Consider the following 57,671-nt stretch of genomic DNA (forward strand, 5'->3'; position numbering starts at 1 on the left):
ATCCGTGAGTTCGCCGAAACCGGCGTGGATTACATCTCCGTTGGCGCGCTGACCAAGCACGTTCGCGCCCTCGATCTCTCAATGCGCTTCAAATAACGCACGCTCCCCTCTCTGCCCGGAGAGGGGAATTTCAGCCTCGCTCGCAAATCCATTGTCCTTCTCTGCAACACGGAATGAATTCTCTGAAGCTCCTTTCTCGTTCTCTTTTTTGCCCCTCGTTTCTGCCCTGTCCCGCTGACAAAGTAGCGCCACTTTGCATAAGGAGCAGATATGGACAGACAACAAGGATTCACACTCATTGAGCTGATGGTGGTCATTGGCATCATTGCGATTCTGAGCGCCATCGGCGTTCCCGCCTATCAGAACTACCTGCGTAAAGCAGCCCTCACCGATATGCTGCAAACTTTCGTTCCCTATCGCACTGCCATTGAGCTTTGCGCGCTCGATCGCGGCGGCGTGGAGAGCTGCGATGCCGGCAGTAACGGTATTCCCTCTCCTGCCACGACGCGTTACGTTTCAGAAATGAGCGTGGCGAAAGGGATCGTGACCTTAACAGGCCAGGAGAGCCTGAACGGGCTGACGGTAACCATGACGCCGCAGTGGAGCAACGGCAACGGTATGACGGGCTGGACGCGTGACTGCAATATCAGTGCTGACAGCGCGCTTAAGCAGGCCTGCGAAGACGTCTTCCGCTTCGACACTAACTAAGGAGCGGATAATGAACACCGATCAACTCGTGGCGCTTTGTCTTCGCCACCATGCCCTGCTGCTCACCAGCGACAGCGACATGATTAGCATCGCCGTCGTGGGAACCCCCGCGCCTGAACTGATGGAGGCCCTGCGCTTCGCGACCCAGAAGCGGATTGATATCGAATGCTGGAGCGCTGAACGCATGGAAAAGCACCGGCAGTTAACCGCGCAATCGCATCTGCCCGTCGTTTCGCAACCCCACTCCGCGGTGGACATCCTCAACCATACGCTGCAGCAGGCAGTAAACCAGCGCGCGTCTGACATCCATATCGAACCAATGGAGCACGCGTGCCAGATCCGCTTACGTATCGACGGGGTACTTTATCCGCAGCCTCCCCTTTCCGCCGCGCTGGCGACGATGCTCAGCGCCCGGTTAAAAGTGCTGGGTAATCTGGATATTGCGGAACGACGCTTGCCGCAGGACGGTCAGTTTACGATTGAGCTGACAAACGAGCCGGTCTCGTTTCGTATCGCCACGCTTCCCTGCAACGGCGGTGAGAAAATTGTGCTGCGTTTGCTACATCAGGTTCAGCAGGCGCTGGAACCGAACGCGCTTGGCATGAGCGCTAAACAGCTGGCCTGTTTTAATGAGGTACTCCACCAGCCTCAGGGGCTAATTCTGGTCACCGGCCCGACGGGCAGCGGCAAAACCGTAACGCTTTACAGCGCGCTGCAGGCGCGTAACACCCCTGACGTCAACATCTGCAGCGTGGAGGATCCCATCGAGATCCCGCTTGCGGGGTTAAATCAGACGCAGGTTAACCCCCGCGCGGGCTTAACATTCCAGAGCGTACTGAGAGCGCTGCTCCGTCAGGATCCGGACATCATTATGGTCGGGGAAATTCGCGATGGTGAAACGGCAGAAATTGCCATCAAAGCCGCGCAGACCGGGCATCTGGTATTGTCGACGCTGCACACCAACTCGACGACGGAAACCCTCATTCGTCTGGAGCAGATGGGCATGGCGCGCTGGATGATCTCTTCCGCGCTCTCGATGGTAATTGCCCAGCGGCTGGTTCGGCGCCTTTGCCCGCACTGCCGACATAAAACAGGGGAGCATACGGACCTGCCGCGCTCGGTTTGGCCGCGGCAACTTCCTCGCTGGCAACCTGCAGGCTGCGATCGTTGTTATCACGGTTTTTACGGGCGCGTGGCCATTTTTGAAGTACTTGCGATCGATAATCCCCTGCGCCAGGCTATTGCCAGCGGGGCAGGCACCGAGGTGATTGAAGCCAGCGCCCGACAGGCTGGACTCATCTCGCTGTTTGAACACGGCTGCATGGCCGTTGAACAAGGGATGACCACGCTTGAAGAGTTAGTGCGTGTTCTGGGTATGCCCGATGGCTGCTAATCAACTCTGGCGCTGGCGAGCACTCTCCGCTGAAGGAGAACCCCGAAACGGGGTACTCTGGGCCACCGACCGCAACGCAGCCTTCACCAGGCTGATGCGTAACGACCTCCATCCTCTGGCCCTGACCCGATGCGCTCAAAGGCACCGCTGGCGTCCACATCACTGCTACGAGATGTTTCGTCAGCTCGCAACGCTCCTGCAGGCCGGGCTGACGCTCGCGCATAGTCTGCAAATGCTGGCAGACCAACATCCAGTAGAACCGTGGCGGGGGCTACTGCAAAACGTTGCCGATGAACTCAGTGAAGGCTGTCCTTTTTCTGAGGCGCTCAAACGGTGGCCAGCGGTCTTTAGCCCACTGCATATCTCAATGGTGAAAATCGGAGAGCTAACGGGGAAGCTTGAAGCGTGCTGCCGAGAGCTTGCAGAACAGCAAAAAGCGCAGCAGCAGCTCAGCGCGAAGGTGAAAAAAGCGCTGCGCTACCCGGCGATCGTCCTGACGCTGGCCGTGCTCGTCGTGCTGGCAATGGTCACCCTGGTTTTGCCCGAATTTGCCGCGATCTACAAAACCTTTAATACCCCGCTTCCGGCGCTGACGCGAATTGTTATGGGGATAGCCGCGTTTATGCAGTCATATGCCCTTGCGCTGTTCGCGATGCTGCTTGTTCCCGTAACCGCAGCCTGGCCTCTGCGACACCATCCTCGCTGGCAGCGTATTCTGCTGAGTTTCCCCGTAATGGGCGCGCTGGCGAGAGGGCAAAAACTGGGGCAGATCTTCACCGTGTTGTCGCTCACGCAGCAGGCGGGCATTGCATTCTTACAGGGGCTTGAAAGTGCAGAAGAGACTGTTGAAAGCCGGTACTGGCAGGGAATACTCCGCAGCATACGCGAGAACATTGAAAAAGGTCTCCCCGTCTGGTCGTCCTTTCAGAAGGCGGCAATGTTTACCCCGCTCTGTATTCAGCTTTTACGAACCGGCGAGATGTCAGGTTCGCTGGACGTCATGCTGGCAAACCTTGCTCGCCATCACACGGAACAGACCTTTCAACGGGCAGACAACCTGGCGGCGCTTCTGGAGCCACTGCTCCTGGTTGTTACGGGGGTTATCATCGGCACGCTGGTGGTGGCAATGTATCTGCCGATTTTCCATCTGGGTGATGCGATGAGCGCGGGGTAGTGCAGTAGCGCTGGCGCACGAGCATGCGCCAGCGAAAGCCATTACAGGCTATTGAAAACGCGGTTTTCCTGCTCCTGAACGCGAATAAACGTTGTGCGTTTCGTCAGCTCTTTCAGGCGGGATGCACCCACGTAGGTACAGGCTGAACGCAGGCCGCCCAGGATGTCGCGCGCGGTGTTTTCAACCGGGCCGCGCAGAGGCAGCTTCACGGTTTTGCCTTCTGCCGCACGGTATTTTGCCACGCCACCGACGTGGCGGGTCATCGCGGATTCAGAGCTCATACCGTAGAACAGCATGAATTTCTCGCCGTTCTCTTCCACCACGGTGCCGCCGCTCTCTTCGTGGCCTGCCAGCATACCGCCGAGCATCACGAAGTCCGCGCCGCCGCCAAAGGCCTTTGCGACATCGCCCGGCATGGTGCAACCGCCGTCGCTAATGATCTGGCCGCCCAGGCCGTGCGCCGCGTCGGCACATTCAATGACCGCGGAAAGCTGCGGATAACCAACTCCGGTCTTCACGCGCGTGGTGCATACGGAGCCCGGGCCAATGCCTACTTTCACGATGTCGGCACCAGAAAGGATCAGCTCTTCACACATTTCACCGGTCACCACGTTGCCCGCAATGATAGTTTTGGTCGGCCAGGCTTCGCGCGCCTTGCTGACGAACTGCACGAAGTGCTCGGAGTAACCGTTCGCCACATCAATACAAACGAAGCTAAGCGCCGGGTTAGCATTCAGGATCTGTTTGGTTTTCTCGAAATCGGCGTCGGAAGTACCGGTGGAAACCATCACGTGCTTCACCACGTCAGCAGAGGCGGACGCAACAAACGCATTCCACTCTTCAGGAGTGTAGTGCTTGTGGACTGCAGTAAGAATATCGAACTGAGCCAGCGCCGTTGCCATCTCAAAGGTACCGACTGTATCCATGTTGGCAGCAATGATTGGCACGCCAGACCAGGTCTGACCGGAGTGTTTAAAGGTGAATTGACGTTCGAGTTCAACGTCTGAGCGACTTTTCAGTGTAGAGCGTTTAGGGCGGATAAGAACGTCTTTGAAACCTAACTTCAGATCTTCTTCGATACGCATGTGCGGATTCCTGGGGTTAGAGGCAAATATGTTAAAAGCACAACTCCAGTGACGCTATCATACGCACTAATACCTGCTCCGCAAGACTGCGAAATTCTCTTTTTTTACGCTACAATCCTATAAATTTACCTGGTAAAAAGCCGGTAAAGAGAATCAAACAATTACTGTCGCACGTTTGTTTTTTAAGCAACTGATTTCCATAATGAATAATTCCCAGGATTTGATTTAATGGGGTATATCGTCGCAGTAACCGGCGGCATCGGTAGTGGCAAAAGTACCGTTGCGGACGCGTTTTCTCGTCTCGGCATCGCGATTATTGATGCTGATATTATTGCCCGTCAGGTGGTAGAGCCCAATACACCCGCGCTAAAGGCCATCGCCGACCATTTCGGTCAGGCAATCATCAATGCCGATGGCACACTGAACCGCCGTCAGCTTCGCGAATATATTTTTTCCGATTCTGCGGAAAAAGCCTGGCTTAATGCCCTGCTCCACCCCATTATCCACCAGGAAACTCAGCGTCAGATAGTCGCAGCCCGCTCGCCCTATGTCCTGTGGGTGGTTCCGCTCCTGGTAGAAAATCAGCTGCATAAGAAAGCCAATCGGGTATTGGTGATTGATGTCACACCCGAGACGCAAATCCAGCGAACCATGACGCGCGACCACGTCTCGCGTGAACATGCTGAACAAATTCTTGCCGCTCAGGCCACTCGCGCTCAGCGCCTTGCCGTTGCGGATGATGTTATTGATAATAACGGCGCACCAGATGCCATTGCATCGGATGTTGCCCGCCTGCACGAGCAGTATCTAACCTTCGCCGCGCAGGCCGTTGCACAGGAAAAACCATAATGTCAACTCACATCCTTTTTGAGCACCCGCTCAATGAAAAAATGCGTACCTGGCTGCGCATTGAATTTCTCATCCAACAGCTTTCACAACATCTGCCTGTTAACGATCATGCCACGGCGTTGCACTTCTTTCGCAACGTAGGCGATCTGCTGGATGTGATTGAACGTGGCGATGTCCGCACGGAGCTGTTGAAAGAGCTGGAGCGCCAGCAGCGTAAATTACAGGCCTGGGCCGAAGTACCGGGCGTGGATCAAAGTCGAATTGACGCCTTACGCCAGCAGTTGAAAAACAGCAGCACGACGCTGATGGCCGCGCCGCGCGTTGGGCAATATTTACGAGAAGACCGTTTGATAGCGCTGGTGCGCCAGCGCCTGAGCATACCGGGCGGTTGCTGTAGCTTTGATCTGCCAACGCTGCATATGTGGCTGCATATGCCGCAGGAACAGCGCGATCGCCAGGTAAACAGCTGGCTGGGTAGCCTGGAGCCGATGAATCAGACGCTATCGCTGATCCTCGATCTTGTGCGTAACTCTGCCCCGTTCCGCAAGCAAACCAGTCTCAACGGTTTTTATCAGGACAATGGCGACGACGCCGATCTTCTGCGTCTAAATTTGTCGCTTGGCGAGCAGCTTTATCCACAAATTTCCGGGCATAAAAGCCGTTTCGCGATCCGCTTTATGCCGCTGGACAGTGAAAATGGCACCGTGCCGGAACGCCTCGATTTTGAACTGGCCTGTTGTTAAGGAGTGCCAATGTCTGACGTCACCACCGTAAACTGCCCAACCTGTGGGAAAACTGTCGTCTGGGGAGAAGTGAGTCCGTTTCGCCCGTTCTGCTGCAAGCGCTGTCAGCTCATTGATCTGGGCGAATGGGCGGCGGAAGAGAAACGAATTCCGAGCGAAGGCGACCTCTCGGATAGCGATGACTGGAGCGAAAGCCAGCAGTAACGTTCAAAGCCTGCTGGCGATTCGTTCGGCAGGCCTACATGTTTGTCGCTAAGCGGCGGATCACAGGCTCATTGGCTGGCGGGAATTTGTCGGCATCACTGACCTGAAGTTCCACCCAGTTACCCGGCTGTCCCTCTTTTCCCCAGGGTTCACCTTCCCAGCTTTCCACCAGCCAGAACCACAGCGTGATGTGCCTGTCGGGAAACTGATACTCCAGCTTATCGAACAGCGTGGCGCCAAGCGGGGTAATCCCCACCTCTTCCTGCAGCTCACGCACCAGCGCCTCTTCCGGTGTTTCTCCTGATTCGATTTTCCCGCCAGGAAACTCCCACTTGTTCGCCATATGGGCGTCAGCAGCGCGCTGGGTGATGAAGATTTGATTTTGCGGGTTGCGAATAATCCCGACGGCAATTTGCAGTATTTTCATAGCGTCACTTCCATAAAAAAGGCGCAGATATCTGCGCCTTTTCAGTTAGTTATGTTCTTAGCTCAGGCGGCCGTGGCACGCCTTGTATTTTTTACCGGAACCACACGGGCACGGATCGTTACGACCGACTTTACGATCGCCGGTCTGCGCGGCGATCGCTGCTGCGGCTTCGCTTTCGTCAGTCTGGTGGCTCAGCTGCTGCATCTGCGCCAGACGCTCAGCTTCTTCACGACGCTGCTGCTCCATCGCTTCCACTTCTTCCGGCATGCGCACCTGAACCTTGCTCAGGGTGCTGATCACTTCGTACTTCAGTGACTCCAGCATAGAGGCAAACATGGAGAAGGATTCACGCTTGTACTCCTGCTTCGGATCTTTCTGCGCATAGCCGCGCAGGTGGATACCCTGACGCAGGTAGTCCATCGCCGCCAGGTGCTCTTTCCACAGGGAGTCCAGCGTCTGCAGCATCACGCCTTTTTCGAAGTGACGCATCATCTCAGCGCCAACCACTTCTTCCTTACGCTTATAAACCTCCAGCGCGGTTTCAAAGATACGTTCGCGCAGGGTCTCTTCATGCAGCTCAGGCTCTTTATCCAGCCACTCTTTGATTGGCAGATCGAGATCGAAGTCGTTTTTCAGACGTTCCTGCAGGCCTTCAACGTCCCACATCTCTTCCAGAGACTGCGGTGGAATATGCGCGTCGATGGTGGCTTTGAACACATCTTCGCGGATGCTGTTGATGGTTTCGCTCACGTCGGACACGTCCAGCAGTTCGTTACGCTGGGTGTAGATCGCGCGACGCTGATCGTTGGCCACGTCATCATATTCCAGCAGCTGCTTACGAATATCGAAGTTGCGGCTTTCCACTTTACGCTGGGCGTTAGCGATCGCTTTAGTCACCCATGGGTGCTCAATGGCTTCACCAGGCTTCATGCCCAGCTTACGCATCATGCCGGACACGCGGTCGGAGGCGAAAATACGCATCAGCGCATCTTCCATAGACAGGTAGAAGCGGGAAGAACCGGCATCACCCTGACGGCCCGCACGGCCACGCAGCTGGTTGTCGATACGACGAGATTCGTGACGCTCGGTACCGATGATGTGCAGACCACCGGATGCCAGCACCGCGTCGTGACGCACCTGCCAGTCGGCTTTGATCTGCTCGATCTGCTCTGGCGTTGGGTTTTCCAGCTCTGCGACTTCAGCCTGCCAGCTACCGCCGAGCATAATATCGGTACCACGACCCGCCATGTTGGTGGCGATGGTCACGGCTGCCGGATAGCCCGCCTGAGCAACAATGTCCGCTTCTTTAGCGTGGAACTTGGCGTTCAGAACGTTGTGCTTGATGCCTGCTTTGGTCAGCTCATTGGAAACCACCTCGGATTTCTCGATGGAGATGGTCCCCACCAGAACCGGCTGACCATTGGCAGTACGGTCGCGAATATCTTCGATGATCGCCTGAATTTTTTCCGCTTCGGTCATGTACACCAGGTCCGGCATATCCTTACGGATCATCGGACGGTTGGTTGGCACAACCACGGTATCCAGCTTGTAGATGGAGCTGAATTCAAACGCTTCGGTATCTGCGGTACCGGTCATCCCCGCCAGCTTCTCATACAGACGGAAGTAGTTCTGGAAGGTGATTGAGGCCAGCGTCTGGTTTTCGTTCTGGATATCCACGCCTTCTTTCGCTTCCACCGCCTGGTGCAGGCCATCGGACCAGCGACGCCCCTGCATGGTACGGCCGGTGTGTTCATCGACAATGATGACTTCACCGTCTTTCACGATGTAGTCAACGTCGCGGGTGAACAGCGCGTGGGCGCGCAGCGCGGCGGTCACGTGGTGCATCAGCATGATGTTGCTCGGAGAGTACAGAGACTCACCTTCTTCCATAATGCCTTCAGCCACCAGCAGCTCTTCGATTTTCACCAGACCGCGTTCGGTCAGGTTCACCTGGCGCGCTTTTTCATCTACGGAGAAGTGGCCTTCCCCCTGGAAGGTATCGGAGTCTTCTTTCTCCTGACGCAGCAGGTGTGGAATGATTTTGTCGACTTTACGGTACATGTCAGAGCTGTCTTCGGCCGGGCCGGAGATGATCAGCGGGGTACGCGCTTCATCGATCAGAATGGAGTCAACCTCATCCACCAGCGCATAGTGCAGCTTACGCTGGACGCGCTCTTCCGGGCTGAACGCCATGTTGTCGCGCAGGTAGTCGAAGCCGTATTCGTTGTTGGTGCCGTAGGTGATGTCCGCGTTGTAGGCTTCGCGCTTGGCGGGTGCCGGCAGTCCGGACATGTTGATGCCGACGGTCATGCCGAGGAATTCGAACAGCGGACGGTTGTTTTCGGCATCACGCTGGGCCAGATAGTCGTTGACGGTAACGACGTGAACACCCTTACCGGTCAGGGCATTCAGGTAAGCCGGCAGCGTTGCGGTCAGGGTTTTACCTTCACCGGTACGCATTTCCGCGATGCAGCGTTCGTTAAGCACCATACCGCCCAGCAATTGAACGTCGAAGTGACGCATGCCGAACACACGTTTACTCGCTTCACGCACAACGGCGAAAGCTTCCGGGATCAGGCTCTCTAAGGTTTCGCCTTTTTCCAGACGCGCGCGGAACTCCGCGGTTTTCGCCTTCAGCTCATCATCAGAGAGCTTCTCCATCGCCGGTTCCATACCGTTGATGATGTTTACAGCTTTGCGCATACGGCGCAGGGTACGATCGTTACGACTACCAAAAACTTTGGTTAATAATTTGATTAGCATAATAAATTCTCAAACGCCCCAGACGGGCAGATAAATTAAGGTATTGAAAAAAGTTAATTTAGCTGAGGCGTTGAGGCCCGGCACGGATGCCGTGAACCTGGCTAATCCATGTCGAAACGGAGAATGATACAGGAGGAACAAACCAGGTTTGCGCCGTCTGACTCACGGTCACGGGCGGCTGGTTATCCTGCGTCAGAAGCGCATTAAGCGTATCGAGCAGGGCAAGATGCTGAGCCTGAACCGGCAGCGACTCTTCAGCAACAGGCATCGTCTGCGGCGCCATCGCGAACGACAGATGACGAATAACCGTGCGGATGGCGTGCTGCTGCCAGTAATCAACGGAGAAATTAGGACGACGGCTGGCTTCAAGCCACGCGAGATTAGTAAAGTTAACCCGCGTCGAGAGATCGTGTTTAGTTGTCGTGGAACGTGCTGGCGTCGCCGCTTCCGCACTGTTGCTGAGCGCAGGCAAGCCGAAACTTGCCGCGACCATCCCTAATAAGAGATGCGGCCAGAAGTAACGTCTGCCAAATTGTCGCCAGCGCGTCAGTATTCCGCTCACTTGCTCCACCACATTCGCCCGCCAGTGCAGGCTGAGTTCAATTATTCTTTTTTAGCGCCCAGATATTACCACTAAAGCCAATACGCAGCAGCAGGAATGACACCTTGCAGCAGGTAAAAACGGTCAATAATGCAGCGAACACACCGTTATTCGGCACCCGACAATGGCCAGGGAGTAGAGGGGCAAATCAAAGAAGGGCAGAAATAAAAACGACTGGCTTCCCTGGTCGGAGAGAGTACCAGGTGAACCAGTCGCTTTTCTTACGAAACGGCGTTAACCGTTACGCCAGGACCATAGTCGGTGCTTTGAACGCCAGCGGCAGTTCCGCTTCGTCTTCAAAGGTCACATATTCCCAGGCTTCCTGTTTTGCCAGGACGGCCTGCAACAATTTGTTGTTCAGTGCATGACCGGATTTGAACGCGGTAAATGCACCAATGATGTTGTGACCACACATGAACAGGTCGCCGATCGCATCCAGCATTTTGTGACGAACGAATTCATCTTCAAAACGCAGGCCGTCTTCGTTCAGTACGCGATAATCGTCAACAACGATGGCACAATCGAAGCTGCCGCCCAGGCACAGGCCGCGGGACTGCAGATATTCGATATCACGCATGAAGCCAAACGTACGTGCGCGGCTGATCTGGCGCATAAACGCATCAGCAGAGAAGTTCATCGCGTAGCGCTGAGTGCTGGAGTCAATCGCCGGATGGTTAAAGTCGATGGTAAAGTCCAACGAGAAACCATTGTACGGTTTGAATTCAGCCCACTTGTCGCCATCTTCGACGCGAACGGTCTCTTTGATGCGAACAAATTTCTTCGCACAGTTCAGTTCTTCGATGCCGGCATCCAGCAACAGATAAACGAACGGCGCAGCACTACCATCCATAATCGGGATTTCTGGCGCATCGACTTCAACAATAATGTTGTCGATACCCAGACCCGCCAGGGCGGCGTTCAGGTGCTCTACGGTAGAAATCCGCACGTCATGCTCGTTCACCAGACAAGTACAGAGCATTGTATCACGCACAGATTTGGCATCGGCCGGAAAATCTACCGGTGGATTCAAGTCGGTGCGACGATAGATGACCCCGGTATTGGCCGGCGCAGGGCGTAACGTCAGTGTGACTTTCTTGCCGGTATGTAAACCGACACCCGTCGCCTGAACGATACGTTTAAGTGTCCTTTGTTTGATCATCGTATAATCTCGCCAAATTAACTATCCAACCGAGAGTGTATATCACTAACGGTGGGCCAGTTTAGCACAAAGAGCGCAAATCCCCAAATTCCAGCCAATTCTTAGTCAGCTTGCTTACGCAGGAACGCCGGGATGTCCAGATAATCTGGCTCTTTTGCCGTTTGCGGCGTTGGGTCGTTTACCACTTTCGCAGCCGGTTTTTGCTCCTGAGTCAGAGGAGACATACCGTGCTGCTGGTAACGATCCATTACCGGTTGCTGAGTCTGCTTGTTGGTCACGAGGGTGATCTCAGGACGCTTGTCCATACCGATACCGGTCGCAACAACGGTAACACGCAGCTCGTCATTCATTTCCGGGTCAAGGGAAGTACCGATTACCACGGTCGCGTTGTCAGAGGCGAACGCGCGGATGGTATTACCCACGGTTTCGAACTCATCCAGACGCAGGTCAAAGCCAGCGGTAATGTTGACCAGCACGCCGCGCGCACCGGACAGATCGATATCTTCCAGCAGTGGAGAAGAGATAGCCATTTCAGCCGCTTCTTCCGCACGGTCTTCGCCGCTCGCCACGCCAGAGCCCATCATCGCGTAGCCCATTTCGGACATCACGGTGCGAACGTCTGCAAAGTCAACGTTCATCAGGCCAGGACGGGTAATCAGTTCTGCGATACCCTGGACCGCGCCTTTCAGCACGTCGTTTGCTGCGCCGAAGGCGTCCAGCAGGGAGATACCACGACCCAGAACTTTCAGCAGCTTGTCGTTCGGGATGGTGATCAGCGAGTCCACATGCTTGGACAGTTCGGTGATACCCTGCTCCGCGAAGGCCATACGCTTCTTGCCTTCAAAATTGAAAGGCTTGGTCACGACAGCAACGGTCAGGATACCTAAATCTTTAGCTACTTCAGCGACAACAGGTGCTGCACCGGTACCGGTACCGCCGCCCATGCCTGCTGCGATGAAGACCATGTCCGCACCTTCCAGTGCAGCACGCAGGGCTTCACGATCTTCTTCAGCCGCGTTGCGACCGACTTCCGGGTTAGCCCCAGCGCCCAGCCCTTTAGTGATGCCACCGCCGATCTGGATAGTCTGGCCAACTGCCGTTTTACGCAGTGCCTGCGCATCGGTGTTAACTGCGAAGAATTCAACACCTTCAATGCGTTCACGCACCATATGCTCTACGGCGTTACCGCCGCCGCCACCGACGCCGATGACTTTAATCACCGCGTCGTTGGTCAGTTCCATAGGTTCAAACATAATTTCTCTCTCCGTTGTGCCTGTCGCCCGAGACCGCTAATTCTCTCCGGTCTCTTTAAAAAATTAAAACTCTTTTCGCAGCCAGTTGTTCAGTCGTTTGACCCACGACCCCACTGAGACGCGTTTTTCCACTTCTGCTTCACCACTGAGATGAGATTCCTTCCCGTAGTGAAGCAGGCCCACAGCCGTTGAATAGTACGGCTCCTGAGCATAATCCGTTAAACCGGTAATATTCAGCGGCGCACCAATACGCACCTGCGTATGGAACACGCGCTGAGCGCAGGCCGCAAGACCTTCAATTTGCGCTGCACCGCCGGTTAATACAATCCCCGCCGCAAGATGATGCTTAACACCCTGCTGACGAAGCTGTTCCTGAAGCTGTAAAATCTCTTCGTTGACCAGATTGAGCAGCTCGGTATAGCGCGGCTCAATTACCTCTGCCAACGTCTGGCGCTGCAGGCTACGCGGCGGACGTCCGCCCACGCTCGGCACCTCAACGCTCTCATCTTTACCAACGATAGACCCCAGCGCACAGCCGTGGCGTACTTTAATCGCTTCTGCATCGCTCGGTGGCGTACCAAAAGCGTAAGCAATATCGCTGGTCACAACGTTCCCTGCGTAAGGGATCACTTTGGTGTGGCGCAGCGCACCGCCGGTATACACGGCCATGTCCATTGTACCACCACCGATATCCACCACACAGACACCCAGTTCACGTTCGTCTTCGGTCAGCACGGAATAACTTGCCGCCAGACCGGCGAAAATAAGTTGGTCAACTTTCAGGCCACAACGTTCAACGGCTTTTACGATGTTCTTCGCCATATCGTTGTGACATGTGATCAGGTGCACTTTTGCCTGCATACGCACGCCAGACAGACCAACCGGGTTCTTGATCCCTTCCTGGTAGTCAATCGCATATTCCTGCGGGATCACGTGCAGCACGCGATGCTCATCGCGAACGCGCACGGACTTCGCCGTATGCACAACGTTTTCAACGTCTTCCTGCGTCACTTCTTCTTCGGAAATCGGCACCATACCGATTTCGTTCTGGCAGCTAATGTGCTTACCAGAAAGGGCCAGATAGACAGAAGAAATCTGGCAATCTGCCATCAATTCAGCCTGATCGATGGCGCGCTGTACGCATTTCACCACCGACTCAAGGTCGTTTACCCCACCTTTATCCATACCACGGGACGGGCAACTGCCCACGCCAATGATATTGACCATACCGTCGGGCAGAACTTCCCCTACTAAAGCGGCAACCTTCGCGGTGCCAATCTCCAGTCCAACTACCAGTTTTCTGTCCGTCGCCTTGATCATTGTTGTTCTGCCTGTACCTGTGCCTGATTCTGTTGCTGATTAGGTTCCTCGACCGGAGCCGGCTCCCAACCGACTGCTGCGCCTGAGTCATAGCGCAAATCAACGTAGCTTATCCGTTTGCCGTCCGCCTGCGCCTGCTGTTGTAAAACCGGGTAAAGTTCTACAAAACGCGCAAGACGTTTCATTGTGTCGCCGCGTCCCAGGTTGAGCTTAATGCCGTTCGTCAACGTCAGCTGCCAGGAGCGGCGCGCCGTCATCGCAGCATCTTTTAACGTAAACCTGTCCTTCGCCAGCACCTGCCCCATTTCACGAAAACCCTGCAATACTTCGTTTTCGCTGCCTTCAGGGCCATACAACATCGGTAAATTTTGCTTGTTGACACGATCGCTCGGGACGCTGAAGGAATTTCCATCTACGTCAACCATGTGCTGATCATTCCAACGCGCAATGGGCACATATTCAACCAGATGAATCTTCAATTCATCAGGCCATTGTTTTCTGACACTCGCCTGTTTTATCCATGGCAGACGTTCAATCTGGCTCTGGATAATATTGACGTCCTGCGTCATAAAGGTGCCGGGCGATCCCAGCGCCAGAATAGACTGGCGAATATCATCGTTACGCGTGTAGTGACGCTCGCCGGTCACCACCAGCTTTGACAGCGGCAACCGCTGTGCGTCTTCCATCCAGCCCAGCACCATCCAGCCGCTGATAAACACGGTGCACAGCACCCCGAGCAGGAAAATTATCCCTGCAAGACGCGTTCCATTACTCCGGCGTGAAGAAGTGTATTCTTCTTCGTCATCGCGGTTGCGCGTGTTCAATGCAGCCTGAGACATATCAGCCCGCCTGGTCCAGAATACGTACGACTAACTGCGAGAAGCTCATTCCCGCCTGACGCGCCGCCATCGGCACAAGGCTGTGGCTGGTCATTCCCGGTGAGGTATTGGCTTCCAGCAGATAAAACTGCCCGTCATTGTCCTGCATCACATCAATGCGTCCCCAGCCGCTGCAGCCCAAAACATTCCAGGCTTTAAGCACCAGGGACTGTAATTCGGCTTCGCGCTCTGCTTCAAGACCACAAGGGCAGAAATATTGCGTCTCATCAGAGAGATACTTCGCCTCATAATCATAGAAGACTCCGGCGGGTTGGATGCGAATTGACGGTAAAATTTCTTCGCCAAGCATCGCGACGGTAAATTCCGGCCCGCTGAGCCATTTTTCAATCAGAACTTCTTCATCGTGTTGAAATGCCAGCGCTAAAGCAGATGTTAAATCTTCAGCTTTATCGACCTTTGACATCCCGACGCTCGACCCTTCCCTGCTCGGCTTTACAATAACCGGTAAGCCCAGTGCCGCAATGCGTGTATTAACGCTGTCCGACAGGCCCAATTCAAATTCGCCGCGCGTCAGCGCCACCCACGGCGCAACGGGTAAACCCGCTCCCTGCCAGAGTAACTTACTGCGCAGTTTATCCATAGATATGGCGGATGCCATCACGCCGCTGCCGGTGTAAGGCAGGCCGATCAGCTCCAGAAGCCCTTGCAGGGTTCCGTCTTCACCGCCACGACCATGTAACGCGATAAAGACCTTATCGAAGCCCATCGCTTTTAATTGCGTCACGTCGACCTCTTTTGGATCGACAATATGTGCGTTTACGCCGCCTTCACGCAGACCCGCCAGCACGGCAGCGCCGGAATTCAGAGAAACCTCGCGCTCGGCGGAGTTGCCGCCAGAGAGGACTGCAATCTTATCAGCCATGATGCTCATCCTCCTGGGTTTGCGGCTTCAGTTTGATTTCAGCTAAGGTACGGGCGATCTTGCCGATATTTCCCGCACCCTGAATCAGGATGAGATCGTTACCGGTCAGGACCGGTGCCAGAATCTCCGCCACCTGTGCCGGGTCAGAAACCAGAATAGGGTCAACTTTACCGCGCCCGCGGATGGTACGACACAGGGAACGGCTGTCTGCGCCTGGAATTGGCGTTTCGCCGGCGGCGTAAACATCCAGCATCAGCAGGGTATCCACCTGTGACAGCACGCTGGCGAAATCGTCATACAGATCGCGGGTACGCGTGAAGCGGTGCGGCTGGAAGATCATCACCAGATTCTTCTCCGGCCAGCCCGCGCGTGCGGCTTTAATGGTCGCGTCCACTTCCGTCGGATGGTGACCGTAGTCGTCCACCAGCATCGCGGTACCTGGCTTACCATTCACCGCATCCAGCGGGAACTCGCCGAGGAAGTCGAAGCGACGCCCCGTCCCCTGGAAGCTTTCCAGCGCGCGCAGGATCGCCTCATCATCAATGCCTTCTTCCGTCGCAACAGCCACTGCCGCTGCGGCGTTAAGTGCGTTATGGCGCCCTGGCGCATTCAGCGTGACGTGCAGTAGCTCTTTGTCCTGACGCGCCAGAGTGAAATGCCCCTGCGCACCAATCTGTTTGTACTCTTCCACGCGGACGTCAGCGTCTTCGCTGAAGCCGTAGGTGGTGATTTGACGACCGACGCGCGGCAGCAGCTCGCGGATCACCGGGTCGTCCACGCACATCACCGCGCGACCATAAAACGGCAGGTTGTGCAGGAAGTTGATGAAGGTCTGCTTTAAGTTTTCGAAGTCGCCCTGGTAGGTATCCATATGGTCAGCTTCGATATTGGTGACAATCGCCACCATCGGCTGCAGGTGCAGGAACGACGCGTCGCTCTCATCCGCTTCCGCAATCAGATAACGGCTGTGGCCCAGACGCGCATGGACGCCTGCGGCTTTCACCAGACCGCCATTGACAAACGTCGGATCGAGACCCGCTTCCGCATAAATGCTGGAAACCATCGCCGTGGTCGTGGTTTTACCGTGGGTACCGGCAATTGCAATGCCATGACGGAACCGCATCAGTTCCGCCAGCATTTCTGCGCGGCGGATCACTGGAATGCGCGCTTCGTGCGCGGCAACGATTTCCGGATTGTCAGAGGAGATGGCGCTCGATACCACCACCACGCTTGCATCGCGCACGTTTTCCGGGCGATGGTTGAAATAGATAGTCGCCCCAAGCGACGCAAGCTGCTGCGTGACAGGGTTTGGCGCCAGGTCGGACCCGCTGATCTGATAACCTTCGTTAGCTAACACTTCGGCAATACCGCCCATGCCGGCACCACCGATGCCAACAAAGTGAATGTGCCGGACGCGACGCATCTCGGGCACGATTGAACGCAGTTTTGCCAGTTGTTGTGTATTCATTCTCTAAACGCCATCGACTACTTAAAATTCGTGCAGCGCAACACGCGCTGCGAGGGTTAAGCCTGGGCTGCCAGACTCACTTCTTTTGCCACCCGTTCTGTCGCATCCGGGATAGCGGCAGCGCGCGCGCGCTGCGCCATCTCCAGCAGTGCGTCTCTGTTCCAGCCCGCCAGGGTGGTGGCGACCGCATCGGCGGTAAAGTGTGGCTGCTCAAAAATTTTCGCCGCGCCGGCTTTCTCAAGCGGCAGCGCGTTCCAGTACTGCTGTCGGTCTTTGTGCTGGAACGGCACGAACAGCGCTGGCAAGCCGGCGGCGGCGATTTCGCTCACCGTCAGCGCGCCAGAGCGGCAGACCACGACATCGGCCCAGGCATAGGCTGCGGCCATATCGTCAATAAATTCCGTCACTTTATGCTGCGGCTGGCCTTCATCAGCGTACGCCTGCTCAACGGTCTGCTGAGCGCCTTTACCGCTTTGGTGCCAGATAGTCACGGCATCACCCAGCTTTGCCGCCACCTGCGGCATTGTCTGATTCAGAATGCGCGCACCCTGAGAACCACCAACGACCAAAACACGAACCGGGCCTTCACGTCCCGCCAGGCGGGCATCCGGTAGAGGCAGCGCCAGCACGTCGACGCGCACCGGGTTACCCACCACGTCCGCTTTCGGAAACGCACCGGGAAACGCCTGCATCACTTTGGTGGCGATTTTCGCCAGCCACTTGTTGGTCAGACCGGCAATACCGTTCTGCTCGTGCAGAACAACGGGAATGCCTAACGACCACGCGGCCAGCCCGCCGGGACCAGAAACATAGCCGCCCATACCCAGCACCACATCGGGCTTAAAGCGCTTCATGATGGTGCGCGCCTGACGCCAGGCGTTAAAAATACGCACCGGCGCCAGCAGCATGGCCTTGAGGCCTTTGCCTCGCAGGCCGGAAATACGAATAAAGTCGATCTCAATACCGTGCTTCGGTACCAGGTCGGCTTCCATGCGGTCTGCGGTTCCCAGCCAGCGTACCTGCCAGCCCTGCTCCATTAAATGGTGCGCAACCGCCAGCCCCGGGAACACGTGTCCACCGGTACCGCCTGCCATCACCATTAACCGCTTCGGTTGATTCATCGTGAACCTCGTGTAAACGCCTGGGCTTTCTCCAGACGCGTCTCATAATCTATGCGTAACAAAAACATAATGGCCGTCGACATGATCAACAGGCTCGAACCACCATAGCTGATCAGCGGCAACGTCAGACCTTTGGTCGGCAGCATACCCGCTGCGGCCCCGACGTTAACCAGCGCCTGGAAGCTAAACCAGATACCAATTGAGCAGGCTAAGAAGCCTGAGAAGCGGTGATCAATCTCCAGCGCTTTTCGGCCAATCGACATGGCGCGGAAAGCGACGAAGAATACCATTAAAAGCGCTAATACCACACCGATATAACCCAGTTCTTCCCCAATAATGGAGAAGATAAAGTCGGTGTGCGCCTCCGGTAAATACTCCAGTTTCTGCACCGAGTTGCCCAGGCCTTGCCCCCAGACTTCACCGCGGCCAAACGCCATCAGCGACTGCGTCAGCTGGTAACCGCTACCGAACGGATCTTCCCACGGGTTCCAGAACGAGGTCACGCGGCGGATACGGTAAGGCTCGGCGAGGATCAGCAGCACCACCGCTGAAATCCCCATCCCGATGATGGCGATGAACTGCCACAGCTTGGCCCCTGCCAGGAACAGCATCGCCAGCGTGGTGACAAACAGTACGACAACGGTCCCGAGGTCAGGCTGCGCCAGCAGCAGGATCGCCAGCACCAGAATGACGCCCATCGGCTTTAAGAAGCCGCGAAGGTTGTTACGCACCTCATCGACTTTTCGCACCAGGTAGTTTGCCAGGTAGCAGAATAACGAAAGCTTGGTGAACTCCGCAGGCTGAATACGCAGCGGGCCGAAGGCGATCCAGCGTGATGCCCCGTTAACGGAGCTCCCGACAACCAGCACGATCAGCAGCATGATAATGGAGGCGATCAGCATCGCGGTACTGTGGCGCTGCCAGAACGCCATCGGCAGACGAAGCGTTACCAGCGCCAGGCAGAACGCCAGAATGATGTACAGCCCGTCACGCTTGGCGAACAGGAAGGGATCGTTCGCCAGACGCTGTCCAACGGGCATAGAGGCTGAGGTCACCATGATAAATCCGATCGCCGCCAGCCCCAGCGTCAGCCAGAACAGGGTGCGGTCGTACATAATCAGGCTATCGGAATCTTTATCCCGTGAAGCCATCACCCAGCCTTTCAGCGCCGCAAACAGCCACACCAGAATTCCAAATCCTGGCAGGCGCGGCATTTTCAGGCGAGGGAGAGATAAACGCATCAGCCTAACTCCTTCGCAAGGCGGGTAAAGACATCGCCACGCTGTTCGAAATTCTTAAACTGATCGAGGCTGGCGCACGCCGGGGAGAGTAGAACCATGTCGCCAGGCTGCACGCGCGGGGCAATCAGGCGCATCGCCTGTTCCATCGTTTCAGTTTGCTCAGCAACTTCCGGGCGTAGTTCGGCCAGCTCGCTACCGTCACGGCCAAAGCAGTACAGGCGGATGTTATCGCCGGTGAGGTACTGTTTCAGGGAGGAGAAATCAGCGGATTTGCCGTCGCCACCCAACAGAAGATGCAGGGTGCCGTCAACGTGCAGACCGTTCAGCGCGGCCTCCGTGCTTCCCACGTTGGTCGCTTTGGAGTCGTTAATCCAGCGAACGCCGTTATGCTCCAGCGCCAGCTGGAAACGGTGTGCCAGGCCGGAAAACGTGGTCAACGCTTTCAGGCTGGAAGAGCGCGGCAGCCCTACGGCATCTGCCAGCGCCAGCGCCGCCAGGGCATTGGTGTAGTTGTGCTGGCCGGAAAGCTTCATCTCCCTCACGTTCAGCACTTTTTCACCTTTCACGCGCAGCCAGGTTTCGCCCAGCTGGCGGTTCAGATGATAATCACCCATGGTGATACCAAAGCTGATGCAGCGCTCGTCCGCGCCGCGCACCGGCATGGTCAGCGCGTCGTCGGCGTTAACCACGCAAACTTTGGCATTTTCGTAAACACGCAGCTTGGCCGCGCGATACTGTTGCAGACCAAATGGATATCGATCCATATGATCTTCCGTCACGTTGAGGATCGTTGCCGCCGCCGCATGCAGACTGGAGGTGGTTTCAAGCTGGAAGCTGGAAAGTTCCAGAACGTACAGCTCGCAGCCTTTGTCCAGCAGCATCAGCGCGGGCAGACCGATATTGCCGCCTACTCCTACGTTCATGCCTGCGGCTTTCGCCATTTCACCCACCAGGGTAGTGACGGTGCTTTTGCCGTTAGAACCGGTGATCGCGATAACCGGCGCCTGCGCTTCGCGGCAGAACAGCTCGATATCGCCGACAATCTCAACGCCCGCATCCGCAGCTGCGCTCAGTGAAGGGTGCGCCAGCGCCATACCCGGGCTGGCGACAATCAGATCGGCTGCCAGCAGCCAGTCATCATTCAGACCACCAAGGTGACGTTCAACCTGTTCCGGCAGTTTGTCCAGACCCGGCGGAGAGACACGCGTATCCATCACACGCGGCGTCACGCCGCGCGCAAGGAAAAAGTCCACGCAGGAGAGGCCAGTGAGGCCTAACCCGATGATAACGACTTTTTTACCCTGGTAATCTGCCATGATTAACGTACCTTCAGCGTTGCCAGGCCAATCAGCACCAGCATCAGCGAAATAATCCAGAAGCGCACAATCACGCGCGGCTCCGGCCAGCCTTTCAGTTCATAGTGGTGGTGGATCGGCGCCATACGGAAGATGCGCTGACCGCGCAGCTTGAAGGAGCCGACCTGCAAAATCACCGACAGGGTTTCAACCACAAACACGCCGCCCATGATCACCAGCAGGAACTCCTGACGCAGCAGCACGGCGATAATGCCGAGCGCACCGCCCAAAGCCAGAGAACCGACGTCACCCATAAAGACCTGCGCCGGATAAGTGTTGAACCAGAGGAAGCCCAGCCCCGCGCCGACTATCGCCGTACAGACGATCACCAGCTCACCCGCGTGACGCAGATAAGGGATGTGCAGGTAGTTCGCAAAGTTCATGTTACCGGTCGCCCACGCCACCAGCGCAAAACCAGCAGCCACGAAGACGGTTGGCATAATCGCCAGACCATCCAGGCCATCGGTCAGGTTAACGGCGTTACCGGTACCAACAATTACAAAGTAGGCCAGCAGGATGTAGAACAGCCCCAACTGCGGCATCACGTCTTTAAAGAACGGCACCACCAGTTCGGTGGCGGGCGTATCTTTTCCTGCCAGATACAGCGCGAAGGCAACGCCCAGCGCAATCACTGACATCCAGAAATACTTCCAGCGGGCAATCAGGCCCTTCGTGTCTTTGCGGACGACTTTACGGTAATCATCCACAAACCCGATAATGCCGTAGCCCACCAGTACGGTCAGCACGCACCAGACGTACGGGTTAGACGGATAGGCCCACAGCAGTACGGAAACGACGATCGCGGTCAGGATCATGATCCCGCCCATCGTCGGCGTACCGCGCTTGCTGAAGTGCGACTCCGGACCGTCGTTACGTACGACCTGGCCGAAAGAGAGTTTTTGCAGACGGGCAATCATGCGCGGGCCCATCCACAACGAGATGAACAGCGCAGTCAGCAGGCTGACGATGGCGCGAAACGTCAGATATGAAAAGACGTTAAAGCCTGAATAATATTTGACCAAATGTTCGGCCAGCCAAACTAACATGTCCCGTTCTCCTGTAATGCGTGCACAACCTCTTCCATGGCGGCACTACGTGAACCTTTCACTAACACTGTCACAATTTGTTTTTCTGTAATTAATGCCTTAAGGCGCTCAATCAACGCGGCTTTGTCGGCAAAATGTTCGCCAACGCCGCTGGCATGGCTAATCGCCTGGCTCAGTTTTCCTGCGCTCAGCACGCAGTCCAGTCCCGCCGCTTTCGCCGCTTCACCCACCTGGGTATGACAGGCTTCGCTTTCATCGCCCAGCTCCGCCATGTCGCCAACCACCATGACGCGGTAGCCCGGCATTTCAGATAGCACCTGCACCGCCGCCGTCATTGAGCCGACGTTCGCGTTGTAGGAGTCATCCAGCAGTAATTTGTTTTCTGCAAGCGGGATCGGGTACAGGCGTCCCGGCACGGCTTTCAAATTCGCCAGCCCGGTTTTAATCGCCTCGTGTGACGCTCCCACCGCCGTCGACAAGGCCGCTGCCGCCAGCGCATTGGCGATGTTATGGCGTCCCGGCAGCGGTAACAGCACGTCTACGTCACCCGTTGGGGTAGCAAGCGTGAATTCCGTACCGTGCGACGTCACATGGATATTGGTCGCGGTAAAGTCACTGTTGGCCGCGTTCGGCGAGAAGCGCCAGGTTTTACGCGAGCCAATGATGCTCTGCCAGTTCAGCCAGTCGTTGTTGTCGGCATTGAGAATGGCAATGCCGTCAGCAGGCAGACCGGTGTAGATTTCGCCTTTCGCTTTCGCCACGCCTTCCAGCGAGCCAAAGCCTTCCAGATGCGCTGCTGCAAGGTTATTCACCAGCGCCGCTTCCGGGCGAGTCAGGCTCACGGTCCAGGCGATTTCGCCCTGGTGGTTTGCCCCTAACTCGATCACCGCAAACTCATGCTCTTTGGTCAGGCGAAGTAATGTCATCGGCACGCCGATGTCATTATTGAGGTTGCCTGCGGTATAAAGCGTATTACCGCACTGGCTGAGGATGGCCGCCGTCATCTCTTTCACTGACGTTTTGCCCGATGACCCGGTCAGCGCGACAACGCGAGCAGGCACCTGCTGACGAACCCAGGCGGCCAGTTCACCGAACGCGAGACGCGTATCGCTCACCACTATCTGCGGTAAATCGATATCCAGCCTGCGGCTGACCAGCAGCGCGCCAGCCCCGTTTTCTTTGGCCTGTCCGGCAAAATCATGCGCGTCAAAACGTTCGCCTTTCAGCGCTACAAAAAGACAGCCCGCGGTCACTTTACGGGTGTCGGTGGTGACCGCGTCAATAGTCAGATCCTGGCCCAGCAGCTCGCCGTGCAGTACCGCAGCGGCCTGGCTTAAGGTGATGCTAATCATGCGACGACTCCCAGCAGACGCGCTGCCGTTACGCGGTCGGAGTAGTCCAGACGACGATTGCCAACAATCTGATAGTCTTCATGACCTTTACCGGCCAGCAGAACGACATCATTTTCTTTTGCCTGCATGATGGTGTTTGTCACGGCTTCCGCGCGGCCTTCCACCACACGGGCGCGACCGGCGTCCAGCATACCCGCCAGAATGTCGTTGATGATGGCGCGCGGCTCTTCGGTACGCGGATTGTCATCGGTGACCACAGGAATGTCCGCGAACTGCTCCGCAATGGCACCCATCAGGGGACGTTTACCTTTGTCGCGATCGCCACCGCAGCCGAAGACGCACCAGAGTTTACCGGTGCAGTGCAGGCGTGCCGCTTCCAGCGCTTTTTCCAGCGCATCCGGCGTGTGGGCATAATCGACAACCACGGTCGGTTTGCCCGGCGCGCTAAACACTTCCATACGGCCGCAAACCGGCTGGAGACGCGCTGACGTTTTCAGCAGTTCCGCCATCGGATAACCCAGCGCCAGCAGCGTTGCCAGCGCCAGCAGCAGGTTGCTGACGTTGAACGCCCCCATCAGGCGGCTTTCAATTTCACCTTCACCCCGGGAAGAGGCAAAGCGGATCGTCGCGCCACTGTCGTGATAGTTAACGTCAACGGCCTTCAGCCAGCGGCCGTGGCAGTTCGGATTGATATGGTCTTCCATCGACACCGCTACCGCGTCTGGCAGCTTCGCAAGCCAGCGGCGGCCCACTTCGTCGTCGGCGTTGATAATGGCCTGGCCGTAATGGTGAGTAGAGAACAGCAGCCATTTGGCGGCTTCGTAGTGTTCCATATCACCATGATAATCAAGGTGATCGCGGCTCAGGTTGGTGAACACTGAAGCAGCAAACTTCAGTGCCGCGACGCGGTGCTGTACCAGGCCGTGCGAAGAAACTTCCATCGCGGCAAAGGTTGCCCCTTGCCCTGCCAGACCGGCAAGCACGTGCTGTACATCAACCGCAGAACCGGTGGTGTTTTCCGTCGGGCTCACTTTGCCCAGCAGGCCGTTACCCACGGTCCCCATCACCGCGCCGGTTTCACCCAGCAGCTGAGCCCACTGCGCCATCAGCTGCGTGGTGGTGGTTTTTCCGTTCGTGCCCGTCACGCCAACCAGACGCAGTTGGTCGGAAGGTTCGTGATAAAAACGTCCCGCCAGTGCAGAGAGACGCTCATTCAACTGGCTGAGATAGATAACCGGCACCCCGTGCATTTCACGGATCTCACCGTCGGTTGCCTCGTCTTTAGCCTCAGCAATAATGGCAGCCACACCTTGCGCAATCGCCTGCGGGATATAACGACGCCCGTCCGCCTGATGACCAACCACCGCCACAAAAAGATCGCCAGAAGCAGCAACGCGGCTGTCCAGTACCATCTCTCGCAGTGCTCGCTCCGGTGCATTTGGCACCCACGGAGCGAGAAGGTCGCGCAAATTACGATCTGCCACCTGTACCCTCGCCTTGATTAATTACAAATTCACTTTTTTCGCCCGTCGCCAGCGCATCTGGTTCAACGTTCATGGTGCGTAACACGCCGCCCATGATGGCGCCAAACACAGGCGCGGAAACGGCGCCGCCGTAGTATTTACCCGCCTGTGGATCGTTAATCACGACCACCAGCGCAAAACGCGGATTGCTTGCAGGCGCAACGCCTGCGGTATAGGCAATGTATTTGTTGATGTAGCGGCCGTCTGGCCCCACCTTTTTCGCCGTACCGGTTTTAATGGCGATGCGATAACCTTTGATGGCCGCCTTCACGCCGCCGCCGCCCGGCAGCGCCACGCTTTCCATCATGTGCACAACGGTACGAACGATGGATTCCGGGAAGATACGCTCGCCCGGAACCGGTGGATCAACTTTGGTGATGGACAGCGGGCGATAGACGCCGTAGCTGCCAATCGTTGCGTAGACTCGCGCTAACTGTAACGGGGTTACCATTAGCCCGTAGCCGAAAGAGAAGGTGGCCCTCTCTATGTCAGACCACCGTTGTTTTTGAGGATATAAGCCACTGCGTTCTCCGACCAACCCCAAATTGGTCGCCTTTCCAAGTCCAAAACGTGAGTAAGTCTCTACTAACGCTGAGGACGGCATCGCTAACGCCAGCTTTGAAACACCGACGTTACTCGACTTCTGTAACACCCCGGTCAGGGTCAATTCGCTGTAGCGCGCCACGTCTTTAATCTCGTGGCCGTTAATACGGTAAGGGATCGTGTTCAGGACCGTGTTTTCATTGACGATACCGCGCTGAAGCGCCGTCATCACCACCATCGGTTTCACCGTGGAGCCGGGTTCGAACACGTCGGTAATCGCCCGGTTACGCATCGCATCTTTTGCGGTGCCGGTAAAGTTGTTCGGGTTGTAGGAAGGACTGTTGGCCATGGCCAGCACTTCTCCGGTGCTGACATCCACCAGCACGGCGCTGCCGGATTCTGCCTTGTTAAACGCCACGGCGTTGTTCAGCTCGCGGTAGACCAGCGCCTGCAGGCGCTCGTCGATACTCAGAGCCAGGTTGTGCGCCGCCTGGCTGTCCGTAGAGGAGATATCTTCAATGACGCGCCCGTAGCGGTCCTTACGCACAATTCGCTCGCCAGGCTGGCCGGTGAGCCACTTATCGAAGCTTTTTTCAACGCCTTCAATCCCCTGGCTGTCGACGTTGGTGAAGCCGATGAGGTGAGCGGTTACTTCGCCGGACGGATAGTAACGACGGGATTCTTCGCGCAGATGAATGCCCGGCAGCTTCAGTTTTCGAATGTAGTCCGCCATGTCAGGGTTAACCTGGCGCGCCAGATAGATAAAACGCCCTTTCGGGTTCGCGTTGACGCGGGAGGCTAGCTGATCCAGCGGCATTTTGAGCGCATCTGAAAGCGCTTTCCAGCGGTTATCAAGCGTGATGCCACCGGCGTCGTGCAGCTCTTTCGGGTCGGCCCAAATCGCTTTCACCGGCACGCTCACCGCCAGCGGGCGACCTGAACGGTCAGTGATCATTCCGCGAGAAGTCGACACTTCCTGAACGCGAAGGGAGCGCATATCTCCCTGGCGTACCAGCATGTCAGGGGCGATGATTTGCAACCACGCCACGCGTCCCAGCAGGAAACCCAGCGCCAGTAAAATGCAGCCGCAAAGCAACGCAAAACGCCAACTGATGAAGTTGGCCTGTTCTTCCTGACGTTTTGGTTTAAGCGTTTTTGCCGCTGCTTTCATGCGTCGCGTGTTCCCTTATTTTTGTACTACGATATTTTCCTGGGAAGGATCAACATGCTGCAGTTGCAGCTTTTCCGTTGCGATCCGTTCAACTCGGCTGTGATCGCCGAGCGCGTTTTCTTCAAGGATCAGATTTCGCCATTCAATATCCAGCGCATCGCGTTCCAGCACCAGCTGCTCGCGTTGCGCAGTCAATAAACGTGTATGGTGAGCTGTGGTCACCACCGTAACTGCCGTAACAATGATGCAAATGAACAGGCAGAGTGGCAGTTTCCCGAATCGCAAAAGATCGTCGCCGATCACGCCAGGCAAGGCATGGCGCTCGTTGCTTCCTAACGATCCCTTAACTTTGCTTAGGGTTTCTGTCACTCTGCCGATCATGCGTTCGTCCTCTCTGCAACTCGCAGCACTGAACTACGGGCACGTGGATTCTCTGCCACCTCTTCTTCGCCCGGCATCAACTTGCCTAATGCTCGCAACTGACGGCCCCCCAGCTTCCTGAGTTGTTCTTCCGTCATCGGCAGCCCCGCTGGAACCTGAGGACCGCGGCTCTGTTCACGCATGAAGCGTTTTACAATGCGGTCTTCCAGCGAATGGAAGCTGATGATGGATAACCGCCCACCCGGGGCCAGCACGTCGAGCGAGCTTTTTAGCGCCAGCTCTATTTCCTCCAGTTCACTGTTTACCCAGATGCGAACCGCCTGGAAGGTACGGGTCGCGGGATGTTTGTGCTTATCCTTCACCGGCGTCGCCGCCGCGATCACTTCGGCCAGCTCTTTGGTGCGGGTCATTGGCTCAACGCGGTTGCGCTCAACGATGGCGCGCGCAATGCGCTTGCCAAAACGTTCTTCGCCGAAGGTTTTGATCACCCAGGCAATATCTGCTTCGTCAGCGGTCTGCAGCCATTCGGCGGCAGACTGGCCGCGCGTCGGGTCCATACGCATGTCCAGCGGACCGTCGCGCATAAAGGAGAAGCCGCGTTCTGCATCATCAAGCTGGGGTGAAGATACGCCAAGATCGAGAAGAATCCCGTCGATCTTGCCCGTGAGACCGCGCTCGGCCACGTAATCCGCGAGCGCAGAAAAAGGTCCATGCACGATGGAAAAGCGTGGGTCATTGATGGTCTGTGCCACGGCAATCGCCTGCGGATCGCGATCGATTGCCAGCAGTCGCCCTTCCTCTCCAAGCTGGGAGAGGATCAAACGCGAGTGACCACCGCGACCAAACGTGCCATCAATGTAGATGCCATCCGGACGAATATTCAGGCCGTTCACGGCCTCGTCCAGTAACACCGTTTTATGTTTATAATTTTCCATCATATTTATAGAGACAAGTCCTGCAGCCGTTCCGATAAAGTTGCGGAATCAGACTGCTCAGCGTCGATATCTTCCTTGACCTGTTGATACCAGGTCGTTTCGTCCCACAGTTCAAACTTGTTGAACTGCCCGACCAGCATCACTTCTTTGGTCAGACCGGCATGTTGCCGCAGCACGGGCGCAATCAGTAATCGCCCGGCGCTATCCATCTGACACTCACTGGCATGTCCCAATAACAGCCGCTGCACGCGGCGCTCTTGCGGGTTCATGCTCGACAGTCGCGACAGCTTTTGCTCAATGATTTCCCATTCAGGTAAGGGGTAAAGCAACAGGCAGGGGGAGTTGATGTCAATGGTGCAAACCATTTGACCCGAAGCATTCTCAATCAGCTGGTCGCGGTATCGGGTTGGGACCGATAAACGCCCTTTGCTGTCGAGATTGACTAACGTAGCTCCACGGAACATGCCAGTCTCACCCCTCCTCACCACTTTAACCCACAAATTCCCACCTAAAGGAGTTTACGGAGCGAGGGAAAAGCTTGTCAAGCCAGGACTCTCCCTGTAGAGACCCGAAAGCCCTCTATTTACAGAGATAAACAGTCCTGGTTAATAACTGCACAACTGGCGAGGCAAATTAACGTTATGAATATTTGTAAGAAAAAAACCGAATATGCACACTAGCGTTAAGGCTCACTCAATATCATCGCAGATAAATATAAAGTGTCAGTTTGCGACGCGGGCAGCATTTTATGACAGATTGTCAGGGGATAACAGCGCCAGATTCACTCAATCGGTCGGTGGAAGCGGCGGTTGCGTTGCTGGCCTGTCGAGGGGAAGGAAAAACGTCTGAATATTCATCGACCGAAGAGGGTTTGTAACAAAGTAATACAAAGAGAGGCTTTTAAAAATCGCTTCATGATTCTTTAAGGACCATTTTAAACGGCAAAATGAATTAAGAAAAATAGTAGATTAGGATCTCCCAAGAATTATCCTAATTTCACTGCGGGAATTAACTCGGCGAATTATTCCAGTAAAAAGGGGCGGTTTTTCGCCGCCCCGTCATTTCATTTATGGCGACTCAAAATTCCGCGATGATAGAGATTACGTTTGATACGCGTCAGACCCGGCTTCGGTTTGCGCGGCTCATCCAGGCTCGCCAGAACAATCTCCAGGACGCGTTCCGCTACATCTCGGTGACGCTGGGCCACCGCCAGCACCGGGCACTGAAGGAAATCGAGAAGCTCGTTATCCCCAAACGTGGCGATCGCCAGGTCAGAGGGAAGCTTGCCTTCACGACGCAAGGTGACATCCATTACCCCCTGCAGAAGGGCAAATGACGTGGTGAACAGCGCCTGGGGCATCGGGTGCGTCTCCAGCCATTTTTCGAACAGCTGCGCAGCGGCTTCGCGTTCATAGCTGTTGGCATAGAGATAGTGGACTTCACGCGGATCGTCTTTCCAGGCGGTTCTGAACCCTTGCTCACGCAGGAAGCTTACGGAAAGCTCGGGCAGCGCGCCAAGATACAGCACCGTTTCAGCGGGGAAGGTTCTCAACTCAGCGGCCAGCATTTCCGCGTCATCCTGATCGGCACCCACTACGCTTGTGAAATGCTCACGATCGAGCGCGCGGTCCAGCGCCACGATGGGGAACGGATCGTTCGCCCAGCGCTGGTAAAACGGATGCTCCGGCGGTAAGGAGGTCGAGACGATGATGGCATCGACCTGACGCTGGAGCAGATGTTCAATGCAGCGCATCTCGTTATCGGGCTGGTCTTCAGAACAGGCTATCAGCAGCTGGTAACCGCGCTGGCGGGCCTGACGTTCGAGATAGTTGGCGATACGGGTATAGCTGGTGTTTTCCAGATCCGGGATCACCAGACCAATAGAGCGGGTGCGCCCGGCACGCAGACCGGCAGCGACAGCATTCGGATGGTAGTTATGCTCACGAACCACCGCCATAACTTTTTCAACGGTCTTATCGCTGACGCGGTACTGCTTTGCTTTGCCGTTAATCACATAGCTGGCCGTTGTTCGTGACACGCCGGCTAGCCGGGCGATTTCATCCAGTTTCACAATTGCCCCTTAAAAAAAGAAAAGAGTCCATGGCCCTGTCAAGGTTATGGTTAAATCTTTTAACATCTAAACGCAGAAAAGCCTTCGCGGCAACCGCTTTTATCTGCGTTGTCGGCTGATTACGCAAAAAAAAGCCCGGCTTTGGTGACCGGGCTGAAAGAGGCGAACCTTTTTAACAACTACCGCATGATTTTCTCGCCGCGTGACAGACCAACGATCCCCGATCTTGCCACCTCAACAATTTTTGCTACATCCCGCACGGATGCCAGGAAAGCGTCCAGCTTGTCACTGGTTCCGACCAGTTGAACCGTATAAAGAGAAGGCGTGACGTCGATGATCTGCCCGCGGAAGATATCCGCATTGCGTTTGACCTCTTCGCGCCCGTAACCGCTGGCCTGTATTTTTACCAGCATGACCTCACGCTCAACGTAAGCGCCCTGCCCTAGCTCGCTTACGCGCAGCACATCGACCAGCTTATGCAGCTGTTTCTCGATCTGCTCAATTACCTTGGCATCGCCAACGGTCTGAATCGTCATACGCGACAGCGTCGGATCGTCCGTTGGCGCCACGGTCAGGCTTTCAATGTTATAGCCACGCTGCGCAAAAAGCCCAATGACGCGCGACAGTGCGCCAGACTCGTTTTCCAGTAATACCGATAATATCCGGCGCATATCAGGTTCTCTCCGTTTTGCTTAACCACATCTCGTCCATACCGCCGCCGCGAATATGCATCGGATAAACGTGCTCGGTTCCATCAACGATGACATCCATAAAGACGAGGCGGTTGTTTTTAACGTGCTCAAGCGCTTCGGCGAGCTTCGTTTCCAGTTCAGCCGGATCGGTCACCCGCATCCCTATATGACCGTAAGCTTCAGCAAGACGAACAAAATCCGGCAGCGATTTCATATATGACTGAGAGTGGCGGCCCGAGTAGATCATATCCTGCCACTGCTTCACCATACCGAGATAGCCGTTATTAAGGTTGAGCACCAGTACCGGCAGCTCATATTGCAGCGCGGTGGAAAGTTCCTGAATGTTCATCTGAATACTGCCGTCTCCGGTCACGCAGACGACGGTTTCATTTGGCAGCGCCAGCTTCACGCCCAGCGCGGCAGGCAGGCCAAAGCCCATCGTGCCTAAACCTCCCGAGTTGATCCAGTGACGCGGTTTATCAAACGGATAATAGAGGGCGGCAAACATTTGATGCTGGCCCACGTCAGAGGTCACATACGCGTCGCCTTTCGTCAGTCGCCATACCGTTTCGATGACCGCCTGCGGCTTAATATGCTCGCTTTGGGTGTCATATTTCAGACACTGCCGCGCGCGCCATTGCTCAATTTGCTGCCACCAGTCACGGATTTCATCTAGCGGTTGCGCTGTGTTTTCCAGCGCCAGCAGATCCAGCATTTGTTCAAGGACCTGTCGCGCGTCGCCGACGATAGGTACATCAGCCGACACCGTTTTTGAAATTGACGTCGGATCGATATCAATGTGCAGCACGGTGGCGTTCGGGCAATACTTCGCCAGGTTGTTGGTCGTACGATCGTCAAAACGCACGCCGACGGCAAAGATGACGTCAGAATGATGCATCGTCATGTTGGCTTCATAGGTACCGTGCATACCCAACATGCCGAGCGCCTGACGGTGGGTGGCGGGAAACGCTCCGAGTCCCATCAGCGATGACGCAACAGGAAGATTGAGCTTTTCAACCAGTTCACGAAGCTGTGCCTCACTCGCTGAATTGACGGCCCCGCCACCGACATAGACCACCGGTTTTTTAGCGGCCAGCAGCGTTTGCAGCGCGCGTTTGATCTGACCTTTGTGGCCCTGCGTTGTTGGGTTGTAAGAGCGCATGCTCACCGATTCCGGCCAGACATAAGGCAGCTTGTTTGCCGGGTTCAGGATATCTTTAGGGAGATCGACCACCACCGGCCCCGGGCGCCCGCTTGCCGCCAGCCAGAACGCCTTCTTCAGAATGCCAGGAATGTCTTCGGTTTGCTTGACCAGGAAGCTGTGCTTCACGACGGGACGCGAAATCCCGACCATGTCGCACTCCTGAAACGCATCATAGCCAATCAGTGATGTCGCGACCTGTCCGGAAAGGATCACCAGTGGAATAGAGTCCATGTACGCGGTCGCAATGCCGGTAATGGCGTTTGTCGCACCGGGCCCCGACGTGACCAGGACCACGCCCACTTCACCCGTCGCACGCGCCAGGCCATCGGCCATATGTACCGCCGCCTGCTCATGGCGTACCAGCACATGGTCAATACCCCCTACCGTATGCAGTGCGTCATAAATATCGAGGACCGCGCCGCCAGGATAGCCGAACACTTGCTTTACGCCCTGATCGATCAGCGACCGGACGACCATTTCCGCGCCAGACAACATCTCCATGCTTTGCCTCCAGGCATTTTGTTATAGACGGACCGCCGAATTCATTTCCGCACCGTCTTGCGATCGGGATGAACCCGTCTTCTATTTTGCAGAGTGATACTTACCTTAACCGCTCGTTATGAGGCAGGCAATTCGCAAACCAGGAGAGAGAAGAGGCCGTGAAAGCAGAAAAAACAGACATTGTCAGAGGATATGGTTAATTCATCTGAAATTAGGGGATGAGATGATAAATCATCGCTGAAAAGCGCGGCGATGTAGAAAATCATCTATTTTTACGGGCCTGGCAGGCGCCAGATAAAATACGCAACAGAACAAAATATTAATAAAAGAAACAAAACCAGGATAAATCACATGCAAAGATGCAATTTATCCTGACTCGATTACCGACGGCAGATGCTAATAAGTAGCTCTTCCATCCACTGATGTCCTTTATCCCGTCCAGCAGCTTCATGCCAGGAGAGATAGCAGGTGCGGCTATTTAGCTTGAGCGGCAGAGGCAAAATTTGCAGATTTAACGCGCCAGAGAACTCTTCTGCCAGCCAGCGTGGGGCAATTGCCACCAGCTGCGTCTGGGAAACGACGTTTAACACGCTGACCATGGCCATCCCCTGATAAGCCACGCTCGCCTGTTTCTCCGCAGTGTCGTACCAGGGCAGGCTAAAGGAGGCATATCTGTCGAGCGCAACAACGGCATGCTGTTCGCTATAAACGTCACTTTCTCGTAACGGCGCATTCAGTCGTGGATGTTTTTTGCTGGCAACCAGCACCATTTCATCTTTAAACAGCGGTACACAGGAAAATTCAGGACGGCGGAATTCTTCATAACCCAGGACGAATTCGATTTCCTGGTAACGTAACTGGTGTTCGGTGTTTTGATTTAAGGACGATTTAAAGACGAGATTAATATTAGGTGCGATCTCTTCAACTTTATTATAAATAATTGACGTCAGATAATTATCTAATGGACTGCAGACGCAGAGATGGAATACTCGCTCACTGCTTAAGGGTTCAAAGCCAGAGCCCGGCAGCTCATTTTGCACCAGCTGCAGCGCCTGGCGGATGGAGCCGAAAAGCTGGAAAGCCCGCGCTGTAGGCTGGATGCCTCTTCCATAACGAACAAACAATTCGTCGTTGAACATAACCTTAAGCCTGGCAACGGCATTACTTACGGCAGGCTGTGACATCCCCAGGGCTTGTGCCGCACGCGTGATATTCTGCTCCTGCATGACAGCATCAAACACCGTCAGTAGATTAAGATCCACCGTGCGTAACTGTGGTTTAATTCCATCAGTAATCTGTGGTTGTTTAATATTATTTTCTGGCACTTCTGACTCCACTGTCACGCTACACTCCCTTCGCCAACGCACTGTAATAATTTCGAAAAATATGATTTACCATGCAGATACGACCAGCGAAAGAAAATTGTTTAAAAATCGGAATATATAAAGATTATCTAATAATGCTATAATACAAAACGGCACAAAGGATATGCTTAACTTTAGTGTTTGAATGAAACCATAAACCAAATCAATATACAATAACCATCCAGTTAAGGATGACTTAAGTATAATTAAACTGTTATCGACATTGAGCAGAATTAAGTTAACAATCTGTTATCAATGATTCTATTTGAAGGGAGAAAAAGTTCTCTCAAAAAAGATAACTCGATGATAGTAAAACGGTTTAAAGAGAAAGCATTTGTGAGGACTGCGTCACCTGAAAAATACCCGTTATGTTTATTCGTTTCTGCAAATGTTTTTTAAGTCCAAAAATAGACAATTAGTTAAGTTAAAAATCAAAAACCCAGCACAATAAGCTAAACAACACACCCTCTCTGTTTAGCCTTCTGGGGCCGTTTTTACCATCAGGGGTTGACATGCACAGCGGTATCCAGTACCACTAAAAGCATATTGAATTTAACGGAGCACGATTCATGACACGCACCATTCGTTTCATCGGTCTACTACTACTAAACGCATCCACTGTGCGCGGTAGACTGGCGGGCGAAATTCAGCGTTGAATCGTCACCAGTAAGACTAAAAACCCGCGCCACTGCGCGGGTTTTTTTATGCTCGTAGCAAGGCGCCCTAAGACTGACAAGGACCTAACCCATGAGCCAGCAAGTCATTATTTTCGATACTACTTTACGTGACGGTGAACAGGCATTACAGGCAAGCCTGAGTGTAAAAGAAAAACTGCAGATTGCGCTGGCTCTCGAGCGTATGGGCGTCGACGTGATGGAGGTCGGTTTCCCCGTCTCCTCTCCGGGTGATTTTGAATCCGTACAGACTATCGCCCGCACCATTAAAAACAGCCGCGTGTGCGGTCTGGCGCGCTGCGTAGAGAAAGACATCGACGTTGCGGCTGAGTCGCTGAAGGTGGCCGAAGCCTTCCGTATTCATACCTTTATTGCAACCTCACCAATGCACATCGCAACCAAGTTGCGCAGCACGCTGGATGAGGTCATTGAACGCGCGGTATACATGGTTAAGCGCGCACGCAACTACACCGATGACGTTGAATTCTCCTGTGAAGATGCGGGCCGTACGCCGATTGAAGACCTGGCGCGCGTAGTCGAAGCCGCCATCAACGCGGGCGCTAAAACCATCAACATCCCGGACACCGTCGGCTATACCATGCCGTTTGAGTTCTCCAACATCATTACCGGCCTGTATGAGCGCGTACCTAACATTGATAAAGCAATCATCTCAGTACATACCCATGATGATTTGGGCCTGGCCGTAGGCAATGCCATCGCTGCGGTGCACGCCGGTGCACGTCAGGTAGAAGGTGCAATGAACGGTATCGGTGAACGCGCGGGCAACTGTTCACTGGAAGAAGTGATCATGGCGATCAAGGTGCGCAAAGACATCATGAACGTGCACACCCGCATCAATCACAATGAAATCTGGCGCACCAGTCAGACCGTCAGCCAGATTTGCAACATGCCGATCCCGGCTAACAAGGCGATTGTTGGAACCGGCGCTTTCGCCCACTCCTCCGGTATTCACCAGGACGGCGTGCTGAAAAACCGTGAAAACTACGAAATCATGACTCCGGAATCCATCGGCCTGAACCAGGTTCAGCTGAACCTGACCTCCCGTTCCGGTCGTGCGGCAGTGAAACACCGGATGGAAGAGATGGGCTATCAGGACAGCGATTACAACATGGATCAGCTGTACGACGCGTTCCTGAAGCTGGCCGACAAGAAAGGCCAGGTATTCGATTACGACCTGGAAGCGCTGGCCTTCATCAACAAGCAGCAGGAAGAGCCAGAGCACTTCCGTCTGGACTACTTCAACGTGCAGTCCGGCTCCAGCGACATCGCTACCGCCTCGGTCAAGCTGGCCTGCGGTGATGAAATCAAAGCGGAAGCCGCCAACGGTAACGGCCCTGTGGATGCCATCTATCAGGCGATCAACCGCGTTACCGAGTACGACGTAGAGCTGGTGAAATACGACCTGACGGCGAAAGGGCACGGTAAAGACGCGCTGGGTCAGGTGGATATCGTCGTCAACTATAATGGCCGCCGTTTCCACGGTGTGGGCCTGGCGACGGATATTGTCGAATCCTCCGCGAAAGCGATGGTGCACGTCCTGAACAACATCTGGCGCGCCGCTGAAGTCGAAAAAGAGTTGCAACGCAAAGCTCAGAATAAAGAGAACAACAAGGAAACCGTGTAATGTCGAAGAACTACCATATTGCTGTGTTGCCGGGTGACGGTATTGGTCCGGAAGTGATGGCACAGGCGCTGAAAGTACTGGAAGCCGTTCGCTCGCGTTTTGCGATGAAAATTACCACCAGCCACTACGACGTGGGCGGTATTGCGATTGATAACCACGGAACGCCATTGCCGAAAGCCACCGTTGAAGGCTGCGAAAATGCCGATGCCGTGCTGTTTGGCTCCGTCGGTGGCCCAAAATGGGAACACCTGCCGCCGGCAGAGCAGCCAGAGCGCGGCGCGCTCCTGCCGCTGCGTAAACATTTTAAGCTGTTCAGTAACCTGCGTCCGGCTAAGCTGTATCAGGGGCTGGAAGAGTTTTGTCCGCTGCGCGCGGATATCGCGGCCAACGGTTTCGACATCCTGTGCGTGCGTGAGCTGACGGGCGGGATCTACTTCGGTCAGCCAAAAGGTCGCGAAGGCAGCGGTCAGCATGAGAAAGCGTTTGATACCGAGGTGTACCACCGTTTCGAAATTGAACGTATCGCCCATATCGCCTTTGAATCTGCACGCAAGCGCCGCCATAAGGTGACCTCCATTGATAAAGCGAACGTGCTGCAGTCGTCCATTTTGTGGCGCGAGATCGTCAGTGAAGTCGCTAAGCAGTACCCGGACGTTGAGCTGTCGCATATGTACATCGACAACGCGACCATGCAGCTGATTAAGGATCCGTCCCAGTTTGACGTGCTGCTCTGCTCCAACCTGTTCGGCGATATTTTGTCTGACGAGTGCGCGATGATCACCGGCTCTATGGGCATGCTGCCATCCGCCAGCCTGAATGAAGAAAGCTTTGGCCTGTACGAACCGGCGGGCGGTTCCGCGCCGGATATCGCAGGCAAGAACATTGCGAACCCGATTGCGCAGATCCTCTCTCTGGCTCTGCTGCTGCGCTACAGCCTCGATGCAGGCGACGCAGCAACCGCAATTGAAAACGCCATTAATCGGGCGTTAGAAGAAGGCGTCCGTACCGGTGACTTAGCGCGCGGCACGGCAGCAGTCAGTACTGATGAAATGGGCGACATCATTGCCCGCTATGTCGCTGAAGGGGTGTAATCATGGCCAAGACGTTATATGAAAAATTGTTTGATGCGCACGTTGTCTACGAGGCGCCAAACGAAACCCCGCTGCTGTACATTGACCGCCACCTGGTGCACGAAGTGACCTCTCCACAGGCCTTCGACGGCCTGCGCGCGCACAAGCGTCCGGTGCGCCAGCCGGGTAAAACCTTTGCCACGATGGATCACAACGTCTCCACCCAGACCAAAGACATTAATGCTTCCGGCGAGATGGCGCGCATCCAGATGCAGGAGCTGATCAAGAACTGCAACGAATTTGGCGTGGAGCTGTACGATCTGAACCACCCGTATCAGGGCATCGTCCACGTGATGGGACCTGAGCAGGGTATTACGCTGCCGGGCATGACCATCGTCTGCGGCGACTCCCATACCGCGACCCACGGCGCGTTTGGCGCGCTGGCGTTCGGCATCGGCACATCGGAGGTTGAGCACGTTCTGGCGACGCAGACTCTGAAACAGGGCCGCGCCAAAACCATGAAGATTGAGGTGAAGGGCAAAGCCGCGCCGGGTATCACCGCGAAAGATATCGTGCTGGCGATTATCGGCAAAACCGGCAGCGCAGGCGGTACCGGTCACGTGGTGGAATTCTGCGGTGAAGCCATTCAGGCGCTGAGCATGGAAGGTCGCATGACCCTGTGCAACATGGCGATTGAGATGGGTGCTAAAGCAGGCCTGGTCGCACCGGACGAAACCACCTTCAACTATGTGAAAGGCCGTCTGCACGCGCCGAAAGGTCAGGATTTTGACGACGCGGTCGCGTACTGGAAAACCCTGAAAACTGACGACGGTGCCACCTTTGATACCGTTGTCACGCTGCAGGCGGAAGAGATTGCGCCGCAAGTCACCTGGGGTACCAATCCTGGCCAGGTCATCTCCGTCAACGACAGCATTCCTGACCCGGCTTCCTTCGCCGATCCGGTCGAACGCGCCAGCGCGGAAAAAGCGCTGGCCTATATGGGGCTGAAACCCGGCGTACCGCTGACCGACGTGAACATTGATAAGGTGTTCATCGGCTCCTGCACCAACTCCCGTATCGAGGATTTACGCGCGGCGGCAGAGATTGCCAAAGGTCGCAAAGTGGCGCCGGGCGTGCAGGCGCTGGTGGTTCCAGGCTCCGGTCCGGTGAAAGCCCAGGCGGAAGCGGAAGGACTGGATAAGATCTTTATCGAAGCAGGCTTCGAATGGCGTCTGCCGGGCTGCTCAATGTGTCTGGCGATGAACAACGACCGTCTGAATCCGGGCGAGCGCTGCGCCTCCACCAGCAACCGTAATTTTGAAGGCCGTCAGGGCCGGGGTGGACGCACCCACCTGGTCAGCCCGGCAATGGCCGCCGCTGCGGCAGTCACCGGCCATTTCGCCGATATTCGCAGCCTGAAATAAGGAGACAATCATGGCAGAGAAATTTACCCAACATACGGGCCGTGTTGTCCCGCTGGACGCCGCTAACGTCGATACGGACGCGATCATTCCGAAGCAGTTTTTGCAGAAAGTGACCCGCACCGGTTTTGGCGCACACCTGTTCAACGACTGGCGTTTTCTGGACGATAAAGGCGAAGTGCCCAACCCGGAGTTCGTCCTGAACTTTCCGGAATACAAAGGCGCGTCGATTCTGCTGGCGCGGGAAAACTTTGGCTGCGGATCGTCGCGTGAACACGCGCCCTGGGCGCTGACCGACTACGGCTTTAAGGTGGTTATCGCCCCGAGCTTCGCGGATATCTTCTACGGCAACAGCTTCAACAACCAGTTGCTGCCGGTGACGCTGAGCGACGAGCAGGTCGATGAACTGTTCGCGCTGGTTAAGGCAAATCCGGGGATGGCGTTTGAGGTGGATCTGGAAGCGGAAGTGGTGAAAGCCGGGGATAAGACCTACAGCTTCAGCATTGATGCCTTCCGTCGCCACTGCATGTTGAACGGTCTGGACAGCATTGGCCTGACGCTCCAGCACGAGGACGCCATCTCAGCGTACGAGAAAAAACAGCCTGCGTTTATGGGCTAAAGGCAATGGCCCGCAGGGCGCGGGCCATTGATAAGGGTGCGTTGAGGCTCAACCACTCTGGAGAGGCGGGGACACTTCCCCCGCCAATACCGCTAACGTTTCGCTTCGTAAGCCAACACTGCCGCCAGCTCTGTTTTCTCCTGTCTGAAGTGCAACTCACACAGCGAATCACGCACCATCCAGGTGAAGATCAATAGCGTCGTACAGATCAGAAACAAACCTAACAGCAGAGTACGTTTTGGCATTCCAGCCTCCTTATTGCTTTTCGGCAATGAAGAGACTAACCTCGCAATGATCGTTGTGAAGTTTGTCTCCCCATCAGTTTTTTGATGTGGGACTCTCCACTGTTTGCCTCTTGCGAAAGCCTGAGGCAAACAGCCTCAAGCACCCGTCACGCACTCTATGCGCCTTCTCTGTATCTGTCAGAAAATCGTTTCATTTCGTGAAGCCGCCTTCCAGAATCAAACATCCTTGACCCGGCAGGTCAGCCCAAGCGTTACCACCGAAATCGCCGCAATCATCCAGTAAACCGAGGCATGACCATAACTTTGCGCCAGCGCGCCCTGAATCACTCCCGCCAGAATAACGCCCGTCGAAATACTGTTGGTAAAAAGCGTAGTCGCAGAGCCGGCGCGGCCGGGCATGAGATCCTGGAACCAGAGCATGCCGATCCCGGCAACGATGCCAATAAACACGGCATTAAACAGCTGCAGCGCCAGCAACGCTTCACGCGAATGGAAAAGGAGCAGCCCCGCGTAGAACAGCACCCCAGCCGCCACGGCAACGATCATCATTCGACGCTTTCCGAAGCGCTTAACGTAATACCCCGCCAGAATCATCGCCGGAATTTCCAACCCGGCGGCGGTCCCCATTAAGATCCCCGCAAGCTTGTCCGGTAGGCCTAGATCGCTGCTGATCCACAGCGGCATATCAATAATGTATATGGTGTTGCAGGTCCACATCAGCGTGGAGGCGATAAACAGCATCCGCACGTTTTTATCCTGCCAGCCGCTCACCTGAGTGATGGGCTTATCCGTCGTCTGCTCAACCCGGGCGACAGACGGCAGCGCAAAGGCAATCAGAGCCAGGCTGATAATAAAAATGCCTGCCGCGATAGAAAACATGACCGTAAAGCCATAGTTCAGCGCCAACATGAAGGCCAGCGGCGGGCCGATGACCCACGCCAGCGAGAGCTGTGCGCGCATCACCGAGCTGAACATCACTACCTCTCGCGCCGAGCTGTCGGCGTATTCACGGGCCAGCGCGAAGAGCTGCGGCATGGCGGTGTTCGCCAGAGAGGCCAGCAGCACGCCGCAGGTGATGAGCGTCAGGTAATGACGGTTAAAGGCAAAAAGCAGCGCGTTGCCCACGGCCATGGCGCAGCAAAAGAGGATCAGCCTGCGGCGATCGCCCTGGCTGTCGGATCGTTTCGCCAGCCCCAGGCTAACGAGGATCCCGGCAATCGCGTTAACGGTATAAAACAGGCCCACCCAAAACGGCTGCGCCCCCACCTCGCGGCTGAGAAACAGGCTCAGCGTCGGTGCCTGTAGCGCACCGGCCACGCCCATCATGAAGGCCACCAGCATAAAAGCAGCGTACACGCCATTCAGGCGGCGCCCCATCGTCATCAACCACAGCATGCGCAAGTCCTTGTGAAAGCGAATCGAAATTGGGTGAAAGAATAAACGAAAAAAGCCAGCAAAAACATTTTGCTGGCGGGTGATAAACACCAATACTCAGTCACACATGATCGAGGCGAGTTAGCGAGAAGAGGTCGGTTTCGTAACGTCCCACTGCATCAGATCTTCCAGGATTCTCAGCCGCTGCTCTGCGCACTGGCGGGCCAGCCAGGACACTCCCTTTGTCGCTGAAAAATAGTGCTGATAAAACTGACGTGCGGTAGACCTCTTCATAATTTACCTCCTCACTTCATCAGGAAGCATTATTGGCTTAATATAGGGATTAATAAATTGCTGATTTTTTGTCAGGAGTTCCTCTTTTATGCCATCCGGTCGACTGCAACAACAATTCATTCGCCTGTGGCAGTGCTGCGAGGGTCAATCGCAGGAGACCACGCTTAACGAGCTGGCAGAACTCCTCAACTGCTCACGCCGCCATATGCGCACGTTACTCAACACTATGCAGCAGCAGGGCTGGCTAAGCTGGGAGGCCGAGGCGGGACGCGGCAAGCGCTCACGCTTGACCTTCCTGTATACCGGCCTGGCGCTGCAGCAGCAGCGGGCGGAGGATCTGCTGGAGCAGGACCGCATCGATCAGCTGGTCCAGCTGGTGGGTGACAAGGCCGCCGTGCGCCAGATGCTAGTCTCACACCTGGGACGCAGCTTTCGTCAGGGACGCCACATTCTGCGGGTGCTTTACTACCGCCCAATGAAAAATCTGCTGCCCGGCACGGCATTACGACGTTCTGAAACCCACATGGCCCGGCAGATATTCAGCGGTCTGACGAAAATAAATGAGGAAAACGGGGAACTGGAAGCGGATATCGCGCACCACTGGCAGCAGCTTTCCCCCCTGCACTGGCGTTTCTTTTTACGCCCGGGCATTCACTTCCACCATGGCCGCGAGCTGGAGATGCGTGACGTCATCGCTTCTTTAGAGCGCGCCCGCACGCTGCCGCTCTATTCGCATATCACGCGGATCCACTCCCCAACGGCCTGGACGCTGGATATTGAGCTGTCCCAGCCGGACAGATGGCTTCCGTGGCTGCTGGGCTACGTGCCCTCGATGATCCTGCCTGCCGAGTGGCGATCCCTGAACAATTTTTCCAGCCAGCCGATCGGTACAGGCCCCTACTCCGTTACGCGCAATAACAGCAATCAGTTGAAGATCCGCGCCTTTGATGACTATTTTGGCTATCGGGCGCTGATCGACGAAGTGAACGTCTGGGTGTTACCGGACCTCAACGAAGAACTGAGCGCAGGCCTCACCCTGGAGGGGCCCACAACCAGCGAAAAGGCGTTCGAGAGTCGCCTGGAGGAGGGCTGCTACTATCTTCTTTTTGACAGCCGCAGCCACCGCGGAGCAAACCACGATGTCCGCAAGTGGATCAGCCATATTCTGGCCCCGGCTAACCTGATTTATCACGCTGAAGAGCAATACCAGACCTGGTGGTTTCCGGCCTATGGCCTGCTTCCGCGCTGGCATCATGCACAGCCGGTCCGTAGCGAGAAACCTGCCGGGCTGGAGACCATCACCCTCAGCTACTATCGCGATCACATTGAGCATCGGTTTATCGCAAGGATCATGAGTAAGCTGCTGGCAACCGAGGGCGTGACGCTGGCGATACAGGAAGTGGACTATGATGAGTGGCACCGCGGGGATGTGGTCAGCGATATCTGGCTCAACAGCGCCAACTTTACGCTGCCGCTGGATTTCTCGCTATTTTCACACCTGTATGAAGTGCCTCTCATTCAGCACTGCATCAGCCGGGACTGGCAGCAGGACGCCGCGAAGTGGCGGGCAGGAGAGATGGATCTGGCCGCGTGGTGCCAGGAGCTCCTGGCCGGGCAGACCATCGTACCGTTGATCCACCACTGGCTACTGATCCAGGGACAGCGCAGCATGCGCGGCCTGCGGATGAATACCCTGGGCTGGTTTGATTTTAAATCCGCCTGGTTTGCGCCGCCGGAGCCATAACGCTTTCGTAATATTCACCAAATCATTACAATAGCGCCGTTCTCAACGGGGTGCTGCATCACAGATGTGCGCTGAGATAATACCCGTCGAACCTGATCCGGATAACGCCGGCGAAGGGATTTGAGGCTGTTTCTCAAAATCCTTTGCCACTCAACCCTGAGGTGCAAAGTGTTAAAAAACGTTCTTCCTCTGCTGGCGCTGGTTGCGCTGCCTGTTTTTGCTAAGCCTGTTCTGACGGTCTATACCTACGACTCCTTCTCCGCCGACTGGGGCCCCGGCCCGGTGGTTAAAAAAGCCTTTGAAGCCGACTGCAACTGCGAGCTGAAGTTCGTGGCGCTGGAAGATGGCGTGTCGCTGCTTAACCGCCTGCGCATGGAAGGCAAAAACAGCAAGGCCGACGTGGTGCTCGGGCTGGATAACAACCTGCTGGAAGCCGCCACGCAAACCAGACTGTTTGCCAAAAGCGGCGTAGCGGCAGATACCGTCAACGTGCCGGGCGGCTGGAAAAACGACACCTTCGTTCCCTTCGATTACGGCTACTTTGCGTTCGTCTACGATAAAAACAAGCTGAAGAACCCGCCGAAGAGCCTGAAAGAGCTGGTCGAAAGCGACCAGAAATGGCGCGTGATATACGAAGATCCGCGCACCAGCACGCCGGGCCTGGGGCTGCTGCTGTGGATGCAGAAAGTCTACGGCGACAAAACGCCGGAGGCCTGGCAAAAGCTGGCTGCGAAAACCGTTACGGTCACTAAAGGCTGGAGCGAAGCCTACGGCCTGTTCCTGAAAGGCGAAAGCGATCTGGTGCTGAGCTACACCACCTCTCCGGCCTATCATATTATTGCCGAGAAGAAAGACAACTACGCCGCCGCGAACTTTGCCGAAGGGCATTATCTCCAGGTGGAAGTGGCGGCGCGGACCGCTGCCAGTAAGCAGCCGGAACTGGCCGAAAAATTCCTGAAATTTATGGTCTCCCCGGCATTCCAGAACGCCATTCCGACGGGCAACTGGATGTACCCGGTTACCGACGCGGCGCTGCCGGCAGGCTTTGAGCAGCTGAACAAACCGCAGACCGCGCTGGAATTTACGCCGCAGCAGGTTGCCGCTCAGCGTGCCGCATGGATAAGCGAATGGCAACGCGCCGTCAGCCGCTGATCCCCGGCTGGTTAGTTCCCGGACTGATTGCCGCCATACTGATGGTGGTCGTCAGTCTGGGAGCGTTTCTGGCGCTGTGGTTTAACGCGCCAGAGAGCGATCTGCTCGCGCTCTGGCACGATAGCTATCTCTGGCACGTTATCCGTTTCTCCTTCTGGCAGGCGTTTCTCTCCGCGCTGCTGTCAGTCATCCCGGCCATTTTTCTTGCGCGTGCCCTCTATCGCAGACGTTTCCCCGGCAGGCTGGCCCTGCTGCGCCTGTGCGCCATGACGCTGATCCTGCCCGTGCTGGTGGCCGTTTTTGGCATTCTGAGCGTATACGGTCGCCAGGGCTGGCTGGCCTCGCTCTTCGCGTCTTTAGGCCTGGAATGGACCTTCTCTCCCTACGGGCTGAAGGGCATCCTGCTGGCACACATTTTCTTCAATATGCCGATGGCGACGCGCCTCTTTTTGCAGGCGCTGGAGAACATACCCGGCGAGCAGCGCCAGATTGCGGCCCAGCTCGGCATGCGCGGATGGTCATTCTTCCGCTTTGTCGAATGGCCGTGGCTGCGACGCCAGATTGCCCCGGTGGCCGCGCTGATCTTTATGCTCTGTTTCGCCAGCTTTGCGACCGTGCTTTCTCTCGGCGGCGGCCCGCAGGCCACCACCATTGAGCTGGCGATCTATCAGGCATTAAGCTACGACTACGATCCGGGCCGCGCCGCGTTGCTGGCGATCGTACAGATGGTGTGCTGCCTGGCGCTGGTGTTACTCAGCCAGCGGCTGAGCAAAGCGATCCCCGCAGGAAGCAATAACCTTTCCGGCTGGCGCGATCCGCAGGACAGCCTGCACAGCCGCATCTCGGACGTGATGCTGATCGCGCTGGCGCTCCTGCTTCTGCTGCCGCCGCTGCTGGCCGTGATCGCCGATGGCCTCAACAGGAATGTGGTATCGGTACTTCAACAGCCGGTCCTGTGGCAAGCCACATGGACCTCATTGCGTATCGCGCTGGCAGCCGGGCTAATCTGCGTGACGCTGACCATGATGCTGCTCTGGAGCAGCCGCGAGCTGTACGCGCGACATGCCCGTAAAGCCGGACACGCGCTGGAACTGACGGGCATGCTGATCCTGGCGATGCCGGGCATTGTGCTGGCGACCGGCTTCTTTTTACTGTTTAACAGCACCATCGGCCTGCCGGAAAGCGCCGACGGCATCGTCATTTTTACCAACGCCTTAATGGCCATACCGTACGCGCTGAAGGTGCTGGAAAACCCGATGCGGGATGTTAACAGCCGGTACAGCGCCCTGTGCCAGTCCCTTGGCATTATGGGCTGGCGGCGGCTGAAAGTGGTCGAACTACGCGCCCTGAAGCGGCCGCTCGCCCAGGCGATGGCCTTCGCCTGCGTGCTGTCGATTGGGGATTTTGGCGTGGTGGCCCTCTTTGGCAACGAGGATTTCCGCACGCTGCCGTTCTGGCTTTATCAGCAAATTGGCTCCTATCGCAGCCAGGACGGCGCGGTCACGGCACTTTTACTGCTGGTGCTGTGCTTTGCGTTATTTACCGTTATCGAAAAAATCCCGGGGCGTGATGTTAAAACTGACTGATGTAACATGGCTTTACCAGCATCTGCCGATGCGTTTTACCCTCTCCGTTCGTCAGGGAGAGCGAATTGCGGTGCTTGGCCCAAGCGGGGCCGGTAAAAGTACCCTGCTAAATTTGATTGCCGGTTTTTTGCAGCCTGTCAGCGGGTCGATATTCATAGATAATGGCGAGTATACCTACGCTCCGCCGTCTAAGCGCCCGGTGTCGATGCTGTTTCAGGAAAACAATCTGTTTAATCACCTTACGGTGTGGCAGAACATCGCGCTGGGAATCGATCCGGGGTTAAAACTCAATGCTGCGCAGCGTCAGAAGCTGGAGGCAATTGCCGAACAAATGGGCCTGTCCGCGTTGATTTCCAGACTGCCCGGTGAGCTTTCCGGCGGCCAGCGTCAGCGCGTGGCGCTGGCACGTTGTCTGGTGCGCGAGCAGCCGCTGCTGCTGCTCGACGAACCCTTCTCGGCACTCGACCCGGCCCTGCGCCAGGAGATGCTCTCGCTGGTGGAAGAGGTTTGCCAGCGCCAGCAGATCACGATGCTGATGGTTTCGCACAGCATTGAAGATGCCGCACGCATTGCGCCGCGATCGGTAGTGATCGCGGAGGGACGGATTTTGTGGGATGGAGAAACACAAGAACTTCTGAGTGGTAACGCGGAGGCGTCTTCATTGTTAGGCATTCGTGCGGTCTGACGCCCTCACCCTGGCCCTCTCCCACGGGGAGAGGGAAAACACCTTAACGGCTCACCACCTTCAGCAGGATCTCGCCGTACACCGGCATCAGCGGGTGACGAATCAGCGCGACCAGCGCCACCACCGCCACGCCCAGCGTCAGCGGGGCCAGCCAGAGCAGGCGCGCGCGCGGGAGATAGCGCGTCAGGCGATCGACGCTGGCTTTCGCGCTGCGCCATAGCCGCCAGCAGAGCCAGGCCGCCAGCCACAGCAGTACCGCCGTTCCCAGCAGCAGCCACTTGAACTCACCGCTTTGCATACCGTCAGGGATATCAATGGCCGCACCCGCGAGGATCCCCGGCAGGAAGTAAAACGGCGGCCAGAATACGCAGCCGATAATGTTCGGCACCACGAATTTTGCGACGGGCAGATCCAGCATCCCCGCCACCATCGGCACCAGCGGACGCGTTGGCCCGACAAAGCGGCCTACCAGAATGGTGAACATGCTGTGCTGGTGCAGCGCATGTTCGGTTTTATCCAGCAGCGCTTTGTTCTTTTTCATGAACGACCAGCGGTGCAGCGGCTTCTTAAAGCGCCAGCCCAGCCAGAAGGAGATCCAGTCCCCCAGCAGGCAGCCGATAATCCCGGCCAGCCACGCCTGCCAGAAATTGACCTCACCGCTGCCGATCAGCGCCCCAAGCCCCGCCATCATCACGGTGCCAGGCAGGATCAGCCCAACCAGCGCCAGCGATTCCAGAAACGCCACCAGCGCCACGGCGATGAGCGAGTACATAACGGACTGGGTAATAAAGTGTTCCAGCAATGCCTGCATAACTATTCCGGTCAGAAAACGAATCAGCGATTCTGCTTAGCGCCCCGCACCGCGTCAAGGCATCAATTGTCTGAATAGTTTACAGGATGCTCCTGAAGTTCACCTGAATGTTTACCGTTTATTCACATCCCGCGCGGAATTCACTGGGACTGGCGCCGGTGCACTTCTTAAACACGCGAGAGAAATAGAGCTGATCTTCAAAGCCCACGTTGCGTCCGACGGTCGCGATAGGCATCCGGGTGGTGCTGAGCAACAGCTTTGCCTGGCTGATGCGCTGATCCTCACGCCAGCTCAGCACGCTAACGCCAAGCTGCTGGCGGAACAGGTGTGACAGGCGGGACGGCGAAAGACAGACGTGCTGGGCAACGCTGGCGATATCAAACTGGCTGTCGGCCAGATGGTCGCTGATGTACTGGCAGGCGTCGCGGACGCGGTTATCCAGCGGCGGGTTAAGCGACTCGTTGATCGCCTCCATGCGGCGCAGCAGCACCTGCTCAAGCAGGTTGATCGCCAGCAGTTCGGCATAGCGCCCGCCCGCCTGCCCCGCCTCAATAATTTGTGCGAACAGTTCACGAAACTGCGCCAGATGCGCCTCATCCGGACGATAAAAACCGGTTTGCGCGAAAATAGCCGGCCATGAGAGCCACTCCTGCCAGTAGGCGCGCGGGCGGAAATAGACCCACTGGTGATACCACTCTTTGGCGTCCGGGTGACGCCCGTAGTGGTGGATCTCCCCCGGCGGGAACAGCAGCATATCGCCCGGGCGGCAAACAAACTGCCGATCGCCGTTTTTGATCACCCCTTCCCCGCGTACGGTCAGGTTCAGAATATACCCTTTCATGCCGAGCGGTCGATCGACGTAAAAATCGAGATACCCCTCGGCCTCAATTGGCGTCAGCCCCGCCACCAGATGGGCGTTAAATGAGTATCCCGGCAGCAGGGGATCGTTTTGCGGTTCGGCCATAGATTCAGTTCTCCCAAGGGTCCTGAAGGAAACCATTTGTCCATATCGTTAAAAGCAGTATAAAAATGGCCTGCGAAAAGATCCAAAAAGCATCACGCCTCTTTTACGTCCGCCATGTTTCAGCCTTTTCCCCTGATTTTTCTGCCGACACGGGCAGAGAAGCAGTAACAAAAGTGTCTATAAGTGCGGCAGAAATGTCCACATTGAATATTTGCACGGCGTCACACTTTCCGTCGTAACAGCAATTTAGTCCATAAGATTAGCGGATCCTGCCTGACGATTTTTATCCCCAGTCTCTAATGTTCTTCCATACCTGTTTCGGATGGAGCAACACCATGGCAATTGCAATTGGCCTCGATTTTGGCAGCGACTCGGTTCGCGCGCTGGCAGTGGACTGTACGACTGGCCAGGAGATAGCAACCAGCGTTGAGTGGTATCCGCGCTGGCAAGAGGGGCGCTACTGCGATGCGCCAAACAACCAGTTCCGTCACCACCCGCGCGATTACATTGAATCGATGGAAGCGGCGATCAAAACCGTGCTGGCTGAACTGACTGACGCCCAGCGGGCCGACGTCGTGGGGATTGGCGTCGACAGCACCGGTTCAACACCAGCTCCGGTGGACGCTGAAGGCCGCGTGCTGGCGCTGCGCCCGGAGTTTGCCGACAACCCGAACGCCATGTTCGTGCTTTGGAAAGACCATACTGCCGTGGAAGAGGCGGAAGCCATCACCCGCTTATGCCATCAGCCGGGCAAAACCGACTACTCGCGCTACATCGGCGGCATCTACTCCAGCGAATGGTTCTGGGCCAAAATCCTGCACATTACCCGCGCGGACGCTTCGGTCGCACAAGCCGCAGCATCCTGGATTGAGCTGTGCGACTGGGTTCCCGCCCTGCTCTCCGGCACCACTCGCCCGCAGGATATCCGCCGCGGCCGCTGCAGCGCCGGGCATAAATCCCTGTGGCATGAAGGCTGGGGCGGTCTTCCTCCGGCTGCGTTCTTCGATGAACTTGACCCGATCATCAACAAAAACCTGAAATACCCGCTCTTTACCGACACCTTCACCGCCGATATTCCGGTCGGCACGCTCTGCGAAGAGTGGGCGACGCGTCTCGGCCTGCCGCAAAGCGTGACCATTTCCGGCGGCGCGTTCGACTGCCACATGGGTGCCGTGGGCGCGGGTGCGCAGCCTAACACGCTGGTGAAAGTGATTGGCACCTCCACCTGCGACATTCTGACGGCAGATAAAGCCAGCGTCGGCGACCGCGCGGTGAAAGGGATCTGCGGCCAGGTTGACGGCAGCGTGGTGCCAGATTTTATCGGCCTCGAAGCCGGTCAGTCCGCGTTTGGCGATATCTACGCCTGGTTTGGCCGGGTGCTCGGCTGGCCGCTGGATCAGCTGGCTGCCGCGCATCCTGAACTGAAAACGCAGATTACCGCGAGCAAAAAACAGCTCCTGCCGCAGCTCACCGAAGCCTGGGAAAAAAATCCGTCTCTCGACCACCTGCCGGTGGTGCTGGACTGGTTTAACGGTCGCCGCACGCCGTTTGCCAACCAGCGCCTGAAGGGGGTGATTACCGATCTCAACCTGGCGACCGATGCCCCGGCGCTGTTCGGCGGTCTGATTGCCGCCACCGCGTTCGGCGCGCGCGCCATTATGGAGTGCTTCACCGAACAGGGCATCGACGTGAACAACGTGATGGCGCTGGGCGGTATCGCCCGTAAAAACCCGGTGATTATGCAGGCCTGCTGCGACGTGCTGAACCGTCCGCTGCAGATTGTGGCCTCCGATCAGTGCTGCGCGCTGGGCGCCGCGATTTTCGCTGCCGTGGCCGCAGGCGTTCATGCGGATATCCCGACCGCGCAGCAGCACATGGCAAGCGCCGTCGAAAACACGCTCCAGCCGCGTGTCCAGCAGGCACAACGCTTTGAACAGCTTTATCAGCGCTACCAGCAATGGGCAAAAAGCGCCGAGCTTCACTATCTCCCTGTCGCCGCCCCGGCCAAAAGCACCGCGGACACTACGGCAACCCTGACCCATTAAGGACACGATGATGACCATTTTTAATAATTATGAAGTGTGGTTTGTGATTGGCAGCCAGCATCTGTACGGACCGGAAGCGCTGCAGCAGGTAACGAAACACGCGGAGCACGTGGTTAACGCGCTGAACGCGGAAGCCAAACTGCCGTGCAAACTGGTGCTGAAGCCGCTGGGTACGACGCCGGACGAAATCACCAATATCTGCCGTGACGCCAACTACGACGACAAATGCGCCGGCCTGGTCGTGTGGCTGCACACCTTCTCACCGGCCAAAATGTGGATCAACGGCCTGGCAATCCTCAACAAACCGCTGCTGCAGTTCCACACTCAGTTCAATGCCTCCCTGCCGTGGGACAGCATCGACATGGACTTCATGAACCTGAACCAGACCGCGCACGGCGGCCGCGAGTTTGGCTTCATCGGCGCGCGCATGCGCCAGCAGCACGCTGTGGTCACCGGCCACTGGCAGGACGGCAAGGCGCAACAGCGTATCGGCTCCTGGATGCGTCAGGCGGTCTCTAAGCAGGATACCCGCCACCTGAAAGTGGTGCGTTTCGGCGACAACATGCGTGAAGTGGCGGTGACCGACGGCGATAAAGTGGCCGCGCAGATCAAGTTCGGCTTCTCCGTGAATACCTGGGCGGTGGGCGACCTGGTGCAGGTGGTGAATGACATCAGCGACGGCGACGTGAGCGCGCTGGTGGACGAGTACGAAAGCAGCTACCGCCTGACGCCTGCGGCGCAAATCAACGGCGACAAGCGCCAGAACGTGCTGGATGCCGCACGCATTGAGCTGGGCATGAAGCGTTTTCTGGAACAGGGCGGCTTCCACGCCTTTACCACTACATTTGAAGACCTGCACGGCCTTAAACAGCTGCCGGGTCTGGCCGTACAACGTCTGATGCAGCAGGGCTACGGCTTTGCGGGTGAAGGCGACTGGAAAACTGCCGCTCTGCTTCGCATCATGAAGGTGATGTCGACCGGTCTGCAGGGCGGCACCTCCTTTATGGAGGACTACACCTACCACTTCGAGAACGGCAACGATCTGGTGCTCGGTTCGCACATGCTGGAAGTGTGTCCCTCCATCGCGGTTGAAGAGAAACCGATCCTTGACGTGCAGTACCTCGGCATCGGCGGCAAAGCGGATCCGGCCCGTCTGATTTTCAACACCCGTACCGGTCCGGCCATCAACGCCAGCCTGATCGACCTCGGCGACCGCTTCCGCCTGCTGGTGAACTGCGTCGATGCGGTTGAAACCCCGCACTCTCTGCCGAAGCTGCCGGTCGCCAATGCCCTGTGGAAAGCGCAGCCGGACCTGCCAACCGCGTCAGAGGCGTGGATCCTGGCGGGTGGCGCGCACCACACCGTCTTCAGCCACGCGCTGGACCTGAACGATATGCGCCAGTTTGCCGAGCTGCACGATATCGAGCTGACCGTGATTGATAACGACACCCGTCTGCCAGCCTTTAAAGACGCGCTGCGCTGGAACGAAGTCTATTACGGTTCAAAACGCTAAGTACGTAATGCCCGGTGGCGCTGCGCTCGCCGGGCAGGGAGACAACGATGTTAGAAGATCTCAAACGTCAGGTACTTGAAGCCAACCTGGCGCTGCCAAAACATAACCTGGTGACCCTGACCTGGGGCAACGTCAGCGCCGTTGACCGGGATAAAGGGGTATTCGTGATCAAGCCTTCGGGCGTGGATTACACGGTGATGACCGCAGAGGATATGGTCGTGGTCAGCATCGAAACGGGTGAAGTGGTGGAAGGTAACAAAAAACCGTCATCCGATACGCCCACCCACCGTCTGCTGTATCAGTCCTTCCCGACTATCGGCGGCATCGTGCATACCCACTCGCGTCACGCGACCATCTGGGCGCAGGCGGGCCAGTCCATTCCGGCCACCGGCACCACCCACGCGGACTACTTTTACGGCACCATTCCCTGCACGCGTCTGATGACCGATGCGGAGATTAACGGTGAGTACGAATGGGAAACCGGGAACGTGATCGTCGAAACCTTTGAAAAACAGGGGATCGACGCGGCGCAAATGCCCGGCGTACTGGTGCATTCCCACGGCCCGTTTGCCTGGGGTAAAAACGCGCAAGACGCGGTGCATAACGCAATAGTACTGGAGGAAATCGCCTACATGGGGATCTTTTGCCGCCAGCTGGCACCGCAGTTGCCGGATATGCAGCAAACCCTGCTGGATAAACACTACCTGCGCAAGCACGGCGCGAAGGCCTATTACGGACAATAAACTGTATATATCCCCAGCATAAAACCTTCAACCAGGCTATAATCAGGCCTGGTTTTGTTTTTGGGATAACGGCGTGGCACAGGCGCAAGAAGGCTTTTTACTGACCCGACACTGGCGGGATACCCCTCAGGGCACCGAGGTTGCGTTCTGGCTGGCGACAGATAACGGCCCGCTGCACGTTACGCTTCCTCCTCAGGAATCCGTGGCGTTTATCCCTGAACATTACGTCGAGAAGGTAAAACAACTGCTGCGCGATGAGAACGGCTGGCGCCTCACGCCTCTTGAGCTAAAAGATTTCCATCGTCAGCCGGTGTATGGCCTTTACTGCCGCGCCCATCGCCAGCTGATGCGCTACGAAAAACTGCTGCGCGAAGCGGGCGTGACGCTCTACGAAGCGGACATTCGTCCGCCGGAACGCTTTCTGATGGAGCGGTTTATTACCGCCCCCGTCTGGGTTGACGGCGCTGAGCAAAACGGCACCCTTATCAACGCTCGCCTGAAGCCTAATCCGCATTATCGCCCCCCGCTAAAGTGGGTTTCCCTGGATATCGAAACCACCCGCCACGGCGAACTGTACTGCATCGGCCTGGAAGGCTGCGGGCAGCGGGTTGTCTATATGCTCGGACCGCCGAACGGCGATGCGTCCGCGCTCGATTTTCAGCTTGAGTACGTCAACAGCCGACCGCAGCTGCTGGAGAAGCTTAACCAGTGGTTTGCCGAGCACGACCCGGACGTGCTGATCGGCTGGAACGTGGTGCAGTTTGACCTGCGCGTGCTGCAAAAACACGCAGAGCGGTATCGCATCCCACTGATGCTCGGGCGCGGAAATACGGAGCTGGAGTGGCGCGAGCACGGCTTTAAGAACGGCGTGTTCTTTGCGCAGGCCAACGGCCGCCTGATTATCGACGGCATCGAGGCGCTGAAATCCGCGTTCTGGAATTTCTCCTCCTTCTCTCTGGAAGCGGTAGCGCAGGAATTGCTCGGTGAAGGCAAATCCATCGACAATCCGTGGGACCGCATGGACGAGATTGACCGGCGCTTCAACGAAGACAAACCGGCGCTCGCCACCTATAACCTGAAAGACTGCGAGCTGGTGACGCAGATATTCCACAAAACCGAGATCATGCCGTTCCTGCTGGAGCGCGCGACGGTAAATGGCCTCGCGGCTGACAGGCACGGCGGCTCGGTAGCCGCTTTTAGCCACCTCTATTTCCCACGAATGCACCGTGCGGGCTATGTTGCGCCCAACCTCGGGGACGTACCGCCGCAGGCCAGCCCCGGCGGCTACGTGATGGACTCCCGCCCAGGACTGTATGATTCGGTTCTGGTGCTGGACTACAAAAGCCTCTACCCGTCAATTATCCGCACTTTCCTTATTGACCCGGTGGGGCTGGTGGAGGGGATGGCGCAGCCAGACGACGCGCACAGCACCGAAGGTTTTCTCGGAGCACGCTTCTCGCGCGAAAAACACTGTCTGCCGGAGATTGTGGGGAACATCTGGCACGGCCGCGACGAGGCAAAACGTCATGGCAACAAGCCGCTCTCGCAGGCCCTGAAAATTATTATGAACGCTTTCTACGGCGTGCTGGGTACCAGCGCCTGCCGCTTCTTCGATCCGCGTCTGGCGTCGTCCATCACCATGCGCGGGCACGACATCATGCGTCAGACCAAAGCGCTGATTGAATCCCGGGGCTATGACGTTATCTACGGCGACACGGATTCAACCTTTGTGTGGCTTAAGGGCGCACATTCAGAAGACGACGCCTCACGAATCGGCAAAGAACTGGTGGCCTTCGTAAACGACTGGTGGCAGGAGCATTTGCAAAAAGAGCGGTTAACCAGCGCATTAGAACTGGAATTTGAAACCCATTTTGCCCGTTTTTTAATGCCCACCATCCGCGGAACCGACCAGGGCAGCAAGAAGCGCTACGCCGGGCTGATCCAGGAGGGTGAAAAGCAGAGAATGGTCTTTAAAGGCCTGGAGACGGTGCGCACTGACTGGACGCCGCTGGCCCAGCAGTTCCAGCAGACGCTCTATCTGCGGATCTTCCGCAACGAGCCCTATCAGGACTACATCCGCGAAACCATCGCCAGCCTGATGGCCGGCGAGCTGGATGACCAGCTGGTGTATCGCAAGCGCCTGCGCCGCCCGCTGGCGGAGTACCAGCGCAACGTCCCGCCCCACGTGCGCGCCGCGCGCCTGGCGGACGAAGAGAATGTACGCCGGGGCCGCGCGCCGCAGTATCAGAACCGGGGGACGATAAAATACGTCTGGACAACGAACGGGCCGGAGCCCGTTGATTACCAGCAGTCGCCTCTCGATTACGATCACTACCTGACCCGCCAGCTTCAGCCGGTTGCGGAGGGAATTTTACCGTTCATCGACGACGATTTTGCTACACTTGTGACAGGGCAACTTGGCCTATTTTGACGCGTGACGAAATGGCTGCCATCCAGTACCATAGCGCCCTTTCCATTCCCGGACCCATTTTTCGATGACCGTCTTTTTTGACGGGGGTCGAACTATTGCCTGCAATTAAAGATTAGAGCCGAACAACTATGCCTTTTACACTTGGTCAACGCTGGATCAGCGATACAGAAAGCGAACTTGGATTAGGAACCGTCGTTGCCGTCGATGCGCGCATGGTTACCCTCCTCTTCCCTGCTACCGGTGAAAACCGCCTGTACGCCCGCAATGACTCCCCTGTGACCCGCGTAATGTTCAATCCGGGCGACACCGTGACCAGCCACGAAGGCTGGCAGCTAAAGGTTGAAGACGTAAAAGAAGAGAATGGACTGCTCGCCTACATCGGAACGCGTCTTGATACCGAAGAGACGAACGTCATCCTGCGTGAAGTGCTGCTCGACAGCAAACTGGTGTTCAGCAAGCCGCAGGACCGCCTGTTTGCCGGGCAAATCGACCGTATGGATCGCTTCTCCCTGCGCTACCGCGCGCGTAAGTTCCAGAGCGAACAGTACCGCATGCCGTGGAGCGGCCTGCGCGGTCAGCGCACCAGCCTGATCCCCCACCAGCTGAATATCGCCCATGACGTGGGCCGTCGCCATGCGCCCCGCGTGCTGCTTGCCGACGAAGTGGGCCTGGGTAAAACCATCGAAGCGGGCATGATCCTGCACCAGCAGCTGCTCTCCGGCGCTGCCGAGCGCGTGCTGATTGTCGTGCCGGAAACGCTGCAACACCAGTGGCTGGTGGAGATGCTGCGCCGCTTTAACCTGCGCTTCTCCCTGTTCGACGACGAGCGCTATGCCGAAGCGCAGCACGACGCGGACAACCCGTTTGAAACCGAACAGCTGGTGATCTGCTCGCTGGATTTCGTGCGCCGCAGCAAGCAGCGCCTTGAGCATCTGTGCGATGCCGAATGGGACATGATGGTCGTCGACGAAGCGCACCACCTGGTGTGGAGCGAAGATGCCCCAAGCCGCGAATATATGGCGATTGAACAGCTTGCCGAGCGCGTGCCCGGCGTCCTGCTGCTGACCGCAACGCCGGAGCAGCTCGGTCTGGAAAGTCACTTCGCCCGTCTGCGCCTGCTCGATCCAAACCGTTTCCACGACTTCGCTCAGTTCGTGGAAGAGCAGAACAACTACCGTCCTGTTGCGGATGCCGTCGCGCTGCTGCTGGCGGGTAAACGTCTCTCAAACGACGAACTTAACACTCTGAGCGATCTGATTGGCGAGCAGGAGATCGAACCGCTGCTGCAGGCCGCGAACAGCGACAGCGAGAATGCGGGATCCGCGCGTAAAGAGCTGATCGACATGCTGATGGACCGTCACGGCACCAGCCGCGTGCTGTTCCGCAACACCCGTAACGGCGTGAAAGGGTTCCCGAAACGCGAACTGCACACCATCAAGCTCCCGCTGCCGACGCAGTATCAGACGGCGATTAAAGTCTCCGGCATTATGGGCGCGCGCAAAACTCAGGAAGAGCGCGCGCGTGACATGCTCTACCCGGAACAGATTTATCAGGAATTTGAAGGCGATACCGGCACCTGGTGGAACTTCGACCCGCGCGTGGAGTGGCTGATGGGCTACCTGACCGCGCACCGCTCCCAGAAAGTGCTGGTGATCTGCGCCAAAGCTGCCACCGCGCTGCAGCTGGAACAGGTTCTGCGCGAGCGCGAAGGCATTCGTGCCGCCGTGTTCCACGAAGGCATGTCCATCGTCGAGCGCGACCGCGCGGCGGCGTGGTTCAGTGAAGAGGACAGCGGCGCGCAGGTGATGCTGTGCTCCGAAATCGGTTCTGAAGGGCGTAACTTCCAGTTCGCCAGCAATCTGGTGATGTTCGATCTGCCGTTCAACCCGGATCTGCTGGAGCAGCGTATCGGCCGTCTGGATCGTATCGGCCAGGCGCATGATATTCAGATCCACGTGCCGTACCTGGAAAAAACCGCTCAGTCCGTGCTGGTGCGCTGGTTCCACGAAGGTCTGGATGCGTTTGAGCATACCTGCCCGACGGGCCGCACCATTTATGACCAGGTGCATGGCGATCTGATCGGTTACCTGGCCGCACCGGAAAATACCGACGGTTTTGACGATCTGATTAAATCCTGCCGCGAGAAACATGAAGCGCTGAAGGCGCAGCTTGAACAGGGGCGCGACCGCCTGCTGGAGATCCACTCCAACGGTGGCGAAAAAGCGCAGGCGCTTGCCGAGAGCATTGAAGAACAAGATGACGACACCAGCCTGATCGGCTTCTCCATGAACCTGTTCGACATTGTCGGGATTAACCAGGACGATCGTGGCGAGAACCTGATCGTGTTAACCCCGTCAGACCACATGCTGGTGCCCGATTTCCCGGGCCTGCCGGAAGATGGCTGTACCATCACCTTCGAGCGTGACGTGGCGCTGTCCCGCGAAGATGCTCAGTTCATCACCTGGGAACACCCGCTGATCCGCAACGGGCTGGATCTGATCCTCTCCGGTGATACCGGCAGCAGCACCATCTCCCTGTTGAAAAACAAGGCGCTGCCCGTAGGCACGCTTCTGCTGGAGCTGATCTATGTTGTGGAAGCGCAGGCGCCGAAACAGCTTCAGCTCAACCGCTTCCTGCCGCCAACGCCGGTGCGTTTGCTGCTGGATAAAAACGGTACGAACCTGGCAGGACAGGTGGAGTTCGAAAGCTTCAACCGCCAGCTGAGCGCGGTGAACCGCCATACCGGCAGCAAGCTGGTGAACGCGGTGCAGCAGGACGTGCACGCCATTCTCCAGCAGGGCGAAATCCAGATCGAAAAAGCGGCCCGAGACCTGATTGACGCCGCGCGCAATGAAGCCGACGAGAAACTGTCTGCCGAGCTGTCCCGTCTGGAAGCGTTAAAAGCGGTCAACCCGAACATCCGCGACGACGAACTGGCGGCAATTGAAAGCAACCGTCAGCAGGTGCTGGAAAGCCTGAATCAGGCAGGCTGGCGTCTGGATGCCCTGCGTCTTATCGTTGTGACGCATCAGTAAACGGAGCGCAAGATGGTGATGGAGCCGTATAATCCGCCGCAGGATCCCTGGCTGGTCATTCTGTATCAGGATGAACACATTATGGTGGTCAATAAACCGAGCGGCCTGTTGTCCGTGCCGGGCCGTCTGGATGAGCACAAAGACAGCGTGATGACGCGCATTCAGCGCGATTATCCGCAGGCCGAGTCCGTCCATCGCCTGGACATGGCCAC

At 56.5% G+C, this 57,671-nt stretch carries 51 protein-coding genes and 1 riboswitch (2 of these 52 running past the window's edge); of the genes, 22 read left to right on the top strand and 29 right to left on the bottom strand.

The window, feature by feature from the left end:
* The 4 genes from nadC to hofC form a co-directional block, all read left to right on the top strand.
* Window positions 1-96, top strand: the 3' end of a protein-coding gene (gene nadC, locus A6013_RS18450; protein ID WP_045259465.1) for a carboxylating nicotinate-nucleotide diphosphorylase. Its footprint begins 798 nt before the window's first position; only the last 96 of its 894 coding nucleotides appear in the window; its start codon lies beyond the left edge, outside the window; it ends in the stop codon at window positions 94-96.
* A gap of 174 nt (window positions 97-270) precedes the next feature.
* Complete coding sequence (gene ppdD / locus A6013_RS18455; protein WP_048960892.1) at window positions 271-708, top strand: prepilin peptidase-dependent pilin; 438 nt, start codon at window positions 271-273, stop codon at window positions 706-708.
* Window positions 709-718: 10 nt separating this feature from the next.
* Window positions 719-2,101, top strand: a complete 1,383-nt coding sequence (gene gspE / locus A6013_RS18460; RefSeq protein WP_069733547.1) for a type II secretion system protein GspE — start codon at window positions 719-721, stop codon at window positions 2,099-2,101.
* Window positions 2,091-3,275 carry a protein transport protein HofC gene (gene hofC / locus A6013_RS18465; protein ID WP_069733548.1) on the top strand — a complete coding sequence of 395 codons (1,185 nt, stop codon included), beginning with the start codon at window positions 2,091-2,093 and terminating at the stop codon, window positions 3,273-3,275. The genes gspE and hofC overlap by 11 nt, the downstream gene beginning before the upstream one ends.
* Before the next feature lie 41 nt (window positions 3,276-3,316).
* Here hofC and A6013_RS18470 read toward each other — a convergent pair whose 3' ends face one another.
* Complete coding sequence (locus A6013_RS18470; RefSeq protein ID WP_028015519.1) at window positions 3,317-4,360, bottom strand: GMP reductase; 1,044 nt, start codon at window positions 4,358-4,360, stop codon at window positions 3,317-3,319.
* 228 nt (window positions 4,361-4,588) lie between these two features.
* On the opposite strand from A6013_RS18470, the gene coaE reads away from it, so the two are divergent.
* The 3 genes from coaE to yacG are packed head-to-tail and all read left to right on the top strand — an operon-like array spanning window position 4,589 to window position 6,156.
* Complete coding sequence (coaE, locus tag A6013_RS18475; protein ID WP_069733549.1) at window positions 4,589-5,209, top strand: dephospho-CoA kinase; 621 nt, start codon at window positions 4,589-4,591, stop codon at window positions 5,207-5,209.
* Window positions 5,209-5,952, top strand: coding sequence for a cell division protein ZapD (gene zapD / locus A6013_RS18480; protein WP_028015517.1), 744 nt, complete (start codon window positions 5,209-5,211; stop codon window positions 5,950-5,952). The genes coaE and zapD overlap by 1 nt, the downstream gene beginning before the upstream one ends.
* A 9-nt stretch (window positions 5,953-5,961) precedes the next feature.
* Window positions 5,962-6,156: a DNA gyrase inhibitor YacG gene (gene yacG, locus A6013_RS18485; protein ID WP_028015516.1), complete on the top strand. Its 195-nt coding sequence runs from the start codon at window positions 5,962-5,964 to the stop codon at window positions 6,154-6,156.
* A 34-nt stretch (window positions 6,157-6,190) separates the two neighbouring features.
* Here yacG and mutT read toward each other — a convergent pair whose 3' ends face one another.
* From mutT to leuO, 23 genes are all read right to left on the bottom strand, one after another.
* Complete coding sequence (gene mutT / locus A6013_RS18490) at window positions 6,191-6,583, bottom strand: 8-oxo-dGTP diphosphatase MutT (RefSeq protein ID WP_028015515.1); 393 nt, start codon at window positions 6,581-6,583, stop codon at window positions 6,191-6,193.
* Between the two features lie 57 nt (window positions 6,584-6,640).
* Window positions 6,641-9,346, bottom strand: coding sequence for a preprotein translocase subunit SecA (gene secA / locus A6013_RS18495; RefSeq protein WP_045259459.1), 2,706 nt, complete (start codon window positions 9,344-9,346; stop codon window positions 6,641-6,643).
* Window positions 9,347-9,404: 58 nt separating this feature from the next.
* Window positions 9,405-9,908 (bottom strand): secA translation cis-regulator SecM, encoded by a 504-nt coding sequence (gene secM / locus A6013_RS18500; RefSeq protein WP_028015513.1) that lies wholly within the window; start codon window positions 9,906-9,908, stop codon window positions 9,405-9,407.
* Between the two features lie 280 nt (window positions 9,909-10,188).
* The gene (lpxC, locus tag A6013_RS18505) at window positions 10,189-11,106 is read right to left on the bottom strand and encodes a UDP-3-O-acyl-N-acetylglucosamine deacetylase (protein WP_006810110.1); all 918 of its coding nucleotides are present in this window, start codon (window positions 11,104-11,106) and stop codon (window positions 10,189-10,191) included.
* Between the two features lie 101 nt (window positions 11,107-11,207).
* Window positions 11,208-12,359, bottom strand: coding sequence for a cell division protein FtsZ (gene ftsZ / locus A6013_RS18510; RefSeq protein WP_008501978.1), 1,152 nt, complete (start codon window positions 12,357-12,359; stop codon window positions 11,208-11,210).
* A gap of 63 nt (window positions 12,360-12,422) precedes the next feature.
* Window positions 12,423-13,679, bottom strand: a complete 1,257-nt coding sequence (gene ftsA / locus A6013_RS18515; RefSeq protein ID WP_006173845.1) for a cell division protein FtsA — start codon at window positions 13,677-13,679, stop codon at window positions 12,423-12,425.
* Entirely contained in the window at window positions 13,676-14,518 is an 843-nt protein-coding gene (gene ftsQ, locus A6013_RS18520; RefSeq protein WP_045259458.1) for a cell division protein FtsQ, read from the bottom strand. The genes ftsA and ftsQ overlap by 4 nt, the downstream gene beginning before the upstream one ends.
* Before the next feature lies 1 nt (window position 14,519).
* Window positions 14,520-15,440, bottom strand: a complete 921-nt coding sequence (locus tag A6013_RS18525) for a D-alanine--D-alanine ligase (protein ID WP_041911244.1) — start codon at window positions 15,438-15,440, stop codon at window positions 14,520-14,522.
* Entirely contained in the window at window positions 15,433-16,908 is a 1,476-nt protein-coding gene (gene murC / locus A6013_RS18530) for a UDP-N-acetylmuramate--L-alanine ligase (protein ID WP_028015510.1), read from the bottom strand. Before murC ends, A6013_RS18525 begins: the two co-directional genes overlap by 8 nt.
* 56 nt (window positions 16,909-16,964) lie before the next feature.
* Window positions 16,965-18,029, bottom strand: a complete 1,065-nt coding sequence (gene murG / locus A6013_RS18535) for an undecaprenyldiphospho-muramoylpentapeptide beta-N-acetylglucosaminyltransferase (RefSeq protein ID WP_028015509.1) — start codon at window positions 18,027-18,029, stop codon at window positions 16,965-16,967.
* Window positions 18,026-19,270 (bottom strand): cell division protein FtsW, encoded by a 1,245-nt coding sequence (ftsW, locus tag A6013_RS18540; protein ID WP_028015508.1) that lies wholly within the window; start codon window positions 19,268-19,270, stop codon window positions 18,026-18,028. The genes murG and ftsW overlap by 4 nt, the downstream gene beginning before the upstream one ends.
* Window positions 19,270-20,586: a UDP-N-acetylmuramoyl-L-alanine--D-glutamate ligase gene (gene murD, locus A6013_RS18545; protein WP_069733550.1), complete on the bottom strand. Its 1,317-nt coding sequence runs from the start codon at window positions 20,584-20,586 to the stop codon at window positions 19,270-19,272. The genes ftsW and murD overlap by 1 nt, the downstream gene beginning before the upstream one ends.
* A 2-nt stretch (window positions 20,587-20,588) precedes the next feature.
* Window positions 20,589-21,671 carry a phospho-N-acetylmuramoyl-pentapeptide-transferase gene (mraY, locus tag A6013_RS18550; protein WP_008501985.1) on the bottom strand — a complete coding sequence of 361 codons (1,083 nt, stop codon included), beginning with the start codon at window positions 21,669-21,671 and terminating at the stop codon, window positions 20,589-20,591.
* Window positions 21,665-23,023, bottom strand: a complete 1,359-nt coding sequence (gene murF / locus A6013_RS18555) for a UDP-N-acetylmuramoyl-tripeptide--D-alanyl-D-alanine ligase (protein WP_048960680.1) — start codon at window positions 23,021-23,023, stop codon at window positions 21,665-21,667. The genes mraY and murF overlap by 7 nt, the downstream gene beginning before the upstream one ends.
* The gene (murE, locus tag A6013_RS18560; protein WP_069733551.1) at window positions 23,020-24,507 is read right to left on the bottom strand and encodes a UDP-N-acetylmuramoyl-L-alanyl-D-glutamate--2,6-diaminopimelate ligase; all 1,488 of its coding nucleotides are present in this window, start codon (window positions 24,505-24,507) and stop codon (window positions 23,020-23,022) included. Before murE ends, murF begins: the two co-directional genes overlap by 4 nt.
* Window positions 24,494-26,260, bottom strand: coding sequence for a peptidoglycan glycosyltransferase FtsI (locus A6013_RS18565; protein ID WP_028015504.1), 1,767 nt, complete (start codon window positions 26,258-26,260; stop codon window positions 24,494-24,496). Before A6013_RS18565 ends, murE begins: the two co-directional genes overlap by 14 nt.
* A gap of 15 nt (window positions 26,261-26,275) precedes the next feature.
* On the bottom strand, window positions 26,276-26,641 hold the full coding sequence (gene ftsL, locus A6013_RS18570) for a cell division protein FtsL (protein WP_006173860.1): 366 nt from the start codon (window positions 26,639-26,641) through the stop codon (window positions 26,276-26,278).
* Complete coding sequence (gene rsmH, locus A6013_RS18575) at window positions 26,638-27,579, bottom strand: 16S rRNA (cytosine(1402)-N(4))-methyltransferase RsmH (RefSeq protein ID WP_014882538.1); 942 nt, start codon at window positions 27,577-27,579, stop codon at window positions 26,638-26,640. Before rsmH ends, ftsL begins: the two co-directional genes overlap by 4 nt.
* Window positions 27,580-27,581: 2 nt before the next feature.
* Window positions 27,582-28,040, bottom strand: coding sequence for a division/cell wall cluster transcriptional repressor MraZ (mraZ, locus tag A6013_RS18580; protein ID WP_014882537.1), 459 nt, complete (start codon window positions 28,038-28,040; stop codon window positions 27,582-27,584).
* Window positions 28,041-28,639: 599 nt separating this feature from the next.
* Window positions 28,640-29,647: a catabolite repressor/activator gene (cra, locus tag A6013_RS18585; RefSeq protein ID WP_014168621.1), complete on the bottom strand. Its 1,008-nt coding sequence runs from the start codon at window positions 29,645-29,647 to the stop codon at window positions 28,640-28,642.
* Between the two features lie 179 nt (window positions 29,648-29,826).
* Window positions 29,827-30,318 (bottom strand): acetolactate synthase small subunit, encoded by a 492-nt coding sequence (ilvN, locus tag A6013_RS18590; RefSeq protein ID WP_045259452.1) that lies wholly within the window; start codon window positions 30,316-30,318, stop codon window positions 29,827-29,829.
* 1 nt (window position 30,319) lies between these two features.
* Complete coding sequence (gene ilvI / locus A6013_RS18595; protein ID WP_069733552.1) at window positions 30,320-32,044, bottom strand: acetolactate synthase 3 large subunit; 1,725 nt, start codon at window positions 32,042-32,044, stop codon at window positions 30,320-30,322.
* 380 nt (window positions 32,045-32,424) lie between these two features.
* Window positions 32,425-33,369 carry a transcriptional regulator LeuO gene (leuO, locus tag A6013_RS18600; protein WP_041911249.1) on the bottom strand — a complete coding sequence of 315 codons (945 nt, stop codon included), beginning with the start codon at window positions 33,367-33,369 and terminating at the stop codon, window positions 32,425-32,427.
* A gap of 608 nt (window positions 33,370-33,977) precedes the next feature.
* On the opposite strand from leuO, the gene leuL reads away from it, so the two are divergent.
* The 5 genes from leuL to leuD all read left to right on the top strand — a co-directional run bounded on the left by leuL (window position 33,978) and on the right by leuD (window position 38,837).
* Window positions 33,978-34,064 (top strand): leu operon leader peptide, encoded by an 87-nt coding sequence (gene leuL, locus A6013_RS27895; protein WP_071993742.1) that lies wholly within the window; start codon window positions 33,978-33,980, stop codon window positions 34,062-34,064.
* Between the two features lie 91 nt (window positions 34,065-34,155).
* The gene (gene leuA, locus A6013_RS18605) at window positions 34,156-35,727 is read left to right on the top strand and encodes a 2-isopropylmalate synthase (RefSeq protein WP_028015499.1); all 1,572 of its coding nucleotides are present in this window, start codon (window positions 34,156-34,158) and stop codon (window positions 35,725-35,727) included.
* Entirely contained in the window at window positions 35,727-36,818 is a 1,092-nt protein-coding gene (gene leuB / locus A6013_RS18610) for a 3-isopropylmalate dehydrogenase (protein WP_069733553.1), read from the top strand. The genes leuA and leuB overlap by 1 nt, the downstream gene beginning before the upstream one ends.
* 2 nt (window positions 36,819-36,820) lie before the next feature.
* Window positions 36,821-38,221: a 3-isopropylmalate dehydratase large subunit gene (gene leuC / locus A6013_RS18615; RefSeq protein WP_028015498.1), complete on the top strand. Its 1,401-nt coding sequence runs from the start codon at window positions 36,821-36,823 to the stop codon at window positions 38,219-38,221.
* A gap of 10 nt (window positions 38,222-38,231) precedes the next feature.
* Window positions 38,232-38,837 (top strand): 3-isopropylmalate dehydratase small subunit, encoded by a 606-nt coding sequence (leuD, locus tag A6013_RS18620; RefSeq protein ID WP_028015497.1) that lies wholly within the window; start codon window positions 38,232-38,234, stop codon window positions 38,835-38,837.
* Window positions 38,838-38,929: 92 nt separating this feature from the next.
* Here leuD and A6013_RS18625 read toward each other — a convergent pair whose 3' ends face one another.
* From A6013_RS18625 to sgrT, 3 genes are all read right to left on the bottom strand, one after another.
* On the bottom strand, window positions 38,930-39,082 hold the full coding sequence (locus tag A6013_RS18625) for a Hok/Gef family protein (RefSeq protein WP_010427008.1): 153 nt from the start codon (window positions 39,080-39,082) through the stop codon (window positions 38,930-38,932).
* 216 nt (window positions 39,083-39,298) lie between these two features.
* Complete coding sequence (locus A6013_RS18630) at window positions 39,299-40,477, bottom strand: sugar efflux transporter (RefSeq protein ID WP_069733554.1); 1,179 nt, start codon at window positions 40,475-40,477, stop codon at window positions 39,299-39,301.
* A 120-nt stretch (window positions 40,478-40,597) separates the two neighbouring features.
* Window positions 40,598-40,750: a glucose uptake inhibitor SgrT gene (sgrT, locus tag A6013_RS18635; RefSeq protein WP_003856388.1), complete on the bottom strand. Its 153-nt coding sequence runs from the start codon at window positions 40,748-40,750 to the stop codon at window positions 40,598-40,600.
* Window positions 40,751-40,838: 88 nt separating this feature from the next.
* Between sgrT and sgrR the strand changes: the two genes are divergently transcribed.
* The 4 genes from sgrR to thiQ all read left to right on the top strand — a co-directional run bounded on the left by sgrR (window position 40,839) and on the right by thiQ (window position 45,917).
* On the top strand, window positions 40,839-42,494 hold the full coding sequence (gene sgrR / locus A6013_RS18640) for an HTH-type transcriptional regulator SgrR (RefSeq protein ID WP_069733555.1): 1,656 nt from the start codon (window positions 40,839-40,841) through the stop codon (window positions 42,492-42,494).
* A gap of 36 nt (window positions 42,495-42,530) precedes the next feature.
* A riboswitch (TPP riboswitch) is annotated at window positions 42,531-42,631 on the top strand.
* A gap of 31 nt (window positions 42,632-42,662) precedes the next feature.
* Window positions 42,663-43,646, top strand: a complete 984-nt coding sequence (thiB, locus tag A6013_RS18645; RefSeq protein WP_069733556.1) for a thiamine ABC transporter substrate binding subunit — start codon at window positions 42,663-42,665, stop codon at window positions 43,644-43,646.
* Complete coding sequence (gene thiP / locus A6013_RS18650; RefSeq protein WP_069733557.1) at window positions 43,622-45,232, top strand: thiamine/thiamine pyrophosphate ABC transporter permease ThiP; 1,611 nt, start codon at window positions 43,622-43,624, stop codon at window positions 45,230-45,232. Before thiB ends, thiP begins: the two co-directional genes overlap by 25 nt.
* Entirely contained in the window at window positions 45,216-45,917 is a 702-nt protein-coding gene (gene thiQ, locus A6013_RS18655; protein WP_069733558.1) for a thiamine ABC transporter ATP-binding protein ThiQ, read from the top strand. Before thiP ends, thiQ begins: the two co-directional genes overlap by 17 nt.
* Window positions 45,918-45,960: 43 nt before the next feature.
* Here thiQ and A6013_RS18660 read toward each other — a convergent pair whose 3' ends face one another.
* Window positions 45,961-46,728 carry a DedA family protein gene (locus A6013_RS18660; protein ID WP_045259445.1) on the bottom strand — a complete coding sequence of 256 codons (768 nt, stop codon included), beginning with the start codon at window positions 46,726-46,728 and terminating at the stop codon, window positions 45,961-45,963.
* A 118-nt stretch (window positions 46,729-46,846) separates the two neighbouring features.
* A complete protein-coding gene (gene araC / locus A6013_RS18665; protein ID WP_028015490.1) occupies window positions 46,847-47,692 on the bottom strand; it encodes an arabinose operon transcriptional regulator AraC in 846 nt (281 codons plus the stop codon).
* A gap of 335 nt (window positions 47,693-48,027) precedes the next feature.
* On the opposite strand from araC, the gene araB reads away from it, so the two are divergent.
* The 6 genes from araB to rluA form a co-directional block, all read left to right on the top strand.
* Entirely contained in the window at window positions 48,028-49,737 is a 1,710-nt protein-coding gene (gene araB / locus A6013_RS18670; protein ID WP_063942893.1) for a ribulokinase, read from the top strand.
* A gap of 10 nt (window positions 49,738-49,747) precedes the next feature.
* On the top strand, window positions 49,748-51,250 hold the full coding sequence (gene araA, locus A6013_RS18675; protein ID WP_048960667.1) for an L-arabinose isomerase: 1,503 nt from the start codon (window positions 49,748-49,750) through the stop codon (window positions 51,248-51,250).
* A gap of 47 nt (window positions 51,251-51,297) precedes the next feature.
* Complete coding sequence (gene araD / locus A6013_RS18680; protein WP_047367313.1) at window positions 51,298-51,993, top strand: L-ribulose-5-phosphate 4-epimerase; 696 nt, start codon at window positions 51,298-51,300, stop codon at window positions 51,991-51,993.
* A gap of 73 nt (window positions 51,994-52,066) precedes the next feature.
* Window positions 52,067-54,424 carry a DNA polymerase II gene (polB, locus tag A6013_RS18685; RefSeq protein WP_069733559.1) on the top strand — a complete coding sequence of 786 codons (2,358 nt, stop codon included), beginning with the start codon at window positions 52,067-52,069 and terminating at the stop codon, window positions 54,422-54,424.
* 128 nt (window positions 54,425-54,552) lie between these two features.
* Window positions 54,553-57,459 carry an RNA polymerase-associated protein RapA gene (gene rapA, locus A6013_RS18690; protein WP_069733560.1) on the top strand — a complete coding sequence of 969 codons (2,907 nt, stop codon included), beginning with the start codon at window positions 54,553-54,555 and terminating at the stop codon, window positions 57,457-57,459.
* A gap of 12 nt (window positions 57,460-57,471) precedes the next feature.
* On the top strand, window positions 57,472-57,671 hold the 5' portion of the coding sequence (gene rluA, locus A6013_RS18695; RefSeq protein WP_028015484.1) for a bifunctional tRNA pseudouridine(32) synthase/23S rRNA pseudouridine(746) synthase RluA. Its footprint extends 460 nt past the window's final position; only the first 200 of its 660 coding nucleotides appear in the window; the start codon lies at window positions 57,472-57,474; its stop codon lies off the right edge, out of view.

Source organism: Enterobacter sp. IF2SW-B1 (assembly GCF_001743375.1).
GTDB lineage: Bacteria > Pseudomonadota > Gammaproteobacteria > Enterobacterales > Enterobacteriaceae > Enterobacter > Enterobacter bugandensis.

Excerpts from the sequence above, each read along its gene's own strand:
- ppdD (WP_048960892.1), top strand. The coding sequence starts at position 271 with ATGGACAGACAACAAGGATTCACACTCATTGAGCTGATGGTGGTCATT.
- gspE (WP_069733547.1), top strand. The coding sequence starts at position 719 with ATGAACACCGATCAACTCGTGGCGCTTTGTCTTCGCCACCATGCCCTG.
- hofC (WP_069733548.1), top strand. The coding sequence starts at position 2,091 with ATGGCTGCTAATCAACTCTGGCGCTGGCGAGCACTCTCCGCTGAAGGA.
- A6013_RS18470 (WP_028015519.1), bottom strand. The coding sequence starts at position 4,360 with ATGCGTATCGAAGAAGATCTGAAGTTAGGTTTCAAAGACGTTCTTATC.
- coaE (WP_069733549.1), top strand. The coding sequence starts at position 4,589 with ATGGGGTATATCGTCGCAGTAACCGGCGGCATCGGTAGTGGCAAAAGT.
- zapD (WP_028015517.1), top strand. The coding sequence starts at position 5,209 with ATGTCAACTCACATCCTTTTTGAGCACCCGCTCAATGAAAAAATGCGT.
- yacG (WP_028015516.1), top strand. The coding sequence starts at position 5,962 with ATGTCTGACGTCACCACCGTAAACTGCCCAACCTGTGGGAAAACTGTC.
- mutT (WP_028015515.1), bottom strand. The coding sequence starts at position 6,583 with ATGAAAATACTGCAAATTGCCGTCGGGATTATTCGCAACCCGCAAAAT.
- secA (WP_045259459.1), bottom strand. The coding sequence starts at position 9,346 with ATGCTAATCAAATTATTAACCAAAGTTTTTGGTAGTCGTAACGATCGT.
- lpxC (WP_006810110.1), bottom strand. The coding sequence starts at position 11,106 with ATGATCAAACAAAGGACACTTAAACGTATCGTTCAGGCGACGGGTGTC.
- ftsZ (WP_008501978.1), bottom strand. The coding sequence starts at position 12,359 with ATGTTTGAACCTATGGAACTGACCAACGACGCGGTGATTAAAGTCATC.
- ftsA (WP_006173845.1), bottom strand. The coding sequence starts at position 13,679 with ATGATCAAGGCGACGGACAGAAAACTGGTAGTTGGACTGGAGATTGGC.
- ftsQ (WP_045259458.1), bottom strand. The coding sequence starts at position 14,518 with ATGTCTCAGGCTGCATTGAACACGCGCAACCGCGATGACGAAGAAGAA.
- A6013_RS18525 (WP_041911244.1), bottom strand. The coding sequence starts at position 15,440 with ATGGCTGATAAGATTGCAGTCCTCTCTGGCGGCAACTCCGCCGAGCGC.
- murC (WP_028015510.1), bottom strand. The coding sequence starts at position 16,908 with ATGAATACACAACAACTGGCAAAACTGCGTTCAATCGTGCCCGAGATG.
- murG (WP_028015509.1), bottom strand. The coding sequence starts at position 18,029 with ATGAATCAACCGAAGCGGTTAATGGTGATGGCAGGCGGTACCGGTGGA.
- ftsW (WP_028015508.1), bottom strand. The coding sequence starts at position 19,270 with ATGCGTTTATCTCTCCCTCGCCTGAAAATGCCGCGCCTGCCAGGATTT.
- murD (WP_069733550.1), bottom strand. The coding sequence starts at position 20,586 with ATGGCAGATTACCAGGGTAAAAAAGTCGTTATCATCGGGTTAGGCCTC.
- mraY (WP_008501985.1), bottom strand. The coding sequence starts at position 21,671 with ATGTTAGTTTGGCTGGCCGAACATTTGGTCAAATATTATTCAGGCTTT.
- murF (WP_048960680.1), bottom strand. The coding sequence starts at position 23,023 with ATGATTAGCATCACCTTAAGCCAGGCCGCTGCGGTACTGCACGGCGAG.
- A6013_RS18565 (WP_028015504.1), bottom strand. The coding sequence starts at position 26,260 with ATGAAAGCAGCGGCAAAAACGCTTAAACCAAAACGTCAGGAAGAACAG.
- ftsL (WP_006173860.1), bottom strand. The coding sequence starts at position 26,641 with ATGATCGGCAGAGTGACAGAAACCCTAAGCAAAGTTAAGGGATCGTTA.
- rsmH (WP_014882538.1), bottom strand. The coding sequence starts at position 27,579 with ATGATGGAAAATTATAAACATAAAACGGTGTTACTGGACGAGGCCGTG.
- mraZ (WP_014882537.1), bottom strand. The coding sequence starts at position 28,040 with ATGTTCCGTGGAGCTACGTTAGTCAATCTCGACAGCAAAGGGCGTTTA.
- ilvN (WP_045259452.1), bottom strand. The coding sequence starts at position 30,318 with ATGCGCCGGATATTATCGGTATTACTGGAAAACGAGTCTGGCGCACTG.
- ilvI (WP_069733552.1), bottom strand. The coding sequence starts at position 32,044 with ATGGAGATGTTGTCTGGCGCGGAAATGGTCGTCCGGTCGCTGATCGAT.
- leuL (WP_071993742.1), top strand. The coding sequence starts at position 33,978 with ATGACACGCACCATTCGTTTCATCGGTCTACTACTACTAAACGCATCC.
- leuA (WP_028015499.1), top strand. The coding sequence starts at position 34,156 with ATGAGCCAGCAAGTCATTATTTTCGATACTACTTTACGTGACGGTGAA.
- leuB (WP_069733553.1), top strand. The coding sequence starts at position 35,727 with ATGTCGAAGAACTACCATATTGCTGTGTTGCCGGGTGACGGTATTGGT.
- leuC (WP_028015498.1), top strand. The coding sequence starts at position 36,821 with ATGGCCAAGACGTTATATGAAAAATTGTTTGATGCGCACGTTGTCTAC.
- leuD (WP_028015497.1), top strand. The coding sequence starts at position 38,232 with ATGGCAGAGAAATTTACCCAACATACGGGCCGTGTTGTCCCGCTGGAC.
- A6013_RS18625 (WP_010427008.1), bottom strand. The coding sequence starts at position 39,082 with ATGCCAAAACGTACTCTGCTGTTAGGTTTGTTTCTGATCTGTACGACG.
- A6013_RS18630 (WP_069733554.1), bottom strand. The coding sequence starts at position 40,477 with ATGCTGTGGTTGATGACGATGGGGCGCCGCCTGAATGGCGTGTACGCT.
- sgrT (WP_003856388.1), bottom strand. The coding sequence starts at position 40,750 with ATGAAGAGGTCTACCGCACGTCAGTTTTATCAGCACTATTTTTCAGCG.
- sgrR (WP_069733555.1), top strand. The coding sequence starts at position 40,839 with ATGCCATCCGGTCGACTGCAACAACAATTCATTCGCCTGTGGCAGTGC.
- thiP (WP_069733557.1), top strand. The coding sequence starts at position 43,622 with ATGGCAACGCGCCGTCAGCCGCTGATCCCCGGCTGGTTAGTTCCCGGA.
- thiQ (WP_069733558.1), top strand. The coding sequence starts at position 45,216 with ATGTTAAAACTGACTGATGTAACATGGCTTTACCAGCATCTGCCGATG.
- A6013_RS18660 (WP_045259445.1), bottom strand. The coding sequence starts at position 46,728 with ATGCAGGCATTGCTGGAACACTTTATTACCCAGTCCGTTATGTACTCG.
- araC (WP_028015490.1), bottom strand. The coding sequence starts at position 47,692 with ATGGCCGAACCGCAAAACGATCCCCTGCTGCCGGGATACTCATTTAAC.
- araB (WP_063942893.1), top strand. The coding sequence starts at position 48,028 with ATGGCAATTGCAATTGGCCTCGATTTTGGCAGCGACTCGGTTCGCGCG.
- araA (WP_048960667.1), top strand. The coding sequence starts at position 49,748 with ATGACCATTTTTAATAATTATGAAGTGTGGTTTGTGATTGGCAGCCAG.
- araD (WP_047367313.1), top strand. The coding sequence starts at position 51,298 with ATGTTAGAAGATCTCAAACGTCAGGTACTTGAAGCCAACCTGGCGCTG.
- rapA (WP_069733560.1), top strand. The coding sequence starts at position 54,553 with ATGCCTTTTACACTTGGTCAACGCTGGATCAGCGATACAGAAAGCGAA.